Below are 57,413 nucleotides of genomic sequence, written 5' to 3' on the forward strand. Positions count from 1 at the left end.
CTCCTCGGTGTGCGCGACCGGATCATCGTCAACTTCGGCGCGTACAACATGACCGGTCTGGTCGTGCCGTACAACTCGCTGTGTCATCTGCTGGGCCCCTACCGGGTGCCGAACGCCGACATAGACGTCGTCGGCGTGCTGACCAACACCACGTTCGCGACTCCGTACCGCGGTGCGGGACGCCCCGAGGCGGTGTTCGCGATGGAGCGGGCGATGGACCGGCTCGCCGACCGGCTCGACATGGAAGCGGCGGAGCTACGGGCACGCAACCTGGTGCGGCCCGAGGAGATGCCGTACCGGACGGGTCTGGTGGACCGTTCGGGCAAACCGCAGTCGTACGACTCCGGCGACTTTCCCGAACTGCTCCGCCGAGCCGCCGCCAAGGTGAACGTGCCCGAAGTCCGCGCCCGCCAGCGCGAGGGCGCTCGGAACGGGAGGCGTGTGGGTGTCGGGTTCGCCATGTACATCGAGGCGACCGGCCTCGGCCCGTTCGAGACCGCCCGCATCGACATAGCGCCCGACGGCCGCGTCCGACTCGCCATCGGTACGCCGTCTCAGGGCCAAGGCCACCGGACCTCCATGGCGCAGATCGCCGCGGACGCGATCGGAGTGCCGCTCGACATCATCGACGTGGTCGGCGGGGACACCGACGCGACCCCGTTCGGTGTCGGCACCATCGCGAGCCGGGCCCTGGTCAACGCGGGGAACGCCACGCACCGCGCCGGCCGGCTCGTGCGCGACAAGGCCGTCGACGCCGCCGCCCGCCGGCTCGGCGTGCCGGCGGACAGCCTCGACCTGCGCGACGGAGTCATCGCTCCCAGGACGGCCGACGGCCCGTCACTCACGCTCGCCCAGCTGGCAGGGCAGGCCCCACTGCCGGGAACCCCCGAGCCGACCGACGGCCGGCACGGCACCGAGCTCAGCGAGACGGTCCACTTCCGGCCGCCGGGCTTCGCGGTCGCGAGCGGCGCCCATGCGGCCGTGCTCGAGGTCGACGAGCACACCGGAGAGATCGAGATCCTGCAGTACGCGGTCGTCCACGACGCGGGCGTCATCGTCAACCCGCTGATCGCCGAAGGGCAGGTCACCGGAGGCATCGCCCAGGGCATCGCCGGAGCGCTGTACGAGGAGATGGTCTACGGCCCCGACGGCCAGCCTCGCACCGCCACCTACATGGACTATCTGGTGCCGACGTCGTCGGAGATCCCGGATCTCGACCTGGACGAGCTGTTCACCCCGAGTCCCATGAACGACCTCGGCGTCAAGGGACTCGGCGAAGGCGGCGCGATCGCCCCGCAGGCCGTGCTCGCGGGCGCCCTGGAGGACGCGCTGCGCCCGCTCGGCGTGGTCGTCCGACGCGGCCCCCTCTCGCCGAGCCGGGTGCGCGACCTGATCCGTACGGCCGCCCGGGACCAAGAGCCCGGCTCGCACTCCTGACGATTGGACATCCCCATGCAACTCGACCACTCCTTCACCGTCCCGGCCACGCCCGACGATGCCTGGAAACTCTTCCTCGACCTCCGCCGCGTCGCCCCTTGCATGCCGGGCGCGGTCCTCGACACGCTGGACGGCGACCGGTTCACCGGCCGGATCAAGGTCAAGATCGGTGCGGTGCAGATGAGTTACCGCGGCGAGGGCACCGTGACCCGGGACGAGACCGGCCGCACCCTCGTCCTCGACCTCAGCGGGAGCGAGGCCAGGGGCGCCGGCACGGCAGCGGCCCGGGTCGTCGCCGCTGTCACGGCCGATCCTGCGGACCCGGCCGGAACCCGCGTCCGGGTGCTCACCGAGCTCGACATCACGGGCAGGCCGGCGCAGTTCGGACGCGGCATCATGGCGGAGGTCGGCGACCGGATCGTCCGGCAGTTCGCCTCCGGACTGGAGGAGTTGCTGCGCAGTCCGGCGGACGCGTACACCGGCTCAGGCGCGCCCCGAACCGGCGTCCCGGCGGCGGCCGAACCGGAGGCGGCGGACCTGGGAGCCGCTGTGCTGCCGGTCCTTCTGCGGAAGACGGCCGTCCCGGCAGCCGCCGTGATCGTCGCCGTACTGCTGGTCCGCGCGCTGCGCCGGCGCTCACGCTGACAGTACGCCGGACGGTCGCCTCCCGGACCGTGTGGAGGTCCGGGAGGCCGCCGCGGAGCGAAGCGGCGCCGGGTCAGCGGCCCAGGCGCTGGAGGAGACCTGGCAGATAGGCGAAGGAGTCCAGTACATGGTCCGGTTCGCCCGGTGCGGCCCGATGGGCCTCGGGCAAGTACTTACCGGTCCTGACGAGTACGCCGGTGATCCCGTGGCGCTGTGCGCCGAGCACATCGGACTCGATGTCGTCCCCGATCATCAGCGCCTGCGAGGCGTCGGCCCCGAGATGGGCGAGGGCCGTGGCGAAGAACGGTTCCGCGGGCTTGCCGATCACTTCCGCCTCGACGCGCGCCGCTCGCTCGAGGCCCGCCAGGAAGGCGCCCGTGTCGAGCTGCAGCCCCCTTGTCGTACGCCAGTACAGGTTGCGGTGCATGGCGACGAGGCGGGCTCCGCGCTGGATGTGGGCGAAGGCCGAGTTGAGGGCCGCGTAGTCGAACTCCGGTCCGGCGCCGCCGACGAGGATCACGTCCGGCACCGCGGCCGGGTCGCCGAGATCCACGAGCGTGACGCCGCCGAGGTCCTCCTGGATGTCCCCACTGTTCAGCAGCGCGCACCGGGCCCCCGGACAGTGCTCGGCGAGGTAGGTGGCCGCCACTGCGGGAGCGGTGAAGATGTCGTCCGCGGTGACGGGGAACCCGGCGTCGGCCAGGGCCGCCGCGATGGACGCTCTCGTGCGCGACGTGGTGTTGGTCAGCAGCGCGAGGGGGATGTCCGCCTCACGCAGGCGCTCCATGGCTTCGACGGCACCCGGCAGTGGTTTCCAGGACACCGTGAGCACACCGTCGATATCGATCAGGACAGCGGCGACCCGTTGCATGGGGTGACCGTACCCGGGGATCCAGATCGGACCAAGTAGCCCGATTTGCACTTTTTCTCCCCTGGCACCCATCCGGATCGGCGCCGGCTGCGAATCGCTTGTGTCGTATCAGCCACACAGGAATTGGAGGAGGTGGGGAACATGACCCCTCCCGTCCGGATCAAGCGCCTGGTCGCCGGCTTCGCCGCGACCGGACTGCTGGCCGGTGGTGCCGCTCTCGGCGCCGCCGCTCCCGCTGCCGCCGCCCCGACGCCCACGGCCGTGACCGTCTCGAGCGTCCTCGACAGCCGGTGCACCTGGGAGAAGGGCCACTGGGAGAAGAAGTGGGTCAAGGGCCGCTGGGAGAAGAGGTGGCACATGGGCTTCAAGGCACACCACAAGGTCTGGCACAAGGGTTACTTCGAGCGGCCCAACGACTGGCACCAGGGTTTCGTGATCCACGAGGGCCGGCACCACGCGGGCCACCCGTTCTGGGAGAAGACCCACGGGCACTTCGAGAAGAACTGGGTCAAGGGCCACTGGGACTGCAACAGCCGCTGATTCTCCTGACCGGCCGGCTTCCGCCGGCCGGACGGTGAGGGCCCTGCGACGCGGGCCCTCACCCTGTTTCCTCCGCCGTTCTTCACGACCGAGCCCCCCACGACCAAGCCCTCCGCGACCACGTCCTGCGTGACGCGCCCGTCGTCGCGGCACCGCACCCCGTCACCACCAGGAACCGGCCATGTCCCCCCTCGCCACGCTCTCGCCCGACACGCTCCGTGAGCACGTGCCCCTGCCGGACGGCGTCCACGCACCTGCCGCCGCCCGTCACGCGGCGGAGTCCTGCCTGGGCCGGCTGTCCCTGCGACCGGAGCGGCGCGACGAAGCGCTGCTGATCGTCTCGGAACTGGTCACCAACGCCGTACGGCACGCGAGGGGGCCTCGCTCCCTGGTTCTCACGGCCTGGGACTCGCTTCTGGACATCGCCGTCAGTGACCGCAGCGAGGTGCTCCCGGTGCCCTGTGCCGCGGACCGCGCGGGCGAGAACGGCGGGTTCGGTCTCGCCCTGGTGCGGAGTCTGGGGGCGACTCTGATCGCCGTACCCGAGCCCGGCGGCAAGACCGTCCATGCCGTACTGAGTCTGACCCGCCCGGATGCGAGCGGCCCGAATCAGTGATGGCATCGGTCTCTGACACAGCTGAAAGGTCATGAGACGGCAGATGTCATGGAGCGCGAGGACTCCGGGCGTGGCTCCCGGCACCCCACGGACGGACGCCTGGACGAGCTGATGCAGCAGGTCGCAGCCGGCGACCAGGACGCCTTCGTGCCGATCTACGACGCGCTCCATGCCCGGGTGATGGGACTGGTCTTCCGGATCCTCAAGGACGCGGCACAGGCGGAGGAAGTGACCCAGGACGTGCTGGTGGAGGTGTGGCGCAAGGCGGGGCGATTCCGTCCCGAGCGCGGAGGTGCCATGACATGGGTGATGACCCTGGCCCACCGCAGGGCGGTCGACCGGGTCCGTCATGCGCAGGCCCGCTCCGACCGCGAGCACAGGGCCGCGCTGCTGGAGCGTGGGACGCCGTTCGACGAAGTCGCCGAGGAGGTCGAGGCGCGGGAGGACCGCGAGGAGGTGCACCGCTGTCTGGAGACTCTCAGCGATCTGCAGAGGCAGGCGCTGACCCTCGCCTTCTACGAGGGCATGACGTACCTGGACGTGGCGCGGACCCTGTCCTCGCCACCGGGGACGGTCAAGTCACGGCTGCGTGACGGTCTGCACCGGCTGCGCGACTGTCTGGAGGCGACCCGGTGAGCGGCGCGGCCGATCCGCACCAGGCTCTCGGGGCCTATGTGCTGCACGCCCTGCCGGCAGACGAGCGGGCCGCGTTCGAGAACCATCTCGCCGGATGCGCGGCATGCGCGCAGGAGGCGGCGGAACTGGCGGCCGCGGCGGCCCGTCTGGGCGAGGCCGAGGCGATGCGCCCTTCGGCGGGTCTGAAGCAGCGGGTTCTCGACCAGATCGCCGTCACCGGCCAGGAAGGCCCCCGCCCCGCGCCGCACTCCCCCGCCGAGGAACGCCCCCGCCCCGAAGCGCCGCCCGCCGCCCCGCGCAGCCGCCGCCTGCTGCAGGTGGCGCTGGCGGCGTGCCTTGCCGCGGCCCTCGCGTTCGCAGCTCTCGCGCTGCAGCAGCACCGGAAGGCCGACGACGCCCGCGCGCAGATCAGCCGGGCCGACCAGCGGTACGAGGTGCTCGCGGACATGCTCTCCGCCCCCGATGCGACCATCGTCACGCAGCGGCTCTTCGGTACGGCCACCGGAAGCGTCATCGTCTCGCGCAGCGAGGGCCAGGCCGCCTTCGTCGCCTCAGGGCTGCCGCCGCTGCCTTCCGGCAAGGTCTACGAGTTGTGGTTCGACGAGGCCGGCACGCTGCGTCCGGCCGCCCTGCTGGCCGGCACCGGCGAACAGCAGATGCGTGTCCTTCGCGGCCCGTTGGGCGGTGCAACGGCCATCGGCATCACCGTCGAGCCCGAGGGCGGCTCACCGCAGCCCACGGGCAAGCACCTCGGCACGATCCCCATCCCGGCCTGACCCGGCCGCGCCGCCTCTCGCCCGTCACCAGACGGCGGGACGGCGGTGTGCCCAGGGCCTGGCGCCCTCCAACTGGGCGGAGAGGGAAATGAGGGTGGAGTCGTCGCCGTAGCGGCCCCCCAGCATCACTCCGATCGGCAGGCCCTCCTCCGTCCAGTGCAGGGGAACGCTGACAGCCGGCTGCCCGGTGACGTTGTACAGGGGGGTGAACGGTGTGAACGCCGCCAGCCCTTCGAACTCGGCCGACGGGTCGCTGTCGTCCCGCAGGCCGCCCACCAGGGCGGGCGGCTGCGCCAGCGTCGGCGTGAGAATGACGTCGTACGCCGACAGCAGGGCGTCCGCGACCAGCTGCCCGAAAGCACGGAAGGTGTACAGGGCCTGGGCGAAGTCGGTGCCGCTCACCTGCCGTCCGGCCGCCCGCAGATGCCGGGTGAGCGGCATGAGCAGCTCCTCCCGCTCCGGCGGAACGGGGTTGACCGTGGCCATCACCGTCCAGATGTGGCCGAAGGCCTCCCGCAACTGGTCCCCCACCGGCAGTTCGATCTCCTCCACCTGATGGCCCAGATCGCGCAGCAGCCCGGCGGCCCCGTCATAGGCCGCCCGGCAGTCGGGATGCAGTTCCACGCCGTCCAGCGGCGGGGCGGCCAGGGCGATCACCTTCAACGGCCCGGGCTCGCGTCCCGCGGCGGACAGGAAGGTTTCGCCGGGCGGCAGCGACGGTGCGCCGTACGGATCGCCGGGCATCGGGCCGGAGAGCACGTCGAGCAGCGCGGCCGCGTCGGCCACGGTGCGGGCGAGCGGGCCGGAGGTACTCAGGCCGCTCACATCGTGCAGCGTCGGCCCCGCGCTCACCCGGCCACGGCTCGGCTTGACGCCGAACAGTCCGCACACGGATGCGGGGATACGGATGGAACCGCCGCCGTCGGAAGCGTGCGCCAGCGGTGCGAGACCGGCGGCCACGGCCGCGGCCGCGCCGCCCGACGAGCCTCCGGCCGAACGCTGCGGATCCCACGGGGTACGGGCAGGCGCCGCCAGGCGGTTCTCGGTGTAGCAGGGCAGTCCGAACTCCGGGGTGTTGGTCTTGCCGAGCATCACCGTCCCGGCGTTGCGCAGCAGGGTCACCACGTGGTCGTCCACGTCCGGCGTGAAGTCGGCGAACGCCTGCGATCCGCGCGTACAGCGCACACCGGCGACGAAGTTCAGGTCCTTGACCGGTACGGCCACCCCGTGCAGCGGGCTCAGCCGAACGTCCTCCCGCCGCGCGGTCAGGGCCGCGGCCTCGGCCTCGGCCGCCTGCTTGCGGGCGAGTTCGGGGGTGACGGTGAGGAAGGCCCCCAGGGTTTCGTCGAGTTGGTCGATCCGATCGAGATAGTGCTCGGTGAGTTCGGTCGGCGACACGGTGCCCGATCGCACCGCGTCCGCCTGTTCCAGCGCTGTCAGATCGTGCAGCTCGGCCATGGCCCGCCGCCCCTTCCCCTCGCCCGGCAACCGGTGCCGATCCTTGCACTACTGCGCGGTAACCGCCAGGCGTCGGGCGGGACCGGAACCGGTCGCGCCTGTGACTGCCGGATGAACAGTCGGGCAGGGCAAGGCACTTCCCTTGACGGCCCGGTGTCTGAGATCTTGCCTCGACCACTTTTTGACATGACCCGGTCGGCGTCACGAGCGCCGCCGGGTTTTCGGAGGACGCATTGCTTCCCTTCATATCCAGCCGGCTGAGACGCTCCATGGCGGCCGCCGCGCTCGGAACGGCTGTCGCGCTCATGGCCCCCACGGGTCTCGCCGAGGCCGCTCCCTCCTCACCGTCGTCTTCGTCATCGTCGTCGTCCTGGGCCGCAGGCACCCGTGCCTATCTGGTCATCACCGCGCCGGGTGACACCTCGGCCGTGCGGACGGCGGTCACGAACAACGGGGGCACCGTATTCGCGCACCACGACGCAATCGGCGTGATCGTGGCCCACTCGGCGTCCACGTCCTTCGCCGGCACCATGCGGGGGGTCAGTGGTGTGCAGCAGGTCGGCGCGACCCGGACCTCGGACGTGCCCGCAGACGCCTACGACCCGGCTCTGCCGGCGAGCCCGGCACAGACTCCCACCACGCTGACGGAGTCCAACCGCTGGGACATGACGCGTATCAAGGCCGACCAGGCCTGGGCTGTGACGACCGGTTCGTCCGCCGTGAAGGTGGGCGTGCTCGACACCGGGGTGGACGACCAGCACCAGGACATCGCGCCGAACTTCAACGCGGCCGACTCCGTCTCGTGCGCCTACGGCAAGGCGGACACCCGTGCCGGTGCCTGGCGCGACGTCGGCGAGCACGGCACCCATGTCGCGGGGACAATCGCGGCCTCCAAGAACGGCAAGGGCGTCATCGGCGTCGCGCCCGGCGTGAAGATCTCCTCCGTCCGCATCGCCGAGCCGGACACCAGCATGTTCTTCGCGGAGAACACCATCTGCGGATTCATGTGGGCCGGTGACCACGGCTTCAAGGTCACCAACAACAGCTACTACACCGATCCGTGGATGTTCAACTGCCCGGACAACGTGGACCAGGCGGCCATCATCGAGGGCGTCAAGCGCGCCCAGGCGTACGCCGAGGGCAAGGGCTCCCTGCAGGTGGCCGCCGCCGGCAACTCGAACTACAACCTGGCGAACAAGACGACCGACTCCTCGAGCCCCAACGACTCGACCCCGGTCACCCGCACCATCACCAACGCCTGCATCGACATACCCACCGAGCTGCCCGGCGTCGTCACCGTCGCCGCGATGGGCAACGGCAACGTGAAGGCGTCGTACTCCAACTTCGGCAACAGCGTCATCGACGTCGCGGCCCCCGGCGGCGACGGGGCATCGGGTGTGTTCTCGACGCTTCCCGGCGGCAAGTACGGCAACATGAACGGCACTTCGATGGCGTCACCGCACGTCGCCGGAGTGGCCGCGTTGCTGGCGAGCGTCAATCCGGCGTACACGCCGGCGGACATCCGGGCCAAGCTGGGCGAGCAGGCCACGGACATCGCCTGCCCGTCCGACAGCCGGTGCACGGGCACCACGGCCAAGAACGCCTTCTTCGGCGAGGGCCAGGTCGACGCGCTGAAGGCGGTCGATGGCGGCACTCCGCCGCCCGGGAAGTACTTCGAGAACCTCGCCGACGTGACCATCGCGGACAACGCCACGGTGGACAGCCCGATTCCGGTCACCGGCGTCACCGGCAACGCCCCGACCGCCCTCAAGGTCGGCGTGAACATCAAGCACACGTACCGCGGTGACCTCGTGGTCTCTCTCGTGGCCCCCGACGGCACGGTGTACCCGCTGGAGGACTTCCCGAACAGCGACAGCGCCGACGACGTGAACAAGACCTACACGGTCAACGCCTCGTCCGAGGCGGCGAACGGCACCTGGAAGCTGCGCGTACGCGACATCGCCTCCCAGGACGTCGGCAGGATCGACGCCTGGAACCTCACCTTCTAGGAACAACGGATCGACGGCCGGACCATCGCCCGGCGCCGGACGGCGCCGGGCGATGGTCCCTGTCACCAGTCCCCGTCCGCCACCGGCTTTCCGGGCGCCGGCGCGTCACCGAGCGGATGGATCTGGTGCGTTCCCGGCGCCTGCCACGGCATGTCGTCGTCGCCGAGCCAGTCGCCCACGGGCTTGACCCCGCCCAGGGCGCCGGTCGGCGCGAGATCGGTGCCGTCCTCGTCGTAGTAGTCGAACCACGGCAGTCCGGCCTGTGTGTAGGCGGCACGGTCGACCGGTGACGGCGGTGCCGCCTCACCGGTGATACGGCGCCATTCCGGCGGGGTCACCAGGTGCACGAACACCCGGCCGGAGGGCTCTTCGGCCCAGTCGGACAGGCGCCGGTCGTCCTGGTAGACCTCCTGGCGCATCGTGCCGCCCGCTCCGAGCCCCATCGCGGCGGCGTGCCGGGGCGGCCCGGCCGCCGCAGCAGGCGCGGGGGGCACGGCGCCCGGCGCAGGCGGGGCCATGGCGGGCGGGGCCGCGGCCATGCCGGCTGCGAAGGCTCCTCCGTAGCCGCCGGGCGCGGCGGCCGACGGGTTCTGCGGAGCTGCCCCGGGCCACGGGGGCGGGGCCGCTGCCCGTGCCCGGGCCTCCTGCTCCGCGCGGGCCCGCTGCTCCTCGCGCCAGGCCGCCAGTGCGTGCCCGGCCGGCGAGAACGCCTGCAACTGGACGCCGCCCGTGGTCTCCTCGCCGGTGATCTGTCCCTCCACCGTGGCCCCGAGGCCCAGGGGCACCGCGACGAACTGACGTACCGTGCCCTTGCCGGAGTTGATGCCGTCCAGCCACGGCTGCCTGGGCAGCACCACATAGTTCTGCGGCCTGCGTTCCAGCCGGCCGCTCCACCGCTCACCGGAGACGGCGCACACCTTGCCGACGCCGACCTGGAGCGCGGCGGGCTCCTGGGTGCCCGCGAAGCTCAGCCACATCGCCTCCCGCAGATACACGGGCAGCATCACTCCGCCCCGCGCCAGCCACTCGGGCGGGACGGTGCCGGGGTGGTCCTCGACGCGCCGCACGGGGAACTCCCCCAGTCCCGGCGGCAGCGGATGCGTCCCGGACTCCGGCAGACGCAGCGTCCGGATGAACCGGATCCGTACGCTGCCCCCCAGCAGCAGGCTGTTCCCGTCGACCCGTACGGCGCTGGTGGCCATGGCGGTCTCCCCTCTCCTCGCCCTTGCTCACGGAGCTACCACGATGTGCCGCCCGGGACGGTTCCGTTCCGCGGCGCCCGCAGTGGGGCGCAGCCCGTCACGCGGTGACGCGTACCGTCTCCACCCAGGCAGGAGGAGTGGGTGCCGCGTCACCGACGAGGGCGGCGATGAGCCGGCAGGACGGCACTTCGTCCGGCCAGGGCGTGAAGCCGTCGGTGAGGACGATGACGATGGTCGGCCGGTCGGCCGTCGCCAGCGCGGCGCCGATACCGACGCGCATGTCGGTGCCACCGCCACCGGCCAGCGTGATCTGCTCAGCGGCGGTGACCCGGGACACGGCATGCACATCGGCGTCGCAGGCCAGCACGGTGACACGGTTGCCCCGTACGCCCACCTCGCGCAGGACCCCCGTCACCTCCGCCAGAGCCGCTGCGATTTCGGCATCGCCCATGGAACCCGAAGTGTCGATGACGACGGCCACGCGGGGCAGCGGGCGGCGCAGACTCGGCAACACGACTCCGCGCAGCGCGGGGGTCCGGCGCGAGGGGCGGCTGTAGGTGTAGTCGACGGCACCCCCGGCCCACGCTGCCGCTTCCCGGACCGCTCCGGACAGGGCCCGGCGCCAGTCCACCGTGGGCTCGAGGAGCTCGTCGGCCCAGCGCTGCCAGCCCGCGGGGAGGGTGCCGCGGCTGCGGCGATGGGCGCGCATCGCCTCGGCGGTGTGGCGCCGCAGTGCCTCTGCCTCGACCGGTCCGAGGCATGCGGGACCGGCGGACTCGTCGAGTTCCCAGGGTGACGGCCGGCCGTGGGCGCCCGAGCCGCAGTCGTGCGATCGCGGGAGCGGCGGCAGGCCGGCCAGGTACGTCTCGAACAACTGCCCCTCGGGCAGGCCGAATCGGGCGGGTTCCACCCGGTCGGCGGGCAGTCGCAGTCCGTCGGCGAGGAGATCGTCGTTGATCTCGCAGTCCTGGGCGACGTTGACCCGGTGCCAGTCGCGCTGGTCGGCGGCGGGCAGCCGGTCGGCGCGACCGTGGTGGTCTCGCAGCAGATGCGCGACCTCGTGCACCCAGACGCCGGCGAGTTCCGCGACGGGCGTGGCGTCGACGAACGCGGGAGACACATAGCAGCGCCAGCGCCGGTCCACCCCCATCGTCGGTACCTCGGCAGACGCCACAACGGTCAGGGCGTAGAGCGCGGAGGCGAGATAGGGCCGGTCGCCGGCCGCCCGGAAGCGGGCGGCCAGCAGCTTGGTCATGTCCAGTGCGGCACCGCTGCGCGCCATGCCCGCCCTCAGTCGCTGCCGGGCAGGGCGCCCGACAGCTGGAGCAGCTCCAGGAACCCGTCGATGCCCTGGGGCACGGGCCAGTCGGTGTCGCGCATCGCGGCGAGGTCGACGGCGGCCCGGGCCGCCACGTCGGGCACGCCCGCGTCCACGGCCTTCGCCAGCACGGCCCAACCCGCCTCCCAGCGCTTGCGGGTGAGGTCGCCCTGGATCGCGGCGACCACCGCGATGAGAAACGCCAGCTGCCGGTCGCCGCGGTCGGGCAGGGCGAAGGAGTCCGGATCGGCGAGTACCCGGTCGGGGTCCGGGAGGTCGAGATGCTCCAGATAGGACAGCAGCTCGATGCCCGCCCCGTCGCCGACGGCTCCGGTGAGCGCCGCGGCCACCGCCTCACGGCCGGCACCGGTCGCGTATCCGGCCGCGAGCAGCCGCAGCGCCATCTCCCACGTACGCGGCGAGGGCCACGCCCGGCCCCGGCTCTGGGCATCGGCGGGTATGTGGTGCACCAGCCCGGGTCTCGCGGTGAGGAACCCGGAGATCGCGCCACGACTCCGGGCGACGGCGCCCGGCACTCTGGCCGGATCGACGACCGGGACGGCCGTCTTCGGCCATGTACCGGCCATGCCGCGTGCGACCGTCCGGGGGTCGTGGGTCCAGTCGAGGTGGACGAAGCGATTGGCCAGCGGCGGCGTGAGGTGCCAGCCGTCGGCGGCGCTGGAGGGCGGGTTGGCGGCGGCGACGATCCGCACCGGCTCCGGCAGGACCAGGCTGCCCACCCGGCGTTCGAGCACCACGCGCAGCAGGGCCGCCTGGACGGCAGGGGGCGCTGAGGACAGCTCGTCGAAGAAGAGCAGGCCGCCTCCGGCCCGGGCCAGCCGCACCGCCCAGTCCGGCGGTGCCATCGGAACGCCGGTGGTCGCCGGGTCGTCGCCGACGATCGGCAGGCCGGCGAAGTCGGAGGGCTCGTGCACGCTGGCGATGACCGTCTCCAGCGGCAGACCCAGCCCGTCGGCGAGCTGCTCCATGCCCGCCGACTTGCCGATGCCGGGCTCGCCCCACAGCAGGACGGGCTGGTTGGCCGTCACGGCCAGTGCCAGCGCCTCCAGTTGGGCATGGCCGGAGGGCTCCGTACGGACTGCGCTCAGCCGGCGGTTGAGGTCGTCCGCGGCAGCCAGGGGGCTTCGCAGGCTACGGTCCACGCTCACCGGTCCTCCTCGTCCTCGCGCCATTCGTCCCACCAGTCGGCGCCGATGCCCGGGTGCTCCGCCCGCACCCGGTCATGGAGGAAGCTCAGGTCGGCCCGGTGGTACTTGCGGACCACCTGGGCCAGTGACAGCTCCGTCTGGTCGACCACGTCGATCCGGGCCCCGGCCTCGATCAGCGCCTCCACGAGAGCCTTCGAGCCGGCATCGTTGACCGCCACGAACAGCGGGGTGCGCTCACGGTGGTCCCTGGCCTCGAGATCGAGTCCCGCCGACAGCAGCCGCGGCAGGAGCGGCTCGTGGTCGAGCAGGTGCAGCACATGGAGCAGGGTGCGCCCGCCGCCGTCCCGCACCCGGGGGTCGACACCCGCGTCCAGGAGCTCCAGAACTCCCGGGGTGTCGCCGTGCTGGGCCCGCAGGAACAGCTCACGCCGCTGGGCCCGCAGCGCTTTCGGCAACCGGCCGGTTCCCGAGGTGGCGGCCTGCTGCACGGCGAAGCATCCGGCGACGGCCCCTCCGAAGGCGCGCAGCGCGCGTTCCCGCTGCTGCTCCTCCTCGCTGTGCGGCATGTCGAGACGACCGCCGCGGAAGGCCACCTCGTGCCACTCGCCACGGCACCTGACGGGGACCGGTGCCGGGCTCCCGGGCCCGGGCGGGCCGGCAGGACCCTCGGGGACGAGGTCGGGGAACAGCGCCGCAGCCACCAGCGGGTGCAGGCCCTCCGGTGCGATCCCGCCGGTCCGCAGCAGGTCGAGGTCGGGCAGCCGACGCCACAAGGCCTCGGGCAGTACGGCGACATCCTGGGCGTCCTTGCGCTCGACGACCCTCACCTTCAGCCTGCCGAGCGGGCCACGATCCGTCAGCTCGAACAGTGCGGAGCTTCGCCAGCCGTCGGTGATCTGGAAGCGGTCACCGACGCCCGCGTCCGCGAGACGGCGGACCTCGGGCTCCAGACGGGTGAGATCGAGCGCGAGGTTCCGCAGAGCGGCCTCCGGGTCGACCCGGTACCAGCGCGACGCGGCCGGCGCCGTCAGGTCGAGCTCGATGCCCGCGGCGGCGAACGCCTCGGCGAGCGTGCCGTTCTGCTGGATCAGTGCGACCCACTCGGCGCGTGCGGCCGGGTCGCCGGCGCCGGGTTCGGCGGTGGGCAGTTCGTGCGCCTCGAGCAGACCTCCGTCGGTGCGGAAGAACGGTGCCCTGTCTCCTCCGCCGTACCTTTGGCGCAGCTCGGCGGCGCGACGTGTGTCCCACAGATGCCGCGCCGTCGTCCAGTCGTCGGTGTCGCGGGCGAAGACACCGGGTGCTTGGGCACTCTCGACCGCCTGGAACCTCAGGCTGATCCGCTGCGGTCCGTCGATCATGGTGGGCGTGGTGACGTGGAGGTACGGCGTGCCCGGGCTGCCGCCCTCCCGGGCCGGCGGTCCGTAGCCGGCGAGGACGACGGTGCGATCCGTGGCGAGTGTCGTCCGTCCGCCCAGCCACCGGGGCAGGTGCCAGCGCAGCAGGTCCGGAGCGAGGTGGCGCAGATCGTCCTCGAGAGCCTCGGCGACCGGCTCGCCGTACTCGCGGGCGACTTCGGACGGATCGAACGCGATGTCGACGCCGGCTGCCGCGCACGCGCCCTGCCAGTCGCCGGCGAGGCGGCGCTCGGTCGCGCGCTCGATCATCCACCGGGGCACCGCGTAACGGCGGATCCGCTCCCAGCTCGACGCCTCGTCCCTGGGGAAGCAGTACGGCTCGGGACGGCGGCTCACCGGTAGACACTTCCTATCGCGCGCAGATCGGGGTGCGTCCGGCCGGCCGGACGCAGCCGAAGGGTCATGGACCGCTTCACCCTGCGCGGCAGTCCGGGCCCCAGACCCACGTACTCCAGGCGCGAATTGTCGGTGACGGCCGCCAGCAGGGTCTTCGCTCCTCGCCCGGTCAGACCGGTGTGGCACAGCTCCAGCCGGCGCAGCGGACTGCCCGGCAACGCGGCGGCCAGTGCGGTGGCTCCGGCGTCGCCGGTGAGGTTGGCGCTGGCTCCGAGGCTCCGCTCCGACGGCGGCCGGCCCAGATCGAGCGCCTCGATCCCGCCGAGCGCGTCGGCCAGCGCCTGGGCACCGGCGGGGCCGATGCCGTTGCCGCCCAGTCCGAGGCGGACCGGGTGGGCCGGGTCGGCGGCGGCGGCAAGTACCGCAGCGCCCTCGTCGCCCAGATGGTTGGCCGGCAGGTACAGCTCGCGGACACCCGCCTCGCGGATCAGGGCGGCCAGCAGCGGCGCGGCGTCGGCGGCCAGGCCGTTGCCGCCGAGGAAGAGGCGCTCCACCGGCTGGGGGCGTGCGCTGAGAGCGGCGAGCAGCGCGCCGAGGCCGTCGGTGGTGATCCCGCTGTTGACCAGGTCGAGTGTCCGCAGGGCGGTGTTGGAGCGGAGCATGCGCGCGAGGGCACGGACACCGTCGTCGCCGACCGGATTGCGCTTGAGCCACAGGGCGCGGACGGTGTCGTCCGACGACAGTCCGTTCGCGAGGGCCGCGGCGCCGTCGGGGCCGATGCGATTGCATCCGAGATACAGGGTCCGCAGACCGTGCCCTGCCCCGAGCTCGCCGGCGACGGTCCGGGCGCCTTCGTCACCGATGGCGTTGGTGCCGAGCAGCACATGCACGGCGTGCGGCGAGGCGGCGGCAACGGGCATGAGCCTCGCCGCGCCGCGGGGTCCGAGCCCCTGCTTGCACAGGTCGACCCGCCCGTCCGCGCGCAGCGTGCCGAGCTCGAACGCCTCGTCGGCCTCGACGGGACGCGTGGACACCAGCCGGCCGAGCAGCGGGGCGAGGCCCGCCGGGTCGGCGAGCGCAATGTCCGGGTGCTCGATCGCGGGGCAGCGTACGGGTGTCGGCTGCGTCATCACCACTCCACCGGTCCATCGCCGGTGCCCGGTTCGACGAGGACGGCAGTGCCCTCAGTCCGCCCGGGACGAACCGACGCCATCGACTCTCCATCCACAACAAGAAGTGGCAAGGCCGGTCGGATTCGAACCGACGTCCTCCAGCTTGAAGCTAGGGCGCGACGACCTCTGCGCTACAGCCTTGCCACGCGTGATCATAGCGAGCGCCCGGGAGCGCTCGATCACCGGTGGCCCCTCTCGGGAGGCAGCCGCTGCGACACACGGCCATCGCGCTCCAACGCCTGGGCACGGGGCTCGAGTTCGGCGCGGGCTCCGACGTCGGCCGGGAGGCGCATGGACAGCGGTCCGCATCTGCCGCCCGGGGCCGCGCCGATGTCGAGCCCATCCTCGACGAGGAGTTGCGCCTGTTCGGGACCGGCTCGGCGCTCCCTGCCGGCCGGTGAGGCCTTCCGCTGCGGCTCGTTGATGAACACGAACCGGTTCCCTGGAGTCGCTCTGTCCGCTCGTTCGCCGCCTCACGTGACCCGCCGGCCGGCGAAGAGCCTGCATGTGCGCCTGCCGCACCCGTCGAGCGGCGGGCCGTGGACCGTCGGTGCACCGGGACCTGCCGGAACCAGCCGACGTGATCGGACGCCGTACGGGCGCCTCCGCTCCGGTCGGCGGCCCGTCGCAGACCCGGCTGCGCAAGTGACGCTCACGGCATCACGTGGCACGGCACTGTCAGCGGGTTCAGAAGGGCCGTCCCGGCCCGTCCCTGGTGACCGGACACCTAGGCTGGAACGTATGACCGAGCGCAAGCCGAAAGGCGTCAGTTTCGAGTCCTGGGTCGATCGCCAGATCCGCACGGCCACGGAGCGTGGCGCGTTCAGGGATCTGCCGGGGATGGGCAAGCCTCTGCCGGACAGCGGGGAGCCGTACGACGAGCTGTGGTGGATCAAGAGCAAGATGCACCGCGAGGGCTTCGCGGCGCTGCCGCCCGCTCTCGCTCTGCGCAAGGAGGCGGAGGACGCGTTGGAGAAGGCGGCCGCCGCACCCTCGGAGCAGGCCGTGCGGCGCGTCATCGCGGAGATCAACGAGAAGATCTCGGCGATGATGCTGCGCCCACCACCCGGCCCTCCGCTGGGGCTGAGGCCGTACGACGTCGAGGCGGTCGTCGAACAGTGGCGCCGCGGACGCGCCTGACGGCATCGGCCCAGGTGATCACCCCTGGGGCCGAGTGATCACCGTATCCGGAATGTGATGCTCAATTTCACCTCAGATCTGGTGACGGTGAGGGGGCTTCGTCCGTAGTGTCCTTCCATTCGAGGGGGCGGAGCCCGGAGCCGATGACGGGCATGTCGGCGGCCGCCCGAGCGCCGTCCCTGCTGCGGGCGACCCGGCTCGACGGCGCCTCCCGTACCGCCGGGTGATCACTTGAGATGAAGGATGCTCCACCATGAAGCCGCGTAAATCTGCCGCGTCCGCGGCCATCGCCCTTGTGGTCGCCCTCACCGCAACCGCCTGTGGCGGCAGCTCCGACGGGGCCACGGACGAGCAGAGCAGCAGCCCGAGCAGCCTGGACCGGCCCGAGCTGCCCACGTACGCGGTCGCCAAGAACGTCACGTTCGACTCCCCGACCCTGGAGCGTGCCCAGCGCAAGGGCAAGCTCGTCATCGGTGTCAAGAACGATCAGCCGTACCTCGGCTTCGAGGAGAAGGACGGTACGCGGTCCGGCTTCGACATCGAGATCGCCAAGATGGTCGCCGCGGATCTCGGCTTCTCACCTGAGAAGATCGAATTCCGGACCCTCGTCACCAGCGAGCGCGAGGCCGCCATATCGGGTGGTGCCATCGACCTGTATGTCGGCACCTACACGATGAACGAGGAGCGCAAGAAGGTCGTCGGATTCGCCGGCCCCTACTTCATGGCGGGCGCCGACCTGCTCGTCCGCAAGGACGACCGGACCATCAGCGGGCCCTTCTCGCTCCAGGGCAAGACGGTCTGCTCGGTCAAGGGCGCGACCGCGCTCCGGGAGATCCAGAAGCCCGACTACAACACCACGACCGTCGCGACGCTCAAGTACTCCGAGTGCGTCCAGCAGCTGCTCGAGCGCAAGGTCGACGCGGTCACGACGGACGACGCCATCCTCATGGGCTACGCCGCCCAGCGTCCGGACGACCTGAGGGTCGTCGGCAACCGGTTCACCGAGGAGCCCTACGGCATCGGCATGGCCAAGGACGACAAGGCGCTGCGTGAGGCGGTCGCGGACGCCATCGAGGCGCACGACCAGAGCGGCGACCACGAGAAGGCGTACGAGGCGACGCTGGGTCTTTCGGGCTCCAGGTTCGCCGGCACACCGCTGGTGCAGCGCTACTGACATCTACGGAAGGCGGCACGACGGCCCTGGAGCGACAGGGGCCGTCGTGCCGCCTTCCGTCATGCCGTCGTCCGCTCACGCCGTCACGCGTGACGGGTGGGCAGCGAGGGCGGCCGGGCCTGAGTCCGGAGAACCGGAGCCTGACGAAGACGCGTCCGCCCCGGCCTGCGGATGCAGGCCGGGGCGGAACAGGTGCCGCCGGGGAGCGCCCCCGGATGCGGGTCAGGCGAGGGTCGCGAGCGCCTGGTTGAGGGTCGCCGAGGGACGCATGACGGCCGAGGCCTTGGTGACGTCGGGCTGGTAGTAACCGCCGATCTCGGCCGGCGAGCCCTGTACCGCGATCAGCTCGTCGACGATGGTCCGCTCCTGCGCGGCGAGCGTCTCCGCCAGCGCGGCGAACGCCTTGGCGAGCTCGGCGTCATCGGTCTGCTTCGCCAGCTCCTGTGCCCAGTACAGGGCCAGGTAGAAGTGGCTGCCGCGGTTGTCGATGCCACCCAGCTTGCGGCTCGGCGACTTGTCCTCGTTGAGGAAGGTGCCGGTCGCGCGGTCGAGCGTGTCGGCCAGGACCTGGGCACGTGCGTTGCCCGTGGTCTGCGCGAGGTGCTCGAAGCTGACCGCGAGCGCGAGGAACTCACCGAGGCTGTCCCAGCGGAGGTAGTTCTCCTTGACGAGCTGCTGGACGTGCTTGGGCGCGGAACCGCCGGCGCCGGTCTCGAACAGGCCGCCACCGTTCATCAGCGGGACGACGGAGAGCATCTTCGCGCTGGTGCCGAGCTCGAGGATGGGGAAGAGGTCGGTCAGGTAGTCACGCAGCACGTTTCCGGTGACCGAGATCGTGTCCTCGCCGCGGCGGATCCGCTCCAGGGAGAACGTGATCGCGTCGACCGGCGACATGATCTCGATCTGCAGCCCGTCGGTGTCGTGCTCGGTCAGGTACGCCTTGACCTTCTCGATCAGCTGCGCGTCGTGCGCACGGCCCTCGTCGAGCCAGAAGACGGCCGGGTCGCCGGTCGCGCGGGCGCGGGTGACGGCGAGCTTGACCCAGTCCTTGATCGGCAGGTCCTTGGTCTGGCACATGCGGAAGATGTCGCCGGCGCTGACGGTCTGCTCGATCACGGCGTTGCCGTCGGCGTCGAGGACCCGCACGGTGCCGGTCGTGGCGATCTCGAAGGTCTTGTCGTGGCTGCCGTACTCCTCGGCCTTCTGTGCCATCAGACCGACGTTCGGCACCGAGCCCATCGTCGACGGGTCGTACGCGCCGTTCGCGCGGCAGTCCTCGATGACCGCCTGGTAGATGCCGGCGTAGCTGCTGTCGGGGATGACGGCGAGGGTGTCGGCCTCCTGCCCGTCCGGGCCCCACATGTGGCCGGACGTGCGGATCATGGCCGGCATCGAGGCGTCGACGATGACGTCGCTCGGCACGTGCAGGTTGGTGATGCCGCGGTCGGAGTCGACCATCGCAAGGGCGGGGCCCTCGGCGAGCTCGGCCTCGAAGGACGCCTTGATGGCCGCGCCCTCGGGCAGGGACTCCACGCCCTTGAGGATGCCGCCGAGGCCGTCGTTCGGGGTCAGACCGGCCGCGGCGAGCGTCTCGCCGTGCTCGGCGAACGTCTTCGGGAAGAAGGCGCGCACCACGTGACCGAAGATGATCGGGTCGGAGACCTTCATCATCGTGGCCTTGAGGTGCACGGAGAACAGCACGCCCTCCGCCTTGGCGCGGGCCACCTGCGCGGCGAGGAACTCACGGAGCACCGCGACCCGCATGACGGAGGCGTCGACGACCTCGCCCGCGAGTACCGGTACCGACTCACGCAGGACGGTGGTGGTGCCGTCGTCGCCCGCCAGCTCAATGCGCAGCGAGCCGGCCTCGGGGACGACCACGGACTTCTCGGTGGAGCGGAAGTCGTCGGCCGTCATGTGCGCGACGTTCGTCTTCGAGTCGGCCGACCAGGAGCCCATGCGGTGCGGGTGCGCCTTGGCGTAGTTCTTGACCGACGCGGGGGCGCGGCGGTCGGAGTTGCCCTCGCGCAGGACCGGGTTGACGGCGCTGCCCTTGACCTTGTCGTAGCGGGCGCGGATGTCGCGCTCCTCGTCGGTCTTCGGGTCGTCCGGGTAGTCGGGCAGCGCGTAGCCCTGCTGCTGCAGCTCGGCGACGGCGGCCTTCAGCTGCGGGATCGAGGCCGAGATGTTCGGCAGCTTGATGATGTTCGCCCCGGGAGTCTTGGCCAGCTCACCGAGCTCGGCGAGTGCGTCGTCGATGCGCTGCCCGACCTCGAGACGCTCGGGGAAGCTGGCGATGATCCGCCCCGCCAGGGAGATGTCACGGGTCTCCACGCTGACGCCGGCCGTCGAGGCGTACGCCTGGACGACGGGCAAGAACGAATACGTCGCCAGGGCCGGGGCCTCGTCAGTGTGCGTATAGATGATGGTCGAGTCAGTCACCGGTGCTCCGCTCCACGTCTGCAACATTGCTCGACATCAAGATATCTCGTGGACGCCCCCCTCTCGACAGGGCCCTGCCCCACCGGCGGCCGGATGCCCGGGTCCCACGTCCGGCTCCGCGTCGGACGGACGCGTTCCCGCGTCGCCTCGGGCTGTGCGCGCCTCGCGTACCACCGAAGAGGGAACACGTCATGGATTCCGTGACTGAGCTCCCGTTCGAGGAATGATCCAATAATGCATCACAAATCCCTGCAGATCTATCTGAACGATCACTTGGCAGGCGCCACCGCCGGAGTCGAGCTGTCCCGGCGCATTGCCCGCGCCCATCATTCGTCGGCGCGTGCGAGGGAGCTGCAGCGCCTCGCCGACGACATCACCGAGGACCGGGAGAGTCTTCTCGACCTGATGGAGCTCCTCGAGGTGCGCCCTCACCGCTACAAGGTCTACGGGGGCTGGGCCGGCGAGAAGGTGGCCCGGCTCAAGCCGAACGGCCGGCTCTACCACCGCTCGGGCCTGAGCACGCTGATCGAGCTGGAGACCCTGCGGCTGGGCATCCAGGGGAAGCAGCAGTTGTGGCAGGCGCTGACTCCGCTGGCCTCCGGGTCCGGCCGCTTCGAGGCATCACGGCTCGACACGCTCAAGGACCGGGCGAAGGACCAGATGACCACGGTGGACGCACTGCACCGGACTGCTGCATCCAGAGTTCTTGTCCTTCACGACGACCGGGGCCCGGAAGGCGGCGCGTAGCGGCACCGGTCCGTCCCGGCAGCGGAAAGGAAGGCGGGCATCCTTCAGATCTGCGCGGGATGCGGGGGTGCAGGGGAGCTGCTTGCCGCCAGACCAAGTTGTTAGTACTCACAACCGATTTGAGTACTAACACGGATGAGGGCCGGCCCGGGCTGACGAAAGGGTGAAGATCACGGACGGGGCAATCCCGCCCCGTACGGATCTTCACTCAACCTTCTCCGAGGTATGTCATGCGTAAGTTAGGAACCACGGCCGCAGCGGTCTTGCTGGCGGGTGCCGGGCTGGTCGGCACGGCCGGGACGGCCGGCGCCACGACCGGTCACATGGACAAGGGTGCCTCGGCCGAGGCCTGTTCGACCGCCTGGGGCAGCGGTGTCAAGTCGGCCACGGACACGGCCTCCAAGCCGCTGAGGAACATCACGACCAGCTCAAACACCTGCTACGACCGCATGGTCTTCGACGTGAAAGGCGTGAGCGGCAAGATCGGCTACCACGTCGGTTACGTGCCCGCGTTCCACCAGGACGGTTCCGGCGAACAGATCCCGGTCAAGGGCGGCGCGATCCTGGAGATCTTCGTGTCGGCGCCGAGTTACGACCCGGCGACGAGCAAGCCGACGTACTCCGGGAAGGCTGCGCAGCCGCTGCCGGGCGTGAAGATCACCGGCTACAAGACGTTCAAGGACACCAAGTTCGGGGCGAGCTTCGAAGGGCAGACCCAGGTCGGCCTGGGCGTACGAGCCAAGCTCCCCTTCCGCGTGCTGCAGTCCGGCGACAAGCTGATAGTGGACGTCGCGCACACCTGGTGACCCAGGCGCATCACTGAGGGCCGCCCGGCCGCGCAGGTGCGATCGGGCGGCCCTCTCCACGCTCAACACGTCTTGCCTTGTTCCACGTTCTGAGCCGGGAGGTTCAAGGCCGGTCAGGTCGCCCCTGGCGACGAACACCTCGCATCCCGGTCGAGCCGTCCGTTGCGGTTGGTCATGATGTTCGCCGCCAGAGGAGCCGACTGCGACGCCGAACCACCACCACCGGTGTTGGCGCGGGTCCTGGCGGGGTACGGCACCTGACCGCGCCGAACCCGGCGGAGACAGGTCCCGCCCGTCGAGCCACAGCTGCGCGCTCAGCTGACGGCAGCACCGAACCACTTGGGCAGCCGGCTGAGCAGATCCTGCTGATCTTCACCGACCCACGCCACATGGGCGTCCGGCCGCAGCAGCACTGCGGGCACGGCCAGTTCCTCGCTGACGTCGACCACGTGGTCGACCCGGTCTGCCCAGCCCGCCACCGAGAGCCGGCCGGTCTGGTCGAGCAGCAGTCCGCGGCCGGAGCGCATCAGCTCGTAGAGACGCCCCTTCTTCAGCCCCACGTCCCGCAGCCGCCTGCCGAGCAGTTCATGCCCCTCGCCGAAGTCGTAGCGGACCCCGATCGCGGTGATCTTCTCGATCAGGTACCGGTTCACCTCCTCGAAGTCCATCAGCTCCGACATCAGCCGGCGCACTGCCTGGGGACCAGGCTCGACGGACATCAGCTGCATCTGCGCGCGGGTGTTGTCCAGCACGTCGGCGGCCACCGGGTGCCGTTCGGCGTGGTAGCTGTCCAGCAGACCCTCCGGCGCCCAGCCGTTGACCTCAGCGGCCAGTTTCCAGCCGAGGTTGAACGCGTCCTGGATGCCGAGATTGAGCCCCTGCCCGCCGGTCGGCGGGTGGATGTGCGCCGCGTCGCCGGCCAGCAGCACCCGGCCGGTCCGGTAACGCTCGGCCAGCCGGGTGGCGTCGCCGAAGCGGGAGAGCCAGCGCGGTGAGTGCACGCCGAAGTCGGTGCCGGCGAACACCCGCAGCTGCTGCTTGAACTCCTCGAGGGTCGGTGGGACCGAGCGGTCATCGGCCACCCCTTCGGCGGGCACGACAACGCGGTACACCCCGCCCCCGAAGGGTCCGACGCCGAACCGAAGCTGAGTCTTGCGGACTTCGGCCACCACGGCGGCCACCGTCTCCGGCGGCACGGCCAGCTCCATCTCGCCCAGCAGCGTCTCGACCCTGCTGGGCTCGCCGGGGAAGCCGACGCCCAGCAGCTTGCGCACCGTGCTGCGGCCTCCGTCGCAGCCGACGAGGTAGCGCGAGCGCAACTGCGTCCCGTCGGCCAGCTCGACGGTCACCCCGTCTTCGTCCTGGCTCAGCCCGACCAGTTCGCAGCCGCGCCGGATCTCGGCGCCGAGCTCGGTGGCGTGCTCGGCCAGCAGACGATCAGTGACGGTTTGCGGGATGGCGAGGACGTACGAATGTGCGCTGTCCAGCCGGTCAGGCCACGACTTGCTGATGCCGGCGAAGAAACCGCCGACCCTGAACTGCTCGCCGTGCGCGAGGAACCGCTCCAGCAGACCGCGCTGGTCCATCACTTCGACGCTGCGCATGTGCAGGCCGAGCGCGCGGACGTACGCGGTCGGCTCCGCCTCCTTCTCCAGCACGAACGCGTGCACCCCGTGCAGCCGCAACTCGCCGGCGAGCATCAAGCCGGTCGGTCCGCCGCCGACCACGATCACGTCAATCATGACAACCCCCATGTGACAATGTTGAATTTCGGCCGGCCGCTCCGCGCAGTCCGGCGGCGCGCACGCCCGCGCCTCCGTGCCGAGGGCCCGCGACGCACCGCAAGTCCCGCCGGCGGTTCGACGTCCCCGCGTGACCCGTACACCGACAACGGCACACGCACTCCGCGAATCTCTGATTTCCGCAGGTCCTGGCCTCGGCCGACGATTCTGCGGCACGACCCCGCTGTTGCCGCAAGCTCCCTGGTGCGCTATATGTTGAGAGTGGCAAGGAGTGGGTGGACCTCCTTGCCTTTGCCATGTGTCGTCCGCTGTGGACGGACAAGCTCCTCCCGAAGCGGTGACGCGCCGCGTACGGCGATGCCGGCGGTGAGTGCGAGCAGTGCGTGTTCTTCAAGCGGGCCTGGCGGACATGGGCCGGGGCCGTGGCCGGGAAGATTTCCAGTTGTCCGGTGCGCCGCGAGATCTGCGGCGAGGGACCGTGGCGGGGCGGCGCCGGGTCCCGCCGGAACCCGGAGCCGCGGGCGGCTCAGGGCGGGTACCGGCCCTCATCCTGGTGCCCGGTCGCCGTGACGGGCGCGCCGTGTTCGTCCTGGCTCAACTCTCCGGGTGAGCCGCTGCGGGGCCGTGGAGGCGTGCTTCCGGGGACGTGCCTCGCGCGCGCTCAGGCGACGGTCACGTCCACTGGTCAGGTGCACGGGTAAGGCGGTCCGCGACGGTCTTCGCCGTTGTTCCCATGAGGATCGTGTAGTGGTTGCAGTCCGGGACCGGCTCGGCGGTCAGCAGTGGCACCTGTGCCGTCCAGTGTGCGACCAGCGCGGCCGGGAGCATGCCCGGTTCCGTGCCCATCAGGCCCCGCGGCGCATACAGCAGCCGCGCGGGCACGGTCAGGCCCGTCAGGTCCTCCCCGAACGACGCCGCCGCGGTGAGGAGCTCGCGGCCGTCGTGGCGGACGGGGCCCTCCTGGGCGCGGGAGTGGCGGGCGCCCGCGGGGCCCGTGAGGTCGTAGCGGACGTACGCCTCGATGTCCTCGTTCCACTCCGGGCCGAGGGCGGGATGGGCGCGGAAGAGGTCGAGGTACGCCTCGTCGCTCTCGTATGTCCGGGACAGCCGGGCGATGACGGGGCCCAGGGTCGCGTCGAGGACCGCGTCGGGGTCGGTGTCCGGCAGGACCGGGAGTGGCAGGCCGCCGTCGACGAGCAGCAGGCGGTCGAAGAGCTCCGGGCGCCGGGCGGCTGCGCGCAGGGCGACGCAGGCGCCCATGGACTGGCCGGTGAGGGCGACGGGCGCGCCGCCGCCCCACCGCTCCGCGACCGCGCACAGATCGGCGGCATGGGTGTCGATGCCGTACGGGCCCTGGGCCGACGCGTTGTGGCCCCGGCCCCTCAGGTCGAGGGCGAACAGGGACCAGTCCGGCGGCAGATGGCGGGCGACGGCTCCGAAGGACATCCCGGACGCGGTGATTCCGTGGGCCGCGACGGCGGTGCGAGGTCCCTCGCCGAAGCGCAGGACGCGCAGCGTCCCGCCGCCCACCTGGAGGTCGAGCGCGGCCGGAGTGGTCATCTGACGTTCCTTCACATGAGGTGTGCAGGGCGACGACCAGTTTGCATGCGGCACCCTGCGCGCAGGACCTTGGGGTGCGGCAACCTGATCATCCCGTTGGTCAAGGCCCACCCGAAGGTGTGGGTCAGCGGCAGCGTCGTGGAGAACCCGTACTACCTGAGTCCCGATGCGGAACCGGCCCTTCGGCAGCCGACGGGACCTGACGCCGTGGGGAGCGGCACTTCATGGCCGCCTTGCCGAAACAGCAAAGAACATTGCCGCGCAGCTGTACGGGTCGCAGGGTGGCGGTATGACCGACTCGGACAAGCAACACGTGGATGACGTGGATGACGTGGACGACATGGATGTCGTGGTGGTCGGAGGCGGCGTGGCCGGCCTGTCCGCTGCGCTGACTCTGGCCCGGGCCCGGCGTTCCGTGCTGGTGGTCGACTCCGGGGAGCCGCGGAACGCTCCCGCTTCCGGGGTGCACGGGTTCCTGTCCCGCGACGGACTCCCGCCCGGCGAGCTGTTGCGGGCGGGCAGGGAGGAAGTCACCGGCTACGGCGGGCAGATCGTGCCGGACCTGGTCACCGGCGCCTGCCGGGCCGGCGGTCGTTTCGTCGTGGTCACCGGAAGCGGCCGGAGCTACGGCGCGCGGCGCCTGCTGGTGACCACGGGGCTGGTCGACGAGCTTCCCGACGTTCCCGGCCTGCGTGAGCGCTGGGGCCGCGACGTACTGCACTGCCCGTACTGCCACGGCTGGGAGGTGCGAGACACGCCGATCGGCGTGCTGGCGACCGGTCCGGGCGCGGCGCACCAGGCGCTGCTGTTCCGGCAGTGGTCCCCGGATGTGACCCTGTTCCTGCACACGGCAGGCGACCCGACCGAGGAACAGTGGGAGCAACTGGCCGCACGTGGTGTCGCCGTGGTCGATGGCGAGGTGGTCGGTCTCGATGTGAACGACGACCGCCTGTGCGGTGTGCGGCTGGCTTCGGGTACGTGTGTGCCGGTGCGGGCACTGGCAGTGGGACCGCGCTTCGAAGCGCGCAGCGCGGTGCTCTCGGACCTCGGTGTGGCGAGCGTGGAGCACCCCCTGGGCGTGGGGCATCACGTGGAGTCCGACGCGAACGGGTTCACCGGGGTTGCGGGGGTGTGGGTGGCGGGCAATGTCACCGACCTCATGGCCGGCGTCGCGGTGGCCGCGGCTTCCGGGGTGCAGGCCGCTACGGCGGTCAACGCCGACCTCGTGGCGGCCGATACCGCGGCGGCACTGGCCCGCCGCAGAGCGCCGCGCCCGCAGGAGGCGTTCAGCCCGGCCTCGGAGGCCGCCGCCTGCGAGCGGGTCCTCGGCGAACGCCGGCACGGCATCGAGACCGTACTGAGCCCCGGGCGCCGCTCGGGCGGCTGACGCGGGGAGCCGCCCTGGCCGGTCAGGCGAGCGGACGACGCGCCGAGAAGAGTGGATCACGGCCGATGTCGCCCGCCCCCGACCCTGCCGCCACCCGGACCACTACGGATTGTCGACCGGTGGACACATGGCGTCACGTCCGTTTGCATGGAGTTCTCACTGCCCGCATCCCTGCGGAAGGCGCCGATGAAGCACCCAGGACCACTGCTCACGCTGTTCGCCGGACTGGTGCTCGGTCTGTTCATCCTGACGCTCAACGCCATGACCGGTGAGCCTGCGCCCTCGTCGCGCCAGCGCCCGGCCACAAGCGCGACGCCGAGCCCCAGGCCGAGCACGCCCTCACCCTCGTCCCCGGCGCGGACCTCGCCCCCGGCCACTACCGCGAGTGCGGGGCCGCAGACCGAGTACGCGGGCCGTACGACCGACAACACCGCGTCCGTCGCCATCTCGCTCCGCGGCAACAAGGCCATCGCGTACGTCTGTGACGGCCGCACCCGGGAGGCCTGGATGCGCGGCCCCGTGGAGGAGGACGGCGACATGCACCTGACCAGCGCCGAAACCAACGCGAAGCTGGACGGAATCCTGAGCGGGGGCAAGGTCACCGGAACGGTCGACATCGGCGACCGCAACTGGGCCTTCACCGCCGACAAGGCGGTCAAGCCGTCCGGGCTCTACCGCGCCGCCGCCCAGGTGCGCGGAGCCGAGCTCAAGGGCGGCTGGATCGTCCTGCAGGACGGCAGCCAGGTCGGCATCGTCAGCCGCGACGGCAAGCCGGCCGCCGCTCCCCCGATCGACCCGGCCACCGGTGCCGTCACCGTCGACGGCACTCAGCTGACCGCCCGCCCCGTCGTCCCCTGAGCGTCCCCGAGGTGCGTCATGAACGTGGACCCGAACACGCGGAGCGGCGACTCCCCTCCGCCTCCGCCTCCGCCCCCTCCCCCGTCCGTGCCCCCGCAGGGGGTTGCCGGCTCCGGGGCGGCGCGCTTTGTCGTCCCGGCTCTGGTCGCCGTGGCCGTCGCGGTCGGCCTCGGGGTGTACGGGAAGCTCCACAGTCCGTCCGCCACCGCCTTCAATCTGGCCGGTTTCAGCAGCCCGAGTGCGGTGAAGGCCTGGCTGGCCACCGCTGCGCTCGCCCTTGCATTCGTGCAGCTCGTCTCCGCGCTGACGATGTACGGGCAGATGCCGGGCCTGCGGGCCGCGTCCTGGACGCCCGCACTGCACCGCTGGTCGGGCCGGGCGGCGTTCCTGCTGACCGTGCCCGTGGCCGTGCACTGCCTGTACGCGCTCGGCTATCAGACGTCCACCTCGCGGGCGCTGTGGCACTCGTTCTTCGCCTGCTTCTTTTTCGGGGCATTCAGCGCAAAGATGTTGCTGTTGCGCATGGAGCGGCTGCCGGGGTGGCTGCTGCCGATCGTCGGCGGGCTGGTTTTCGCCACGCTCACGATGGCGTGGCTGACCTCCGCGCTCTGGTTCTTCCGCACGTTCGGAGTGACGACATGAGTGACCGCGTAAGCAGAGAAGGCACCACCCGCCGCACGCTTCTGGTGACCGGCGCCGCCGTTGTGGCGGCAGCGGGCTGCACCAAATACGGGGACGAGAACGACGGCGGTGAGTCGTTCGTCCCCGCACCCACCTCGCCGGCCGAGAAGAGCGGCAGCGCCCAGCCGCCCGCGGGCGAACCGCTGGGCACCACCTCCGAGATCCCGGAGGGCGGCGGAAAGGTGTTCGAGGCCAAGAAGGTCGTGGTGACCCAGCCCGTCCGGGGTGACTTCAAGGCCTTTTCGGCGATCTGCACCCACCAGGGCTGCACGGTCGACAAGGTCGCGGACGGCACCATCGACTGCCCGTGCCACGGGAGCAAGTTCCGTATCGAGGACGGCTCGGTGGCGAAGGGCCCTGCACAGCGGCCGCTGGAAGCGAAGCAGATCAGCGTCTCCGGGAATCAGATCCGGCTCACATAGCCTGTCGCGCAGGGCTCCCGAGGCACTCATATATGACCGGACAGCTCGACGGCACCGGTCGCGAGTTGCTCGGCGAGCTCGATGTCGTGCCGGCGTGCGAGCAGCGTGTCGATTCCTGTGTCCGCGACGCCCGCCCGATGTCCTGGCCCGGGCACTCGTGCGGCCCGCCGCTGAAGGCACGGTGTGAGCGGTGCCGTGCACGGGCCTGGACAGGTCCGGCCGGATCCCGGGATCGACGTTGCCGGCCGCCAGGCCCTGCATCACCAGGTCGCCCGCCGTGATCTCCTGGGTGCCAAGCCGTGTGTCGTCGTCAGGCCGAGCGGGCGCGCAGATGGGCCCGCTCGCCCTGCTGGCCGAACAGGACCAGCAGCTCGACGGGTGCGGCGTCGGCGGCTCCCAGCCAGTGGGGGATGTGCGTGTCGAACTCCGCGGCCTCCCCCGACTTCAGGACCAGATCCTGGTCACCGAGCAGCAGCCGGAGCCGGCCACTGAGCACGTAGAGCCATTCGTACCCTTCGTGCGTCCTCGGATCGGGATCGGCTGCAGGGCCCTCCGCCGGGATGACCAGTTTGAACGCCTGCAGTCCCCCGGCCCGGCGGCTCAGTGGCACGAACGTCATTCCGTGACGGCGCACCGGGCGCAGATGCACGCGCGGGTCCCCCGTGTGCGGCGCCCCGACCAGTTCGTCCAGCGGGACGCCGTACACGCGGGCCAGCGGCAGCAGCAGTTCCAGATTCGGCCGCCGCCCGCCGCCCTCCAGTCGCGACAGCGTGCTCTCCGAGATGCCGGTCGTCTCCGCCAGACGGGCAAGGGTGAATCCGCGCTGACGGCGGAGTTCGCGCAGCCGTGGGCCCACGGCGGCCAGCACATCGTTCAGCTCGTCCATGTCCGCCACCTTGCCGAAACAGCATGAAACGCTGCAAGCCGGCGGGTGGGGGCGCTGTCGCCCGTGAGTCTCCGCGAAGCCGGAGCCGGGGCCGGCCCGGCCGTCGGTGCCGTGTCCACCGCCGAGGCGCGCAACGCCCCTCCCCACCGACCGGAGGGATCGCCATGACCGACAGCCCGCACGACGCGAACCACACCGGCGAAGCCGAACGCTTCCGGTAAGGCCACCATGTCCTGTCCGGCACGTCATGAGAGGCGCCACAGACGTACGGCAGCAACGGTCACGGTGCCGTGGAGGACATGCGCCCACGTGTCGAAGCGGGTGGCCACGGCCCGGAAGCCCTTGAGGGCATCGATCGTTCGCTCAACCGAGTTCGATCCGTTCGAGGACGTCCGTGTACAGCCGCCGCCTGTCGGGGCGTGAGCGGGCGGCCGCGCGGGTGAGTGTGGGGACGGCGGCCTCCCCGAGAGAGACGAGTCCCTCGGCCGCAGCCCTGCGGACCACGGGATGCGCGTGGTCGAGCAGCGCGGTCACCGCGGACACCGCGGGAGCCCACTTGGCCCGGCACAGGACACGGATCGCCATGCGCTTCACGTCCGCCTGCGGGTCGTCCAGCAGCAGCGACGTGTGGTGCAGATGGGTCTCCCGGTCCAGCAGGGTCCGCGAGATCCGGTGCGCGTGCAGCCGGACCCGGCGCTCGCGGTGGCCCAGCAACTGCCCGATGACATCTGTCAGTTCCTGACCACCGTCACCGGTCGTGGCGTCGTCGTCCTCCGCCAGCCGCGTCAGCGCACGGCGTATCTGCTCCGGGGTGCCGCTGCGGGCGAGGTCGAACAGTTCCCGCCGCGACGCGTCCCGGCGGGCGACCCGCACCGGAACCCGTTCCCGCAGCGCCGCGAGCGCCGCCGCGTCCTCTCGTGCAGCGTCCGGGCCGCGCAACGGGCCGTCGACCAGGTGCAGTCCGTCCGCCGCCTCGTCACGTCCCTCGGCGCGCAGCCGCTCGATCACCCGCGTCAGTGCGGGGGTGCGCAGCAGCGGATCCGGCAGCAGATCCAGTACGCCCCAGGCGCCCGCGCCCAGACGCTCACCCAGCGCGTCGGCGAGCACGTCGGCGGGCACCCGGCGCAGAGCGAGCGCGGCGTCCCGCCGTACGGCGGACGGACCCTGCTCCCACCACTCCAGCAACACCGGGATCAGCGGCACGAGTTCCCAGGCACCGAGCTCCCGGGCGATGAGCAGGACCCTGTCCGGCAGGATGTCCCCGCTCCGCAGCTCCGGTCCGGCCGGCAGGCCCAGGTCGCGCAGACCCAGGACGGGAACGGTGACACGGCCGCGGAGAAAGGCCCGCAGCACCGGCATCCGCGCATGGGGATCCGGCCATGCGAGCAGCCGCCGGCCCGCCTCGTCACGGCGGTCCGGATCGCTGTCGGTCAGCATCGCCGTCAGCCGCTCGAACAGCGCGGACGACCGGGGCTGGTCGAGGTCGTCGGCGCGTACGGACCGTGCGGGCGGTGGTGCCGCGGCAGCCGTCTCGGTCAGGGTCCACTCGGGTGCGTCCAGGGGCTGAAGCCGCGTCATCCGGTCGAGGAGAGCGTCCCGGACACCGGGCGCGGCCGTCGGCCAGGCGTCGATCAGTGCGCCCAGCACCTCTCGCGACCCGAGGGCATCCGCGCGCCCGCCCCAGAAGGACTCCAGCGCATCCGGTGTGCGCAGTGCGACGCCCAGGGCCGCATGCCACGCACCGGCGGGGACCGTCCCGGAAGGCTGCTCCAAGGCGAACGCCTCCCGCAGGACGGCCACCGCGGCGCGGTCCGGATCGGCCGCGACGCCGGCAGCGGCGAGGTTGCGGTCGAGGTCGGCCCGGCCCACCACCGCCCCGGAGGCGCGCAGCAGAGGCAGTGTGCACCTGGCCCCGGGCAGGTCCCCGGCCGGCATCCGCACCGCGGCGGCGGCGAACTGCCGCCGGGACGGGGGCAGATCGGGGACGACGGTCTCGAGGATCGCCACGAGAGCGTCGCGTTCCTCGCCCGACGAGCCTGGCAGCGCATCGATGAAGACACCGGCGTGACGGACGAGAACCGCCCGCTCGTCGTCCGGCCACGGCGCCGGGCACAGCCGCAGAACGAGTCCCAGCAGCTGCCTGCGCGTCTCCGGCACGGTCTCGGCAAGATGGAGCCAGTCCGCGAGCAGCGGGCGCAACTCCCGCAGCCGTGCCGGCCCCGGCCGCTCGGTCCGTCCGGCGAGGCGCAGCGCGACCGCGGTGCTCCACCCGTCCGACACGAGCAGCACGGCGTCTGCGTCCGCCGACTCGTGCACACCGGACCCGGGGGAGGCCGGCCCGTCGACGCCGTGCGCGGCGAAAAGAGCGGCCAGGTCGGCGGGTGTTCCCGAGGACAGCGCGACACGGCCGGAAGCCACCAGCGCCAGCAGGGAGGGCACGATCACGGACCCTTGATGGCCGAGCGCGACGAGTGACCGGGCGGAAAGCCGGCCGTCGAGAGCCGACAGCAACAGCGTCCGGGCGGAGGTGTCCTCCGTGCCCTCCGCGGCTGCGAGGAGTGTCGCCGCGTACGCGTCGCCCAGCACGGCGTGCAGCGCTTCGACGAGCGTGTCCCGCAGTCCCGGATTGTTCGAACGCCCCAGCCGGTACAACAGGGCGGGCACCGCCTCCGGGGCACCCGCCCGGACGAGTGCCGCGGCGGCGGTCTTCCTGATGTTCATGGCCGGATGGCCGAGGCACGCGGCGATCGCACCACAGGCCCAGCGGGCGCGGGCCTGGCCCAGAGCCGTCAGCGCCTGCCGTACGGTCTGCACGTCGGGTGCGGCAGTGAGCGAGATCAGCGACGCCGACAGCGCCAGGGCGCCGTCACCCGCCGCGTCCTGCGCGAGCAGGGCGATCACATGCTTGCGCACGTGCCGGTCACGGTGGCGCAGCAGGCGGTGCACACGCGGGCGGGTGCCCTTGTACGGGCAGCGCCTCAACAGTTCCAGAAGCACGGCCTGTTCGCCGTCGGCCAGTCCGGGCCGGTCCAGCAGGTCCAGCACCGTGCCGGCCACGAACGCGTGACCCGCCTCTTCGGCGCCGTGCGCGTCCAGCAGACAAGCCGGCCGGATCTTCGCCCGCCCGTACAGCCTGCGGCCCATCGCACGCAGTGCGTCGGCCACCGCCTCGGGCACGAAAGGCTCGGCGGCATGCTCCTCGGAACCTCCCGGCTCGTGGGCGGCGACCAGTTCGCCCACGACGCGCAGCAGCAGGTCCGCAAGGGCAGGCACCGTGCCCGCGCTGCCGTGGGCGGCCAGCCGGCACAGCGCGGCGACGGGGTCGGACGGATCCATGTGCGCGCACAGAACGGCGAGTTCGTCCTCGTCGGGCGCGCCGAGATCGGCCGAGACACGAGCCGGCAGCTCCACCGGATCAAGTCGGCGGAGCAGGCTGCGGCGCCGTCGCGGATCCCGGTTCAGGTGCCACAGGAGCTCCAGCGCCCGATGGCGTACCGCACGAAGATGCGGCGCGACCACGTGCACGGAAGGGTCATCCGGATCCGCGGGCAGTCCGAGCCCCTCGGCCAGTACCTGTACCGTGCGTTCCCCTCCGATGGCCTCCAGGGTTTCCAGCGCCACCGCGGGGGCGTCCCGCAGTACTTCGATCACCGTCTCCTCGGCGTCCGTGTACCGCAGCGCGCGGATCGCCTCCAGGAACGGCGCCGGTCGGTGCGTCACCGAGAGCATCGCGGTGGCCAACTCGCCGATCGGCCGCGTGTCCACCCCCTGGCGGACCAGCGCGGTGAGCAACTCCAGCCGCCGCGGCCAGGACGGGTCGTCCATGGGTGCGTCCGCCAGGAGTCGCACCGTTTCGGTCCGGCACGTGTACAGCACGGTGGCGATATCGTCCGCCGGGACGGAGACGTCGGCCAGCGCAAGGCCCACGACCGACGGCAGGTCCGCGCCGCCAGGGAAGTGGCCGCGACGGTGGAGCGCGCGCAGGCATGCCGTCGCCGCGTTGCCGAACAGCAGCGGATCCCGCAGGGCGACGGCCGTCAGCTCGCCGATGTCACCGCGCTCGGCCCGTTCACCGAGCAGCTCCATCGCGTGCTGCCGCAGCCGCGGTGCGCGGTCCGGGTCGGTGACGACCGCCCGGAGCAGTTCGTCGTGCCCGTGGTGTGCCGCGGCGGCGAGCGCCGCCCCGGCCGCACGGTCCGCCGCGCCGTCCTGCCCGGCGGCGAGGAACGAGGCGAACGTCCCTGCGGGCAGCGGATCCAGTGCGGCCCACGGCTCGGTGAGTTCGCGCAGGATGTCGGCAGCGGTACTGCCGGTCCCCGCGGCCTCCAGCAGTGCGGCCAGCTGCTCACGCGCCCCGGACGGCGCCAGCACGCCCGCATGCAGCCCTTGCCGCACCAGGCGCAGCGTCTCGGCACGCAGCACCGGATCGGCGCTGCCCGCCAGCTCCCGTACGAGCTCCTCGGGCCGATGGGCGTCGCGGGCGTCGGTCGAGTGCACCGCCTGGTGGAGCAGTTCGCCGGGCGCCTCGCGCCCGGCGAGGGCAGGCTCGTTCAGCAACTCGGCGCGCAGCCAGGCGACACGTACCCCTTCCGGGAGGCCCGCGTCGCGCCACGCCGGCCAGGGGCGCCCACCGAGGTACGGTCCCAGCCGTTCGTACAGCCTCGCGACGGCGAGCGCGCGCTCCGGGTGCCCGGGATCCGGACCGGGCACCAGGTCCAGGAGATCCGCTTGCTCCGCCGCTTCACCGCCGCTGTCGGCGCAGGCGCGCTCGGCCAGCAGGGTCAGTCCCAGATCCCGCAGAGCCTCGCTCTCGTGGGCGAGCAGACACCGCACCTGCTCCAACGGGCAGGTGTGCGCGTCGACATGGCAGGACAGCCATCCCGCGTCGGCACGCGCGACGGCACGCTGGAAGGGCTGATCCGGTGTCCTGGTGTTCACCGTCGGATCCTAGGCAGCGAGGGCGCCCGTCCACCAACACGATTCGGGGGCACCCCGCGCGCCGACAGAGCCGGACCTGTCCGGTCGATCATGTTCGTAGCCAGATGACGAGCGCTGCGGCGGTCGCGGTCCCGAGGAAGGCGTAGCCGCGCCTGCCGTAGCGAGTGGCGACCGCGCGGTACGGCTTCAAACGGCTGATCGCCCGTTCGACGGGGCACCGCGCTCACCTCGCGCTGGGCGCGTTCGCCCCGATCACGCCCGGCGCGCCCCGGGTGGAACCCGAGACCCTCCCACACCGTCTGCAACAGCAGGGGGACCCGTCGAGAGGAAGCAGAGTCGTGGAGCCGAACGAGGCGGCACGGATGTCCCGCCGCGCCATCCTGGTCTGCGGGGTCGGGGCAGCGGTGGCCGGCATGCCCAGGCCGGCTGCGGCGTACGCGGCTTCGCCGCGGAACGACGCGGTCTCCAGGCAGCTTTGCGACCTCGAGCGGGAGCACGGTGCCCGGCTCGGGGTGTTCGCCCGCAACACGAGGACCGGCAGGTCCGTTCTCCACCGCGGGCACGAACGCTTTCCGATGTGTTCGGTGTTCAAGACGGTCGCCGCTGCCGCCGTCATGAGAGACCTCGACAAGAACGGTGACCATCTCTCACAGCGGATCCGGTACACGGAGAGCGACGTCGTGAAGTCCGGCTACGCCCCGATCACCGGACTGGAGCAGAACCTCGCCCATGGCATGAAGGTTGAGGAGCTGTGTGCCGCGGCCATCTCCTACAGCGACAACGCTGCGGCGAACCTCCTGCTCGGTGAGCTCGGCGGACCGACGTCGATCACCCGCTTCTGCCGCTCCGTCGGGGACGGCGTGACCAGGCTCGACCGGTGGGAGCCCGAGCTGAACTCGGCGGAACCGGGGCGCGTGACCGACACCACCAGCCCTCACGCCATCGGCAGGACCTACGCGCGGCTCACTCTCGGGGACTCTCTCGAGCCGCGGCACCGCGACCGTCTGACCGGATGGCTGCTGGACAACACGACCGGCGCCAAGCGCCTGCGAGCAGGCCTTCCCGAAGGCTGGACGGCCGCCGAGAAGACCGGAACCGGAAGCTACGGCACAACGAACGACGTGGGTATCACCTGGCCGTCCGGCCGGGATCCGATCGTGATGGCCGTCCTCTCGACCAAGCCGCAGGCCGATGCACCGGCGGACGAGGCGTTGATCAGCAAGACTGCCGCGCTTCTGGCCGCAGCCCTCACCTGACCATCGAGCAGGCGCACCGGCCCCACGTCCCGGTGGGCCCGATTCTCCTCGCATCCCACCGGATCGGGACGGCGGATCACGCCGTCGATCCCATCGCGCGCCCGGTGGGTCCGATTGCCGCACCGAGCCATCAGGTCATCCGTCCCGGACTATTGACTCCTTGTGTGATAGTCGCGATTCTCGTCCCACTAATTGCTCGGGTCATGACAATCCCTTGGGAACGCGTGACCCCGGACGGCCTCGGCTCATCGACCGGACCATCCGCTCACCGAAGGCATGAGTGATGACGATGACTCGACACTCGCACCGCCCCCGCAGGCCCATCGCGGTTCTGTCGTTGCTCCTCACCGTGGTGGCCATGGTCCTCGGCACAGCGCCCAGTTACTCGGCCGAGTCCGACTGGTGGACCCCGGCGGCACGGCCGGCGCCCGACTCCCAGATCAATGTCACGGGCGAACCGTTCAAGGGGACGGACTCCCAGGGACAGGTACGGGGCTTCGTCGACGCGCACAACCACCTGATGTCCAACGAGGCCTTCGGCGGCCGGCTCATCTGCGGCCAGACCTTCTCCGAGCAGGGGATCGCCGATGCGCTCAAGGACTGTCCCGAGCACTACCCCGACGGCTCGCTCGCGGTCTTCGACTTCATCACCAAGGGCGGCGACGGCAGGCACGACCCCGACGGATGGCCGACGTTCAAGGACTGGCCCGCCCATGACTCGCTGACCCACCAGCAGAACTACTACGCCTGGGTCGAACGGGCATGGCGCGGCGGCCAGCGGGTGATGGTCAACGACCTCGTCACCAACGGCGTCATCTGCTCGGTCTACTTCTTCAAGGACCGCAGCTGCGACGAGATGACCTCCATCCGCCTGCAGGCGCAGAAGACGTACGACATGCAGGCCTACATCGACAGGATGTACGGCGGCCCGGGCAAGGGCTGGTTCCGGATCGTCACGGACAGCGCGCAGGCCCGCGAGGTCGTCCAGCAGGGCAAACTGGCCGTCGTCCTGGGGGTCGAGACCTCCGAGCCGTTCGGCTGCAAGCAGATCCTGGACGTCGCGCAGTGCGGCAAGGACGACATCGACCGCGGCCTGGACGAGCTGCACAAGCTCGGCGTCCGCAGCATGTTCCTCTGCCACAAGTTCGACAACGCCCTGTGCGGGGTCCGGTTCGACTCGGGCACCCTCGGCACGGCGATCAACGTCGGCCAGTTCCTGTCGACCGGCACCTTCTGGAAGACGGAGAAGTGCACCGGGCCGCAGCACGACAACCCCATCGGCATCGCCCCGGCGGCCGCGGCCGAGAAGAAACTGCCGCAGGGCGTGGAGGTCCCCTCGTACGCGGCGGACGCGCAGTGCAACACCCGCGGGCTCACGGCGCTCGGCGAGTACGCCGTGCGCGGCATGATGAAACGCAAGATGATGCTGGAGATCGACCATATGAGCGTCAAGGCCGCGGGCCGGGCCTTCGACATCTTCGAGTCCGAGTCGTATCCCGGTGTGATCTCCTCGCACAGCTGGATGGACCTCAACTGGACCGAGCGGGTCTACCGTCTCGGCGGCTTCATCGCCCAGTACATGCACGGCGCCGAGGGATTCAGCGCGGAGTCGAAGCGCACGGACGCGCTGCGCGACAAGTACAACGTCGGCTACGGCTACGGCACCGACATGAACGGCGTCGGCGGCTGGCCGGGCCCCCGTGGCGCGGACACCCCGAACCCGGTGCGGTACCCCTTCCGCAGCGCCGACGGCGGCTCCGTCATCGACAGGCAGACCACCGGTGAGCGCACCTGGGACCTCAACACCGACGGCGCCGCGCACTACGGTCTGGTCCCGGACTGGCTGGAGGACATACGGATCGTCGGCGGCCAGGGTGTCGTGGACGACCTCTTCCGGGGCGCCGAGTCCTACCTCGACACCTGGGCGTCCTCCGAGAACCACAAGGCCGGGGTGAACCTCGCCGCAGGCGCGTCCGCATCGGCCAGTTCGTCGGAGTGGAGCCTGTTCACGAGTTACGCACCCGACAGGTCCGTGGACGGCAACGCGGGCACCCGCTGGGCGAGCGACTGGAGCAACGACCAGTGGCTGCAGATCGACCTCAAAGCCCCCAGCCTGATCAAGCGCGTCACCCTCAACTGGGAGCGCGCCTACGGGAAGGCGTACCGCATCGAAGTCTCCGCCGACGGGACGAACTGGCAGTCAGTGTGGTCCACGACCGCCGGGGACGGCGGCCTGGACACGGCGCGGTTCACCGGAACACCGGCCCGCTACGTGCGCGTCCACGGGGTGGAGCGCGGCACCCAATGGGGCTACTCCCTCCACGAGGTCGGCGTCTACAGCAGCTGACGCCACGATCCAGTGCCCATGGGCCGGGGCCGGCCGGATCAGCTCTCCTGATCCGGCCGGCCCCGGCCGCGTGACGCGGCACAGTACGGCACAGCACAGCACAGCACCGGAGCGAAGGGAACCACATGGCACGCATGCGATCGGCCGAGCGTCGCCGTCAGCTGATCGAGGCAGCGATCCGTGCGATGACCCGCGACGGTGTCTCCAGGACGACGACCCGGTCCATCGCCGCCGAGGCAGGCGTCTCACTGAGTGTCTTCCACTACTGCTTCGACTCCAAGCAGGCCCTGCTGGAGTCGGTCATCACGGCGATCACCGATCACTACCTCACGGTGGTGAAGGAGGCCATCCGGCCGAAGGCCACCCTCCGGGAGACCATCCGGGCGGGATTCCAGGCCTATTGGGACCATGTGTCCGCCAATCCGGGGGAACACATGCTCACTTACGAACTCACGCAGTACGCCCTGCGCGAGCCGGGGTTCGAACATCTGGCGCGACGGCAGTACGAGTTGTACTCCGACACCTACACCGAACTCATCGAAGAGCTCCGTCACAGCATGAAGTTCGAATTCCGCGTGCCCGTCCCCGTGCTGGCCCGCTATCTGGCGGTCATGACCGACGGACTGACCCTGAACTTCCTCGTTCTCGGCGAAGACAGTGCGGCGGCGCACATCCTCGACACGATCGCCGACCAGGTCGTCAGCCTCGTGCGCGACGACGTCTGACCGGCGCGCAGGCGACGGGCGGTGGCCAGGTCCGGGTCGGCTGGTTCGGGTTGCCCGGCCTCGGACGGGCCTATGCCTCGACGAGCTCTACGGCCGGGTCGGCGCCTGCGGGCAGTGCCTCGCCGAGCGCGTGCCGCAGTACCCGGTCCTGTTCCTGCGGGTCGGCCGCGGCGAGCAGGGCGGTGAGCACGGCGATCCGGGCCTGGCCGGCGCGCAGCGTGCCCGTCGGCACGGCTCCCGCGGCCACGAGGTCGACCGCACCGCCGTGGGTGTAGATCTCGGCGACCGGTCCGGACGGGACCCGGGTCGTCAGGGCGACGAGCACACCGCGGGCGGTCGCGGAGGCGACGGCCTCGGCGATCTCGGGGGTCGCGTTGCCGGAGCCGGTGGCCACGAGGACGATTCCCTGGGCCCCGGCGTCCACGGCCGCGTTCAGCAGCAGCGGGTCGGCGTCGGCGTGGTGCATGACCATGTCGACACGGGGCAGGGTGCCGGGCATACCCGGCAGCGCCAGCCCGGCGGGGCGCTGGGGATGCCGCAGTACGGAGACCCGGCCGAATCCGACGTTCCCGATACGGGCGCCGGACGGGTCGCCGAAGGCGTCGGAGGCGAGCGTCTGCGTCTTGATGGTGCCGCGGGCCGGGTGCACCTTGCCGTCGAAGGCGACGAGTACGCCGAGACCGCGCGTCGTGGCGGCGGTCAGCAGCGCGTCGTGAAGGTTGCCCGGCCCGTCGCCGTCGGCCGCGTCGAGCGGAAGCTGGGCGCCGGTGAAGACCACCGGGCGGGGGTCGTCGTGGTGCAGGTCGACCAGGAACGCCGACTCCTCCAGGGTGTCGGTGCCGTGGGTGACGACGATGCCGTCCACGCCCGGGTCGGTGAGCACCTCGTGCACCGTGTGCAGCAAGGTGAGCTGATGGGCGGTGGTGAGGCGGGGGCTGTTCACGCTGAACAGGTCGACGACCTCGATGGTGACGCCCTCGGGCACCGCGGCGGTCGCCATGACCTCCTGGCCGCGCGCGTCAGCGGCAAAACCCGACCCCTGCCAGCGGCTGGCTATCGTCCCGCCGGTACTGATGACGACGATCCGTCCCACAGTGCCCACTCCTCGTCGTTGTCGCCGGTGATGCGGCACGTTCGACGGGCACGCGGCCCGGCCCCGCTCGTGGCACCGGCCCGGCTGCGCCCCCATGCCTGATCCGGGGATGACCGGAGCAGCTCTGGCAATGATAGGAGCCTTGGCCCGCAATTTGATCGCCAATTTCACCCCGGTCAGCCACATCCGTAGTGGATGATTGCGTCATGGATGAGATCGACCGAGAAATCTTGCGCGAGCTCCAGAACGACGGGCGGCTCAGCAATCAGGAACTCGCCCAGCGAGTCGGCCTGACCCCCTCACCGTGCATGCGCCGCGTCCGGCAACTGGAGCAGGACGGGGTGATCCAGGGCTATCGGGCGGTCATCGACCCGGAGGCGGTCGAGAGGAGTTTCGAAGTGCTCGTCTCCATCGAGGTCAAGCGCGACCGTGAGGTGGTCGAGGCTTTCGAGGCGGCCCTTCAGGAGATCCCCGACATCATCGAGGCGTACCGGCTCTTCGGGAGCCCGGGATGCCTGCTGCGCATCGCGGTGGCAGATCTGCGCGCCTACGAGCGGCTGTGGATCGAGAAGCTGACCGCACTGTCCGGTGTCACCGAGGTCAACTCCCAGATCATCATGAAGCGGGTCAAGGAGCCGCGCGGTCTGCCGGTGTTCAGCTCGACAACAAGCGGTTGAAGAACGAACGGTACTTGCGCAGGGCCATGCGCAGGTCCTCGGTGTCCGCCTCCTCGCCCCGGTTCCACTGGCCCTCGAGGTCCTTCTTGTGCTGGGAGAACGTCGCGGCCAGCGTCTGCATCACGTCCGCGACGAGACCGTCGGCAGCATGGACCGCCTCCCGCGGGTCGTCCACGAACCGGCTCTGGATCTCCTGCCAGCGTGCGTGGAAGCCTTCCTCGTCCTCCGGCACCAGCAGCTGCGGGGGTTCATCGTCCGCAGGAAGAGCCTCCGCTTCCGCCGGCTCGGGTTCCGTCGCCGCCTCGGTGGACTCGCCGGGATACTCAGGGGCCTGCGACGACTCTGCGGGCTCTTGACGGGTGTCCTGTTCACGGGGTGCGGCAAGGTCGTCGGTGGACAGGCCGCCCCCGGTGGGGCCGGCTGTGCGTTCGCGTTCCATATCTCCTCCATTCGACCTGATCTCCTGCGCTCGGAAAACGCCGGAAATCCCGGTACATGGAAATGGTCAGGCCCGAGCGTGACGACGCCGGCCCCCGTCGGAGAGCAGTTCGTCGAACAAGGCGCGATAATGCACCATCGCACCTCGCAATTGCTCGGTCGTGGCTTCATGCTGCAAGCTGCGCTCATTGACGTCGTGAGCAACGCGGTAGTGCTCGACCGTGCGCCCGTGCTCGACCGAAAGATCCGCGAGCTTCTGGGCAAGGTTGTCGGTCGGATAGCCGCGTTCACGCATCAGCGAGGTCACCAAGAGGTCCGCGTCGTGCACGGCACCCTCAGGGCGATCCACGAATTCACCCTGCACGTTCTCCCAGTCCCGCGCATAGCGGTCCCGGACATCGGGCTGCAGCGGCCGGATGTCCAGCGAGTCATGACGCTTCTCGCGCTCGCTCAACTCACGGTCGGCCTCGCGCCGGCTGCCGGCGTCCTCGACCGTGCGCTCGTACTCCGGACCGAAACGCTCGCGCAGACGTCGGCGACGCACGACGTACGAGGCCGCCACGGCGAGCAGGCCGACCACCACGACGATGGCAATGATGATCGCCAAAAGGGTTCCAACAGACATCGAACCAACCCTCACAACGCTTTCGAGAGATTACGGAGATCCCCGCGACCGCCGTCAGTCATCGGCGACCTACCAGCGATACCAGCGACCCCCGCCGCCCGACGGCCTGACGAAGAACCCGATCAGCCACACGACCAACAGAATGATGGCGATCCACCACAATGCGTCGAGGGCGAAACCCGCACCGAAAAGAATCAGCACGAGAAGCAGAACGAGCAGCAGAGGAACCATGGGAATCAACCTCCGTGCTGCGACTTCCCCGATTGAGTTCCGCCACACACGTGTCGGACGAATTTGTTCCCGGTCCTGGCCGACCCCCTGTGTGCCCATCGAGGCGCGGGGTGGACGCGCCGCATGACCCTGGTGGAGCCGGTGGGCTCCGGGTACAGCCCACAACAGAATTCCGCAGTGGAGCCTCCGACCGACACCGCCGGCGGGTTTCAGGTGCTGACGATGGGGGTCGAGGAGGAGTTCTTCCTCGTCGACCGCCACTCGCGCGCTCCTGTGCCCAGGGCGCCGCCGGTGATCGCACGGGCTGCCGCCGTGCTGGGCGAGCAGGTGCAGGCCGAGTTCTACCGCTCCATGGTGGAGGTCTGTACGAACCCGACGGCCTCGTCCGCGAATCTGCGCGCCCAAATGACTGCTCTGCGGGGCGCGGTGGTGGGAGCCGCCCGGGACGCCGGCTGTCTGCTTCTCGCTTCCGGCACACCTGTCGTGCCCCCTTCCGGTCCCATTCCGGTCACGGACAAGCCCCGCTGCCGGCGCATGGAAGCCCTCTTTCGCGCGGCCGTGGACGGCAGAGACGGACCGACGTGCGGCTGCCACATACATGTCGGCTCCATCGACCGCTCGCAGGCCCTGGACCTGACCAATGGGGCACGCCCGTGGCTGCCCACCCTGCAGGCGCTCGCCGTCAACTCACCGTTCAGCGGGGGCCGGGACACCGGATTCGCCAGCCGGCGGGCCATACGGTCCGAACTCTGGCCCACGACCGAGCCCCCACCCGTGCTCAGCAGAACGGCATACGAAGCCACCGCCGACGCGCTCGTCACCTCCGGGATCCTGCTCGACCGGCGGTCGATCTCCTGGTACGCCCGGCCGTCCGAGCACGTACCGACGCTGGAGATCCGGATCGCGGACGTCAACGCCGATCTGGACACCGCCCTGCTCATCGCCGTGCTGACGCGCGGCCTGTGCACGGCGTTGCTCCCCGGCGTCCAGGACGGACGCCCGCCGCCGCACGTCCCGCCCGGCCTCCTGCGCGCCGCACACCGGCGAGCGGCCCGCCTCGGCTCCACGGGGCTGGGCATCGACCCTCTGACCGGCGCGGAGGTCCCGATGCGACAGCTCATCGAAGGACTGGCCGCCCGAGCGGCACCCGGCCTCTGCGCAGCCTCGGATCTGGCCCTGGCCCGGCAACTCCTCGATCGCCACCATGCCTTCGGCAGCGGCGCCGACCGCCAGCGCGCCCGCCACCTGCGCACCGGCAGCCTGAATGACGTCGTCGACCACCTGGCGGTCCTCACGGCCGGCGCCGGCGATCCGCTCGAGTGCGCCGCCACCTACGGGGTACTCGCCTCGTCGTGCACGCCGGGTCGTGTCGCACGCCCGTGATATCGGGCTCCCGCTGGTCAAGCGCCGTACGAAAGGCGAGGAGGACGTCATGGCGAACTCCGGGAAGCCGGCCGGATCACTGTGGACGGAGTACGACCCGGGCCCGGAACATCCCCCTCTCAGGGGCAACATCCGGGTCGACGTCGCCGTGGTCGGCGCGGGCATGGCCGGGATCTGCACGGCGTGGGAGCTGGTCCGGGCGGGTCGGCAGGTGGCACTCGTCGAGGCCGACCGGATCGCGCACGGCGTGACCGGCCACACCACGGCGAAGCTGTCGGCGTTGCACGGCATGGCGTACCACCGCATCCGCAAGGCCCGCGGTGCCGAGGGCGCTCGCCAGTACGCCGCCTCGCAGAAGGACGCCGTGACGCATGCACTCCAGGTGAGCGAAGCACTCGGCATCGACTGCGACCTGGAACGGACCGCCGCGTACACCTATGTCACTGATCCCGCGCGCACCGGGGACCTGCGCGAGGAGGCCGACGCTGCCGTGACCGCAGGTCTCATGGTCTCGTATGTCCAGGACGTGCCGCTCCCGTTCCCGGTCGCCGGAGCCGTACGGCTGGGCGATCAGGTGCAGTTCCACCCCCGCAAATTCCTGCTCGCCCTCGCCACCGATCTCACGCGCCGGGGCGGAAGGATCTACGAGTGCAGCCGTGTGACCGGCCTCCGGGAGTCGGACCGGTGCCGGCTGACCACAGACGGCGGCCATACCGTCGAGGCGGACGACGTCGTCGTGGCCACGCACTACCCGGTCTTCGACCGTGCTCTGCTCTTCACCAGGCTGGAACCGAAACGGGAGGTCGTCATCGCGGGGCCGCTGCCGCCGGACGGTCCTGTTCCGGACGGCATGTTCCTCACCGAGGACGACAACACCCGCTCGCTGCGCACCGCACCGGCAGGCGACCGCGGTCGCCTGCTGATCGTGACCGGCGAGAAGTTCACCCCCGGCGACCCGGGGGACCATGGCGCGGCCGCGCACTTCGGCTCTCTCACGCGGTGGACCACGAAGCACTTCCCGGACTTCAGCGTCACGCACCGCTGGGCCACGCAGGACAACTTCTCCACCGACCACGTTCCGTACGTCGGACGACTGCACGCCCGGGCAGAACACGCCTACGTGGCTACCGGCTTCGGAGGTTGGGGCCTGAGCGGAGGCGTGATGTCGGGCAAGCTGCTGGCCGGACTGATCACGGGCACGGCTCCGGCATGGTCGAGCCTGTACGACCCCGTCCGGCTGCACCCGCTGAGTGAGGGGCCGGAGATGCTGAGGCTGGGGGCGAAGACGGCCAAGCACTTCGTGGCCGACCGCCTGCCCGGCCGGTACACGGATTCGGTGGACGACATCGGACCGGGCGAGGGCGCTGTGGTACGCGGACGAGGCACCGGGCCACAGGCCGTGCACCGGGACACGTCCGGCGCTCTGCACCGTGTCTCTGCCCGCTGCACGCATCTCGGCTGCGTCGTGCACTTCGACGAAGCCGAGTCCGCCTGGGAGTGCCCTTGCCACGGGTCCCGTTTCGACGTGGACGGCCGAGTGCTCCACGGCCCGGCTGTCCGCTCCCTGGAGGCATGCGACACGGACGATGACGCCTAGGACAGGCGTCACGACGTGCTGCCGTGACGCACACAGTGTGAAGCCCTGTCTCTGCCCGTGCGGCCGCGGCCGGCGCGGGCCGCTGTGCGAGCACCGGGACACGTTCCCGGGCGTGCGGGTGCACACGGTGGTGGAGCAGCACCGGGTGCCGCCTACCGCGCGCGGGGCGTGACAGCCGGTCTCACATCGCTTGCACCGACGGAGAGTTCGCGCTGACCCGGCCCGGATCCCGGTGCACGAAGGCTTCGGTGACGAGGTGTCACACGGTGGGGGCGGAGAGTATGCCCCCGGCCGTGGGACAGGGGGCACATCCGCGCCACAGCGGAGCGCGGCGCCTCCCGGCCGCAGGGCAATGCCAGAAAAGCGGTCATGTCAAACCCGGCATCGGGGAAGCGGCTGGAAGCGGCTGATCACCTTCCGTCGCCAGGCATGGACGCCATGTGGCCGCGCAGCCAGTTGGCCCTCGCGGGCCTGCCGGCGCGGCTCCTGGCACGCGCGGCCGATCACGACTGCGCCACTTTCCGTACGCGCACGCCACCCGCAGTGATGCCGTGTTCCACACCCCGATGCACATGGCCGCGCACGCCCGGTTCCGCCCCACCCTTGCCCACCGCCCCGACCAGCGGACGGCTGCCGGGGAACGGACAGATCCCCGGGCGGCTCGTCGGCGGAGGTCACCGGCGGTGTCGGCCACTTCCGCGCGGCCTCCATCGCGGCGGATCGTGGACCGCCTTGCCGTCCACTGCTTTTACTGCACAGCTGCTTTTACTGCACAGCGGATTCGGTCAGATCCCTGTCGAGGAAGTAATCGCCTTCGAGTGGCAACCCGACGGTGGACGGCGGAGACTGGAGTCAGAGATTTGTGGCCGGACAAGAGCCCACGACCTAGTGGCTTCCGGATTACTCGCTCCGGCCACCGACGAGCGCGAGGACAGGACGCCGGCCGCGGCGGCCGGTGGTGGTCGATATTTCCTCAGGGAGCTCGCATGGAGGAAAATTCCGTCGAAGTCTTGACGCCCGGGCCGGATGAATCTGCAATCATCAAGCGCAGATACACCGGCCCGAAGACCGGCATCGAAAAAGAATTCGCCGATGTGCTGGCTGATGTCGCGTGCATCGAGCAGGTGCCGGTCGACGGCCACTTCTTCGATGACCTCGGCGCCAACTCGCTGGTGATGGCCCATTTCTGTGCACGAGTCAGGAAGCGGGCGGACCTGCCGTCGGTGTCGATGAAGGACATCTACCGGAACCCGACGATCCGAAGCCTGGCAACGGCCTTCGAGGATGCCGCACCCACCCCCGTCGAGACGCCGGTCCCGCTGTCGACCGAGGCAGTGGCACCAGCAGGCACACTGCGGTACGCCCTCTGCGGAACACTGCAGTTGCTGATTTTCGTCGGATACTGCTGCCTCTCCGGAATTGTCGTCGCCCGAGGCTACGAGTGGGTCTCCGCCGGCTCGGGTGTCACCGACGTCTACCTGCGCTCGGTCGTCTTCGGCGGCATCGGCTTCGTCGGCCTGTGCACCTTGCCGATCGTGGCCAAATGGATCCTCATCGGCCGGTGGAAGCCCCGCGACTTCCCGGTCTGGGGTCTGACCTATCTGCGCTTCTGGACCGTCAAGGCGCTGGTCCACGCCAACCCGATGATCTTCTTCGTCGGCAATCCGCTGTACGTGCTGTACCTGCGGGCCCTCGGCGCACGGATCGGCAAGGGGGTCACGGTCCTCTCCCGAACCATTCCGGTCTGCACCGACCTGCTCACGATCGGCGCCGGTACCGTGATCCGCAAGGAAGCGTTCCTCCTCTGCTACCGGGCGCACGCCGGGCGTATCCAGACCGGCCCGGTCACCCTCGGCAGCAACGTGTTCATCGGCGAGAAGACCGTGCTCGACATCGACACGTCGATGGGCGACGGTGCGCAACTCGGCCACTCATCGTCGCTGCACAGCGGCCAGGTGGTCCCCGACGGCCAGCGATGGCACGGATCCCCGGCACAGCGCACGGAGGTCGAGTACGTGAGGGTCGCACCGGCGCGCTGCGGCACGCTGCGCCGGGCCGGCTACGGCCTCGTCACCGTGCTCCAGGTGCTCCTGCTGTACGTGCCCCTGACCGTCGGGGGCCTGTACATGCTGCTGGCCGTGTTCCCTGCTCTGGTCAACGTGCCGGGCCTGGAGGCGGTGGGGATCACCACGCCGCAGCTCTTCACCGACGCGCTGGTCCTTTCCCTCGCGCTTTTCCTCGGCTTCGGCGTGGTGGGCCTCGCCGTACTGCTCACCGTTCCCCGCCTGCTGAACCTGCTGATCAAGCCGGACAAGGCCTATCCGCTGTACGGCTTTCATTACTCCGTGCACCGGGCGATCGCACGCATGACGAACATAAAGTTCTTCAAATGGCTCTTCGGCGACAGCTCCTACATCGTCCACTATCTGCGCGGCCTCGGTTACGACCTGTCCCAGGTCGAACAGACCGGCTCCAACTTCGGCACGGAAGTGCAGCACGAGACGCCGTACCTGAGCCGTGTCGGCAGCGGAACGATGATCGCCGACGGGCTCTCGATCATCAACGCCGACTTCTCGAGCACATCCTTTTGCGTGTCCGAGGCATCGATCGGGCCGCGCAACTTCCTCGGGAACAACATCGCCTATCCTTCGCGGGCCAGGACGGGCGACAACTGCCTCCTCGCGACCAAGGTGATGGTTCCGCTGGACGGCGAGGTCCGCGAGGGGGTGGGCCTGCTCGGCTCGCCCTGCTTCGAGATTCCCCGGTCGGTGGAGCGCGACAGCCGGTTCGACCATCTGCGGGGCGGGGACACCCTGCGCGACCACCTCGCCGCGAAGAACCGCTACAACATCCGCACGATGGGTGCGTTCCTGTTCGTGCGGTGGCTGCACCTGCTTGCGCTCACGCTCCTCGGCCTCGCGGCCGTCGAGCTGTACGGCGCTTTCGGACAGGTGATGATCGCCGCGTCCCTGGCCGTCGCCCTCGTGTTCACCGCGCTCTACTACGTACTGGTGGAACGCGTCATCACGGGATTCCGCGCACTGCGACCGCAGTTGTGCTCCATCTACGACCCGAACTTCTGGTTGCACGAGCGCCTTTGGAAGGTGCCGGTCGAATACTTCATGGTCTTCAACGGCACCCCCTTCAAGAACATGATCTGGCGGATGCTGGGTGTCCGGCTCGGGAGCAAGGTCTTCGACGACGGCTGCATCCTGACCGAGCGTACGCTCATCGCCATCGCGGACGGCTGCACGCTCAACGCCGGGAGCAAGATCCAGTGCCACTCGCAGGAGGACGGCACCTTCAAGTCCGACCACACCACGCTCGGCAGCGGCTGCACTCTCGGTGTCGGAGCCCACGTCCACTACGGCGTGACGATGGGCGACGGCGCGGTGCTCGCATCCGACTCCTTCCTCATGAAGGGCGAGGAGATGCCCCCGCACGCGTCGTGGGGAGGCAACCCTGCCTCGGAGATGCGACAAGCCCTCGGTCACCCCGTAGCGCCGGTGCGCGAACAGCACTGTGGGGCCGGTGAGCAGAGGGGAGGATGCAATGGGAACGCACATGGACCCCGGCCGTGACTTCTGGCGCGGTGTGCTCCTTGCCGGCGGTTTCACCCCGATCCCGCGGTGGACACTCCATCCGGTGCCGGGCGTGGGTGAGCACGAAGCGACTGTCCCGGACGAGGTCGTGGAAGGGCTGCGCCGGCTGACGGACGAGGCGGCGGTGCCGCACAGTTCGGTTCTGCTGGCCGCGCACGCGAAGGTGCTCGGCGCGCTGTCCGGCGAGACGGAGGTCGTGACCGGCTACGTTCCGCCGGAGGGCGGCCGGCCGTTGCCGTGCCGGCTGACGACGGATCCGGGCTCGTGGCGGACGCTGCTGCTGAGCGCGCACCAGGTCGAGTCGGAGCTGCTGTCGCACAAGGACTTCCCGATCGATGACCTGCGGCGCGAGCTGGGACTGACCGGGCCGCTCTTCGAGACCGTGCTCGATCCGGCCGGCGCCGGCGGTGAGCCGGCCGAGGACACGGCTTTGCGGGTGGGGATCGCGCACTGCGGCGGCCGGCTCGGACTGCGGCTGCGCTACCGCACCGAGGTGCTCGACGCCGACTGCGCGGCCCGCATCGCCGGCTATCACCTTGCCGCACTGAGGCTGATCGCCGCCGACCCCGATGCCGGGCACGGGCGGCAGAGCCTGCTGTCCGCCGAGGAGTTGCGCTTCCAGCTCGACGGGCTGGCGGGACCGTGCCGGGAGTTGCCGGACCTTCGGGTGCACGAGTTGTTCGAGCAGCAGGTGCGGGCGCATCCGGACGCCGTCGCGGCGATGCACGGCGGACGGGAGTGGACGTACCAGGAGCTCAACGCCCGCGCCAATCGGGTGGCACGCGCTCTGCTGGCCCGGGGCCTGCGCCGCGAAGGGGTCGTCGCAGTGGTGACCGAGCGCAACCTGGACTGGCTGGCCGCGGTCCTGGCGGTCTTCAAGGCCGGTGGAGTGTATCTGCCCATCGAGCCGCATTTCCCGGCCGAGCGCATCGCGACCACGCTCTCCCGCGCCGAGTGCGCCCTCGTACTGACCGAACGAGGCAGCACCGCCACCCTCGATCAGGCCCTCGACGCGCTGTCCTCGGTCCGGACACTCTTCGTCGACACGGCCTACGAGGAGGAACACGCCGACGATGATCCCGGCGTCGGCGTCGCGCCGGACCAGCTGGCCTACATCTACTTCACCTCCGGCTCCACCGGTGAGCCCAAGGGTGCGATGTGCGAGCACGCGGGCATGCTCAACCATCTCTACGCCAAGATCGACGACCTGGGGATCGGCGAGGGGCAGGTGGTGGCCCAGACCGCACCCCAGTGCTTCGACATCTCGCTGTGGCAGCTGCTGTCGGCGCTGCTGGTCGGTGGGCGGACCCTGCTGATCGAGCAGGAAGTGATCCTGGACGTCGAACGCTTCATCGACAAGATCATCGACGGCCGGGTGGCCGTGTTGCAGGTCGTGCCGTCGTACCTCGATGTCGTGCTGTCCTGTCTGGAGCAGCACCCCCGCGAGCTGCCGGACCTGCGGTGTGTGTCGGTCACCGGCGAGGCGTTGAAGAAGGAGCTCATCCAGCGCTGGTTCACGGCCGAGCCCAGGATCCAGCTGGTCAATGCCTACGGGCTGACCGAGACCTCGGACGACACGAACCACGAGGTCATGGACCGGGTGCCGGACGGGGACCGGGTCCCGCTCGGGCGCCCCGTCAACAACGTTCATGTCTACGTGGTCGACGAGCACCTGTCCCCCGTTCCGCTGGGCGCCCCGGGTGCGATCGTCTTCTCCGGGGTCTGCGTCGGGCGCGGATATGTCAACGACCCCGAACGCACCAGGCTGGCCTATCTGGACGATCCGCACCGCGCGGGCCGGCGGCTCTACCGGGGCGGCGACTACGGCCGCTGGCAGCCGGAGGGGAAGCTGGAGTTCCTCGGCCGCCGGGACAACCAGGTCAAGATCCGTGGCTTCCGCGTCGAGATCGGCGAGATCGAGAACACCCTGCTGCGGGTGCCCGGCGTCCGGGACGGCGCAGTGGTGATCGCCGAGCGGGCCGGCCGCAGCAAACACCTGGTGGCCTTCTACTGCGCACCGCAGCCCCTGGAGGTCGACGTCCTCCGGGACGGTCTGGGTGCCTCGCTGCCCGAGTACATGGTCCCGTCCGCCTTCCACTGGCGGGAAGACCTGCCGCTGACCGCCAACAGCAAGATCGACAGGAAGACACTGAGCGCGCTCGCCGGAGAACTCGACGTCGTCGAGGACGACCACCACGCGCCGAGCACGCCGACCGAACAGCGGATCGCGGACGCCTGGGAGCAGGTGCTCGGCATTCCGCGGCACCTGATCGGACGGCGGGACCACTTCTTCGACCGCGGCGGTACGTCGCTGACGGCAGTGAAGCTGGCCATCGCCCTGGACCGTGCGGTGACCCTCAAGGACGTCACCCGTCACCCGGCCCTCGCCGATCTTGCCGCAGTGGTCGACGGCAGGTCCGAGCGGTCCGGGCTGCTGCAGTCACTGTCGGGACCGGACCGGGCGCAGTCCGGTGCCCTGCTGTGCTTTCCCTGTGCCGGCGGCAACGCCGTGAACTTCCGGCCGATGGCCAGGGCTCTGCCGACCGGCGGCATGTCGGTCTACGCCGTGGAGCTGCCCGGTCACGATGTGGCCCGCGAGAGGGAGCCGTTCGCGCCGATGGCACAGGTGGCCGAGCAGATCGTCACCGAGATCACCCGGCGTGGCCTGACCAGGCTCCTCCTGTGGGGTCACTCCTCGGGCACCGCACTGGCCGTGGAGACGGCCAGGCAGCTGCAGGAGCGCGGCCTGGAGGTCCAGCGGGTGTTCCTGGGAGCGCAGCTGCTCGGTGACGCCGGCGACCGGCGCGCCGCCATCACCGAGCTGGCCGAGCGGAGCAACACGGAGATCGCCGCACGGCTGGCCGTGGACAGCGGGTACGCCGAGCTCGGTGAGCTGGATGCGCACCACGCCGAGCAGGTCGGTGCCGCCTTCCGGCACGACTGCGTGTCCGCACACCGCTATTTCGCCGACGCGCTGGATGCCCCACCGACAGTGAGGCTGCCCGCGCCGGTCACCGTGGTCGTTGCCGCAGACGACCCGAGCACGGCGGAGTTCCCGCGCCGGTACCGCGACTGGCAGCTCCTGGCCGAGCACGTCGACCTGCACGAGCTCGCCGACGGCGGCCACTACTTCCTGCGCACCCGTCCGACCGAGGCGGCCAAGGCCGTGCTGCGCGCCGCCGACTGGCCGGGCTCTTCCTGAGCCGCGACTGAAAGGAACACATGATGCCGTCCTCACTGCCGACATCACTGCTTGATGTGGAGTCACAACCCGGCAAACCTCCCATGCTGCGGGTCGAGGCCACGGCCGACGCGGCAACCTGGGTGGGCGAGCAGCGTGAAGCCCTGCGCGCCGTCGTCGCCGGGCGCGGGTCGGTCCTGGTCCGTGGCCTGGAGCTGCGCGACGCGGCCGAGTTCGGTGCTGTTCTTCAGCAGCTGGCCACCGCTCCGATGGCCGAGAAGGAGGCCTTCGCCCCCCGTCAGGCGTACTCCGAAGGCGTGTACTCGTCGTCGACATGGCCGCCGAACCAGCCGATGTGCATGCATCACGAACTGAGCTACCGGCTCGAGTTCCCCGGCCTGATGGTGTTCGCGTGCCTCGGTGCGCCCACCGCGGGCGGAGCCACCGCGGTGGCCGACTCACCGACCGTACTCGAGGCGCTGCCCACCGAGTTGACCGAGCGGTTCGAGCGGGAGGGCTGGCTGCTCACCCGCAGCTACAACGACGAGATCGGGGCGTCCTTGGCCGAGGCGTTCGGCACCGAGGACCGGGGGGCCATCGAGGACTACTGCCGCGCCAACGCGATCGAGTTCGAGTGGCAGGGCGACGGTGGACTGCGCACCAGGCAGCGCCGCAGCGCCGTGGTGCGACACCCCGTCACCGGCCGGCGCTGCTGGTTCAACCAGATCGCGTTCCTCAACGAGTGGACGATGGCCCCCGAGGTGCGCGAGTACCTGGTGGACGTCTACGGCGCCGACGGACTGCCGTTCAACACCCGCTTCGGCGAAGGCGACCCGATCGGCGAGGACGTCGTGCAACAGATCAACAAGGTCTACGACGACTGCACCGCACGCGAGCCGTGGCAGACCGGCGACCTGTTGTTCGTCGACAACATCCGCACCGCGCACAGCAGGGAGCCCTTCGAGGGACCGCGCGAGGTGCTGGTCGCGATGGCCGGGGCGGTACACCTGAACGACTGCTCACCGACCGTCGAAGTGACCGCAGGATGACCGTCATCCGTCCCCTCACTACGGAGTCCTCAATGTCCGAGCCGCTCACTGTGCCACCGTTCGCGGTGATCTCCGGTGCCCAGGTTCAGCACGTACTCCAGGGGCGCGAGAAGGAAATCGTCGAGGTGGTCGAGGCCACCTACAGGCTGCACAGCGCCGGCCAGTCGGTGAACCCGCCGTCCTACTTCCTGCGGCTGCCCGACCGCCCGTCCTCCCGGATCATCGCGCTGCCCGCCTCGATCGGCGGAGAGACGCGGGTGGACGGCCTGAAGTGGATCTCCAGCTTCCCGGCGAACGTGACGGCGGGCATCCCGCGGGCCTCGGCCGTGCTGATCCTCAACGACCACGACACCGGCTACCCGTTCGCCTGTCTGGAAAGCTCGATCATCAGCGCCACCAGGACGGCCGCGTCGGCGGCGTCGGCGGCCGCATGCCTCAGCCACAGCCGGCCGCGGCCGACGCGCGTCGGGTTCGTCGGGGCGGGCCTGATCGCCCGCTACATCCACACCTTCCTGGCCGGCACAGGCTGGTCGTTCGACGAGATCGGCGTGCACGACCTGTCCGCCGACAGCGCGGCCGGCTTCCGCTGTTACCTGGAACAGTCGGGCACAGCCGGCAGGATCACCGTGCACGACAGCACCGAGGAGCTGATCCGCCTCAGCGACCTGGTGGTCTTCGCCACCGTCGCCGGTCAGCCGCACGTCAGCGACCTGTCGCTGTTCGCACACCATCCACTGGTGCTGCACGTGTCACTGCGCGACCTCGCGCCGGTGATCGTGCTCGCCTCGACCAACATCGTCGACGACATCGAGCACTGTCTGAAGGCCGACACCTCGACGCATCTGGCCGAGCAGCTCACAGGCAACCGGGACTTCCTGCACGGCACGCTGGACGACGTGATGGCCGGGCGGGTGACGGTACCGGCGGACCGGACGGTGGTGTTCTCGCCCTTCGGCCTCGGCGTCCTCGACCTCGCCGTGGGCAAGTGGGTCTACGACGAGGTGGCCCGCTCCGGAGACTTGCACGTCGTCGACGACTTCTTCCACGAACTGAGCCGGTACGGATGAACCGGCCGCGAGCCCTGGAGGGTTGTACAGGAATCCCAGTGAGAGATCACCGGTCGAGCCGCCGTACGTCAGGGCGCCCGACACCACCGACACTGACGCAGAGTTCCGTCGTCCGGCCTTGCGGGACGCAGGCTCCGGCCCAGGCGAGCGATAAGCCCGTATGCGGCCGGACGGACGTTGCGAACGTGCTCTGCTGCAGATGAGGAGGCCACCGTGCCCGTCATATCTGTCCCCTATGCCTTCAACGAGGAGGAGCTCTATGTCGACCTTCGGTCGATCTACGGTCGCTCGCTCTTCCTGAAGTGTGAGGGCTTCAACTTCGCCGGCTCGATCAAACTGAAGGCCGGGATCGAGATGGTGGAGACCGCTGAACGGGAGGGAGTCCTGAAGCCGGATTCGATCCTGGTCGAATCGTCGTCAGGAAACCTCGGCGTGGCGCTGAGCACGATCGCGGCGAGCAAGGGCTACCGGTTCCTGTGCGTGACGGACTCCCGCTGCAACCTGTCGACCAGGTTGATGATGGAGGCACTGGGCAGCGAGGTGCACATCGTCGCCGGCCAGGAGGCCAACGGCGGCTTCCTCGGAGCGCGGATCGACTACATCCGCGAACTGTGTGCTTCCGACGACCGGTACGTGTGGCTCAGCCAGTACACCAATCCGAGCAACTGGAAGGCGCACTACCGCAGGACGGCGCCGGAGATCGCCCGCGAGTTCCCGGGACTGAACGTGCTGTTCGTCGGCGCCGGAACCACCGGGACCCTGATGGGCTGCGCGCGCTACTTCCGGCAGTGGCACCAGCAGGTGCGGATCATCGCCGTGGACAGCGTCGGCTCGGTGGCGTTCGGCGGTGCGCCGGGCCGCCGGATGATTCCCGGCCTGGGCATGAGCATCCGGCCGCCGCTGCTCGACGAGTCCTACGTGGACGAGGTGCTGCGCGTCGAGGAGGCGGACACCATCCGTGCCTGCCACTATCTCGCCCGGCACGGCTTCCTGTTCGGCGGCTCCACCGGGACGGTGGTCAGTGGCGCGATGGGCTGGTTGGCCGAGCACGACGAGCGTGAAGTCACCGCGGTGGCCATCGCCCCGGACCTCGGCGATCGGTATCTCGACACCGTCTACCAGACGAACTGGCTGAAAGGCCTGTACGGCGACGATGTGCTCAGCTCCGACGAGCCGGACGCCCTTTCCCTCGCAGGTTCCCCCCGCGCCGCCGACGCGGTCACCGGGCCGCTGGACCGGCCACGTCGTGGAAGCGGGTTGTGAAGGGGCAGGCGGAGCCGGTGCCCGGCGGGCGTCGTGATCCGCCCGAGACCAGGTGACATTGTCCGTTTTGCACAGCTATAGGCCGTACGGGTGGTGCATCCCTGGGCACGGCCGTAGCGTCGATTCAGGGACAACCCTGGAAGGAAGGCGGCACCACCAGCGACGACAGCTCCTGACGCGCAGCGCGCGGGTCGGGTCAGGTGTACACGCAGAGCCACATGGGCTCGAAAAGAGGCAGCTGAGGAGCCGACATGCAGAGGAACAAGCTCAGAACAGCGGTCATGCTGTGTGCTGCCACAGCGCTCGCAACAGCAGGAGTACCGGCATTCGCTGCCCCAGCGTCACCCTCGCCCGCTCACGTGGTGGCCGTCGACTGTTTCTCGAAATCACAAGTACGCCCGGCCGACTTCCTGCTCGCCTGCGGGGACGGCAACAACCGCCTCACCGGGCTTCAGTGGTCCAGTTGGGGCACGAAATCCGCGGTCGCCAGCGGACTCGACTGGGTGAACGACTGTCAGCCCTACTGCGCCGCAGGCAAATTCCACTCCTACCCCGTCACCGTGAGGCTCGACCGCCCGGAGACGTGGAAGAAGCATCCTGAGCTCCAGCACTTCACCCGGATGCAACTCACCTACACCGACGGCAGGCCTGCGCAGACGGAACGGGAAGTGACGTACAAACTCTGGGACTGACGACTCCCAGGCGCTGGGCCGGGGATCTCGGTGCCGGTGGTCGGTGTAGGCGCCACGGTCACATGGTGCCGCCTTGTCGGCATGACGCCAGAGCCGCCACGAGCCTCGAGCCCATGTGGTGCCACCTGGTCACGGTGCGCTCATGTCCGGAAGCTCCAGGCGGAGTTCGTAGCCGCCGTCGGCCGTGGGGCCGGAGGTGACGGTTCCGCCGAAGAGCGCGGCGCGCTGACGCAGGCCGACCAGACCGTAGTGCGCGCTGGGCAGAGGGAGAGCGCGCCGGGTCGGCGCGGTATTGGTGACCGTGACACGGACAGTGCCGCCCTCGTGGGACATGCGAATCGTCGTGGTGGCGCCGGGGGCGTGTTTGCGTACGTTGGTCAGTGCTTCCTGGACGGTGCGGTAGATGGCGCGCTGGACGGTCGGGGGGAGGCCGTCGGGGAGGTCCGTCTGCAGTTCGGCCTCGATGCCGCTGTTGTCGACCAGTTGCCGCAGGTCGGCCAGGGACGGTTGCGGGGTCAGCTCGGTGGGGCGGCCGCCGGAGTCACGCAGGACGCTGACCATGTGCCGCAGTTCGTCCAGGGTCTGGACGCTCAGCCGCCGGATCGTGGCTGCGGCTTCCTTGACCTCGGCGTCCCGGCTGCCGACCTGGAGCGCTCCGGCCCGCACCGCAATCAGGCTGACCTGGTGGGAGACCACGTCATGCATCTCCCGGGCGAGCTGCGCGCGTTCCCTGGCCAGCACGGTCTGGTCGGTCAGCAGCCGCTCGTGGTCACGCGCCTCGGAGATCTCCGCGATCCGCAGCGACAGATCACGCCGGGCCTGGACGAGCTGACCGAGAAAGACGGCCGCGCCCGCCGTCGCCCCGGTGTAACCCAGGGTGATCAAGGTCGAGGTGTGCAGGTCGAAGTGCGGTGCCGGCCACGAGGTGATGTCACTGATCGTGAACGTCACCGCACACAGGGTGAGGAGGGTGCGTCGGCGGGTGAGCGAGGCGAGGGTGTACAGCGCGGCCAGCGCGGCGAAGACCGCGTCGGAGAGCAGGACAGCGGGCAGGGTCAGCAGGAAAGTCAGCAGCGGAAGGCGACGGCGCAGGAACAGACAGAGGGCAGCGGCCAGGGCGCAGGCCAGGCGCAGCGGCTCGCTGGTGCCGACGTTGGCCCAGACATCGAGCAGCGAGACTCCGACGAGGGCGGCGTCCAGCAGGGGGGCGGGCAGGCGGCGGGGGGTCATGGCCCCTCCTGGTCCCGCGTCGGTTTGAGAAATCCCGCCCGTTCGGCGAGCAGGGCGGCCTGGACGCGGCTGCCCACCTCCAGCTTGGTGAGGATGGCGCTCACATGGTCCTTGACCGTGCCGGTGCTCAGGTGCATCCGCGCGGCGATGTCGGTGTTGGACAGACCCTCGGCGATGAGGACGAGTACGTCCCGCTCGCGTACGGTCAGCCGGCCGAGGCTGCGGGCAGCGGGTTCCTGCAGGCCGGCTTCCAGGTAGCCGTCCACGACCGCCCGAGTCACCTTGGACGACAGTACGGTGCCGCCTTCGGCAAGGGCCCGTACCAGGAAGGGAAGCTCCTCGGGGTCGGTGTCCTTGAGCAGGAAGCCGGCGGCGCCGGAGCGAAGCGCCTTCGCCACGTACTCGTCCATGTCGAACGTCGTGAGCATGGCCACGACCGGAGGGTGCGGTAGCCGGCGGAGGCCGGCCAGGACGGTGAGTCCGTCCACGTCCGGCATCCGGATGTCCAGCAGCACGACGTCGGGGCGTACCTCCTGGGCCGTCCGGACCGCCTGGCCACCAGGGACCGCAGCCA

46 protein-coding genes and 4 pseudogenes (2 of these 50 running past the window's edge) are annotated in these 57,413 nt (G+C 70.5%); 27 read left to right on the forward strand and 23 right to left on the reverse strand.

What is annotated here, in order from left to right; genetic code table 11:
* Window positions 1–1,437, forward strand: the 3' portion of a protein-coding gene (locus tag ABZ208_RS23090; RefSeq protein WP_356911343.1) for a xanthine dehydrogenase family protein molybdopterin-binding subunit. 954 nt of this gene lie to the left of the window's left edge; only the last 1,437 of its 2,391 coding nucleotides appear in the window; its start codon lies off the left edge, out of view; the stop codon is at window positions 1,435–1,437.
* Between the two features lie 15 nt (window positions 1,438–1,452).
* On the forward strand, window positions 1,453–2,082 hold the full coding sequence (locus ABZ208_RS23095; protein ID WP_356911344.1) for an SRPBCC family protein: 630 nt from the start codon (window positions 1,453–1,455) through the stop codon (window positions 2,080–2,082).
* A 73-nt stretch (window positions 2,083–2,155) separates the two neighbouring features.
* Here the strand turns inward: ABZ208_RS23095 and ABZ208_RS23100 are convergent, their stop codons facing one another.
* Window positions 2,156–2,953, reverse strand: coding sequence for an HAD-IIA family hydrolase (locus tag ABZ208_RS23100; protein ID WP_356911345.1), 798 nt, complete (start codon window positions 2,951–2,953; stop codon window positions 2,156–2,158).
* Between the two features lie 141 nt (window positions 2,954–3,094).
* On the opposite strand from ABZ208_RS23100, the gene ABZ208_RS23105 reads away from it, so the two are divergent.
* The 4 genes from ABZ208_RS23105 (at window position 3,095) to ABZ208_RS23120 (ending at window position 5,521) form a co-directional block, all read left to right on the forward strand.
* Entirely contained in the window at window positions 3,095–3,493 is a 399-nt protein-coding gene (locus tag ABZ208_RS23105) for a hypothetical protein (RefSeq protein ID WP_356911346.1), read from the forward strand.
* Window positions 3,494–3,674: 181 nt separating this feature from the next.
* On the forward strand, window positions 3,675–4,109 hold the full coding sequence (locus ABZ208_RS23110) for an ATP-binding protein (protein ID WP_356911347.1): 435 nt from the start codon (window positions 3,675–3,677) through the stop codon (window positions 4,107–4,109).
* 48 nt (window positions 4,110–4,157) lie between these two features.
* On the forward strand, window positions 4,158–4,745 hold the full coding sequence (gene sigK, locus ABZ208_RS23115) for an ECF RNA polymerase sigma factor SigK (protein WP_356911348.1): 588 nt from the start codon (window positions 4,158–4,160) through the stop codon (window positions 4,743–4,745).
* A complete protein-coding gene (locus ABZ208_RS23120; protein ID WP_356911349.1) occupies window positions 4,742–5,521 on the forward strand; it encodes an anti-sigma factor in 780 nt (259 codons plus the stop codon). Before sigK ends, ABZ208_RS23120 begins: the two co-directional genes overlap by 4 nt.
* 24 nt (window positions 5,522–5,545) lie before the next feature.
* Here ABZ208_RS23120 and ABZ208_RS23125 read toward each other — a convergent pair whose 3' ends face one another.
* Window positions 5,546–6,979 (reverse strand): amidase, encoded by a 1,434-nt coding sequence (locus ABZ208_RS23125; protein WP_356911350.1) that lies wholly within the window; start codon window positions 6,977–6,979, stop codon window positions 5,546–5,548.
* A gap of 269 nt (window positions 6,980–7,248) precedes the next feature.
* Between ABZ208_RS23125 and ABZ208_RS23130 the strand changes: the two genes are divergently transcribed.
* Complete coding sequence (locus ABZ208_RS23130) at window positions 7,249–8,988, forward strand: S8 family serine peptidase (RefSeq protein ID WP_356911387.1); 1,740 nt, start codon at window positions 7,249–7,251, stop codon at window positions 8,986–8,988.
* Window positions 8,989–9,050: 62 nt separating this feature from the next.
* Here ABZ208_RS23130 and ABZ208_RS23135 read toward each other — a convergent pair whose 3' ends face one another.
* The 6 genes from ABZ208_RS23135 to ABZ208_RS23160 form a co-directional block, all read right to left on the reverse strand.
* Window positions 9,051–10,190, reverse strand: a complete 1,140-nt coding sequence (locus ABZ208_RS23135; protein WP_356911351.1) for a hypothetical protein — start codon at window positions 10,188–10,190, stop codon at window positions 9,051–9,053.
* Window positions 10,191–10,287: 97 nt separating this feature from the next.
* Window positions 10,288–11,472: a VWA-like domain-containing protein gene (locus tag ABZ208_RS23140; protein WP_356911352.1), complete on the reverse strand. Its 1,185-nt coding sequence runs from the start codon at window positions 11,470–11,472 to the stop codon at window positions 10,288–10,290.
* A gap of 8 nt (window positions 11,473–11,480) precedes the next feature.
* Window positions 11,481–12,677: an AAA family ATPase gene (locus tag ABZ208_RS23145; RefSeq protein WP_356911353.1), complete on the reverse strand. Its 1,197-nt coding sequence runs from the start codon at window positions 12,675–12,677 to the stop codon at window positions 11,481–11,483.
* Window positions 12,674–14,428, reverse strand: coding sequence for an ankyrin repeat domain-containing protein (locus tag ABZ208_RS23150; protein WP_356911354.1), 1,755 nt, complete (start codon window positions 14,426–14,428; stop codon window positions 12,674–12,676). The genes ABZ208_RS23145 and ABZ208_RS23150 overlap by 4 nt, the downstream gene beginning before the upstream one ends.
* Complete coding sequence (locus tag ABZ208_RS23155; protein ID WP_356911355.1) at window positions 14,425–15,558, reverse strand: gala protein; 1,134 nt, start codon at window positions 15,556–15,558, stop codon at window positions 14,425–14,427. The genes ABZ208_RS23150 and ABZ208_RS23155 overlap by 4 nt, the downstream gene beginning before the upstream one ends.
* Window positions 15,559–15,779: 221 nt before the next feature.
* The gene (locus tag ABZ208_RS23160; protein WP_356911356.1) at window positions 15,780–16,031 is read right to left on the reverse strand and encodes a hypothetical protein; all 252 of its coding nucleotides are present in this window, start codon (window positions 16,029–16,031) and stop codon (window positions 15,780–15,782) included.
* A gap of 310 nt (window positions 16,032–16,341) precedes the next feature.
* On the opposite strand from ABZ208_RS23160, the gene ABZ208_RS23165 reads away from it, so the two are divergent.
* Both ABZ208_RS23165 and ABZ208_RS23170 read left to right on the forward strand, forming a co-directional pair.
* Window positions 16,342–16,740 (forward strand): DUF1992 domain-containing protein, encoded by a 399-nt coding sequence (locus tag ABZ208_RS23165; protein ID WP_356911357.1) that lies wholly within the window; start codon window positions 16,342–16,344, stop codon window positions 16,738–16,740.
* 253 nt (window positions 16,741–16,993) lie between these two features.
* On the forward strand, window positions 16,994–17,914 hold the full coding sequence (locus ABZ208_RS23170; RefSeq protein WP_356911358.1) for a glutamate ABC transporter substrate-binding protein: 921 nt from the start codon (window positions 16,994–16,996) through the stop codon (window positions 17,912–17,914).
* Between the two features lie 222 nt (window positions 17,915–18,136).
* Here ABZ208_RS23170 and ABZ208_RS23175 read toward each other — a convergent pair whose 3' ends face one another.
* Window positions 18,137–20,356 carry an NADP-dependent isocitrate dehydrogenase gene (locus tag ABZ208_RS23175; RefSeq protein ID WP_356911359.1) on the reverse strand — a complete coding sequence of 740 codons (2,220 nt, stop codon included), beginning with the start codon at window positions 20,354–20,356 and terminating at the stop codon, window positions 18,137–18,139.
* 234 nt (window positions 20,357–20,590) lie between these two features.
* On the opposite strand from ABZ208_RS23175, the gene ABZ208_RS23180 reads away from it, so the two are divergent.
* Window positions 20,591–21,103, forward strand: coding sequence for a hypothetical protein (locus ABZ208_RS23180; RefSeq protein WP_356911360.1), 513 nt, complete (start codon window positions 20,591–20,593; stop codon window positions 21,101–21,103).
* A 230-nt stretch (window positions 21,104–21,333) separates the two neighbouring features.
* Window positions 21,334–21,909 (forward strand): hypothetical protein, encoded by a 576-nt coding sequence (locus ABZ208_RS23185; protein ID WP_356911361.1) that lies wholly within the window; start codon window positions 21,334–21,336, stop codon window positions 21,907–21,909.
* 314 nt (window positions 21,910–22,223) lie between these two features.
* Here ABZ208_RS23185 and rox read toward each other — a convergent pair whose 3' ends face one another.
* Both rox and ABZ208_RS23195 read right to left on the reverse strand, forming a co-directional pair.
* A complete protein-coding gene (rox, locus tag ABZ208_RS23190; RefSeq protein ID WP_356911362.1) occupies window positions 22,224–23,651 on the reverse strand; it encodes a rifampin monooxygenase in 1,428 nt (475 codons plus the stop codon).
* Between the two features lie 672 nt (window positions 23,652–24,323).
* Entirely contained in the window at window positions 24,324–25,211 is an 888-nt protein-coding gene (locus ABZ208_RS23195) for an alpha/beta hydrolase (RefSeq protein ID WP_356911363.1), read from the reverse strand.
* Window positions 25,212–25,551: 340 nt separating this feature from the next.
* Between ABZ208_RS23195 and ABZ208_RS23200 the strand changes: the two genes are divergently transcribed.
* The 4 genes from ABZ208_RS23200 to ABZ208_RS23215 all read left to right on the forward strand — a co-directional run bounded on the left by ABZ208_RS23200 (window position 25,552) and on the right by ABZ208_RS23215 (window position 28,559).
* On the forward strand, window positions 25,552–26,598 hold the full coding sequence (locus tag ABZ208_RS23200) for an NAD(P)/FAD-dependent oxidoreductase (protein WP_356911388.1): 1,047 nt from the start codon (window positions 25,552–25,554) through the stop codon (window positions 26,596–26,598).
* Window positions 26,599–26,784: 186 nt separating this feature from the next.
* Window positions 26,785–27,456, forward strand: coding sequence for a hypothetical protein (locus ABZ208_RS23205; RefSeq protein ID WP_356911389.1), 672 nt, complete (start codon window positions 26,785–26,787; stop codon window positions 27,454–27,456).
* Between the two features lie 18 nt (window positions 27,457–27,474).
* The gene (locus ABZ208_RS23210; RefSeq protein ID WP_356911364.1) at window positions 27,475–28,098 is read left to right on the forward strand and encodes a DUF6529 family protein; all 624 of its coding nucleotides are present in this window, start codon (window positions 27,475–27,477) and stop codon (window positions 28,096–28,098) included.
* Complete coding sequence (locus tag ABZ208_RS23215; protein WP_356911365.1) at window positions 28,095–28,559, forward strand: Rieske (2Fe-2S) protein; 465 nt, start codon at window positions 28,095–28,097, stop codon at window positions 28,557–28,559. The genes ABZ208_RS23210 and ABZ208_RS23215 overlap by 4 nt, the downstream gene beginning before the upstream one ends.
* Window positions 28,560–28,630: 71 nt before the next feature.
* On the opposite strand, the pseudogene ABZ208_RS23220 reads toward ABZ208_RS23215, so the two are convergent.
* The 5 genes and pseudogenes from ABZ208_RS23220 to ABZ208_RS23240 form a co-directional block, all read right to left on the reverse strand.
* Window positions 28,631–28,865: pseudogene (locus ABZ208_RS23220) on the reverse strand (cytochrome P450); the annotation flags it as partial.
* A gap of 4 nt (window positions 28,866–28,869) precedes the next feature.
* A complete protein-coding gene (locus ABZ208_RS23225; RefSeq protein WP_356911366.1) occupies window positions 28,870–29,445 on the reverse strand; it encodes a helix-turn-helix domain-containing protein in 576 nt (191 codons plus the stop codon).
* A 245-nt stretch (window positions 29,446–29,690) separates the two neighbouring features.
* Window positions 29,691–29,819, reverse strand: a pseudogene (locus tag ABZ208_RS23230) (IS5/IS1182 family transposase); the annotation flags it as partial.
* Window positions 29,809–34,383: a HEAT repeat domain-containing protein gene (locus tag ABZ208_RS23235; protein WP_356911367.1), complete on the reverse strand. Its 4,575-nt coding sequence runs from the start codon at window positions 34,381–34,383 to the stop codon at window positions 29,809–29,811. The gene ABZ208_RS23235 and the pseudogene ABZ208_RS23230, both read right to left, overlap by 11 nt.
* Before the next feature lie 88 nt (window positions 34,384–34,471).
* A pseudogene (locus tag ABZ208_RS23240) lies at window positions 34,472–34,594 on the reverse strand (IS5/IS1182 family transposase); the annotation flags it as partial.
* Window positions 34,595–34,796: 202 nt separating this feature from the next.
* Here ABZ208_RS23240 and bla point away from each other — a divergent pair.
* The 3 genes from bla to ABZ208_RS23255 all read left to right on the forward strand — a co-directional run bounded on the left by bla (window position 34,797) and on the right by ABZ208_RS23255 (window position 38,711).
* Window positions 34,797–35,639, forward strand: coding sequence for a class A beta-lactamase (gene bla / locus ABZ208_RS23245; protein WP_356911390.1), 843 nt, complete (start codon window positions 34,797–34,799; stop codon window positions 35,637–35,639).
* A 289-nt stretch (window positions 35,640–35,928) separates the two neighbouring features.
* The gene (locus ABZ208_RS23250; protein WP_356911391.1) at window positions 35,929–37,986 is read left to right on the forward strand and encodes a discoidin domain-containing protein; all 2,058 of its coding nucleotides are present in this window, start codon (window positions 35,929–35,931) and stop codon (window positions 37,984–37,986) included.
* 125 nt (window positions 37,987–38,111) lie between these two features.
* Entirely contained in the window at window positions 38,112–38,711 is a 600-nt protein-coding gene (locus ABZ208_RS23255) for a TetR family transcriptional regulator (protein WP_356911368.1), read from the forward strand.
* Between the two features lie 70 nt (window positions 38,712–38,781).
* On the opposite strand, the gene ABZ208_RS23260 is transcribed toward ABZ208_RS23255, so the two are convergent.
* Entirely contained in the window at window positions 38,782–39,804 is a 1,023-nt protein-coding gene (locus ABZ208_RS23260; RefSeq protein ID WP_356911369.1) for an asparaginase, read from the reverse strand.
* A 206-nt stretch (window positions 39,805–40,010) separates the two neighbouring features.
* Between ABZ208_RS23260 and ABZ208_RS23265 the strand changes: the two genes are divergently transcribed.
* A complete protein-coding gene (locus tag ABZ208_RS23265; protein WP_356911370.1) occupies window positions 40,011–40,481 on the forward strand; it encodes an Lrp/AsnC family transcriptional regulator in 471 nt (156 codons plus the stop codon).
* Here the strand turns inward: ABZ208_RS23265 and ABZ208_RS23270 are convergent.
* The 3 genes from ABZ208_RS23270 to ABZ208_RS23280 form a co-directional block, all read right to left on the reverse strand.
* The gene (locus tag ABZ208_RS23270; RefSeq protein WP_356911371.1) at window positions 40,459–40,920 is read right to left on the reverse strand and encodes a hypothetical protein; all 462 of its coding nucleotides are present in this window, start codon (window positions 40,918–40,920) and stop codon (window positions 40,459–40,461) included. The two genes, ABZ208_RS23265 and ABZ208_RS23270, sit on opposite strands and share 23 nt — an antisense overlap.
* Window positions 40,921–40,986: 66 nt before the next feature.
* On the reverse strand, window positions 40,987–41,544 hold the full coding sequence (locus ABZ208_RS23275) for a hypothetical protein (RefSeq protein WP_356911372.1): 558 nt from the start codon (window positions 41,542–41,544) through the stop codon (window positions 40,987–40,989).
* A gap of 69 nt (window positions 41,545–41,613) precedes the next feature.
* Window positions 41,614–41,775, reverse strand: coding sequence for a DUF5670 family protein (locus ABZ208_RS23280; RefSeq protein ID WP_356911373.1), 162 nt, complete (start codon window positions 41,773–41,775; stop codon window positions 41,614–41,616).
* A gap of 177 nt (window positions 41,776–41,952) precedes the next feature.
* On the opposite strand from ABZ208_RS23280, the gene ABZ208_RS23285 reads away from it, so the two are divergent.
* Both ABZ208_RS23285 and ABZ208_RS23290 read left to right on the forward strand, forming a co-directional pair.
* A complete protein-coding gene (locus ABZ208_RS23285; RefSeq protein WP_356911374.1) occupies window positions 41,953–43,158 on the forward strand; it encodes a YbdK family carboxylate-amine ligase in 1,206 nt (401 codons plus the stop codon).
* 49 nt (window positions 43,159–43,207) lie between these two features.
* Window positions 43,208–44,755, forward strand: a complete 1,548-nt coding sequence (locus tag ABZ208_RS23290) for an FAD-dependent oxidoreductase (RefSeq protein ID WP_356911375.1) — start codon at window positions 43,208–43,210, stop codon at window positions 44,753–44,755.
* Window positions 44,756–45,127: 372 nt separating this feature from the next.
* Here the strand turns inward: ABZ208_RS23290 and ABZ208_RS23295 are convergent.
* Window positions 45,128–45,354 (reverse strand): annotated as a pseudogene (locus ABZ208_RS23295) (hypothetical protein); the annotation flags it as partial.
* Between the two features lie 387 nt (window positions 45,355–45,741).
* Here ABZ208_RS23295 and ABZ208_RS23300 point away from each other — a divergent pair.
* The 6 genes from ABZ208_RS23300 (at window position 45,742) to ABZ208_RS23325 (ending at window position 55,609) form a co-directional block, all read left to right on the forward strand.
* Window positions 45,742–48,336 (forward strand): Pls/PosA family non-ribosomal peptide synthetase, encoded by a 2,595-nt coding sequence (locus ABZ208_RS23300; protein WP_356911392.1) that lies wholly within the window; start codon window positions 45,742–45,744, stop codon window positions 48,334–48,336.
* A complete protein-coding gene (locus ABZ208_RS23305; protein WP_356911376.1) occupies window positions 48,308–51,559 on the forward strand; it encodes an amino acid adenylation domain-containing protein in 3,252 nt (1,083 codons plus the stop codon). The genes ABZ208_RS23300 and ABZ208_RS23305 overlap by 29 nt, the downstream gene beginning before the upstream one ends.
* 23 nt (window positions 51,560–51,582) lie before the next feature.
* Entirely contained in the window at window positions 51,583–52,587 is a 1,005-nt protein-coding gene (locus tag ABZ208_RS23310; RefSeq protein WP_356911377.1) for a TauD/TfdA family dioxygenase, read from the forward strand.
* Window positions 52,588–52,619: 32 nt separating this feature from the next.
* A complete protein-coding gene (gene sbnB, locus ABZ208_RS23315) occupies window positions 52,620–53,654 on the forward strand; it encodes a 2,3-diaminopropionate biosynthesis protein SbnB (protein ID WP_356911378.1) in 1,035 nt (344 codons plus the stop codon).
* Between the two features lie 213 nt (window positions 53,655–53,867).
* Window positions 53,868–54,917 (forward strand): 2,3-diaminopropionate biosynthesis protein SbnA, encoded by a 1,050-nt coding sequence (gene sbnA / locus ABZ208_RS23320; protein WP_356911379.1) that lies wholly within the window; start codon window positions 53,868–53,870, stop codon window positions 54,915–54,917.
* Between the two features lie 362 nt (window positions 54,918–55,279).
* Window positions 55,280–55,609: a hypothetical protein gene (locus tag ABZ208_RS23325; RefSeq protein ID WP_356911380.1), complete on the forward strand. Its 330-nt coding sequence runs from the start codon at window positions 55,280–55,282 to the stop codon at window positions 55,607–55,609.
* 129 nt (window positions 55,610–55,738) lie between these two features.
* Here ABZ208_RS23325 and ABZ208_RS23330 read toward each other — a convergent pair whose 3' ends face one another.
* Both ABZ208_RS23330 and ABZ208_RS23335 read right to left on the reverse strand, forming a co-directional pair.
* Window positions 55,739–56,839 (reverse strand): histidine kinase, encoded by a 1,101-nt coding sequence (locus tag ABZ208_RS23330; RefSeq protein WP_356911381.1) that lies wholly within the window; start codon window positions 56,837–56,839, stop codon window positions 55,739–55,741.
* Window positions 56,836–57,413, reverse strand: partial view of a response regulator transcription factor gene (locus ABZ208_RS23335; RefSeq protein WP_356911393.1) — the 3' portion only. Its footprint extends 88 nt past the window's final position; only the last 578 of its 666 coding nucleotides appear in the window; the start codon falls outside the window, past its right edge; the stop codon is at window positions 56,836–56,838. The genes ABZ208_RS23330 and ABZ208_RS23335 overlap by 4 nt, the downstream gene beginning before the upstream one ends.

The organism is Streptomyces sp. NPDC006208 (assembly GCF_040613775.1).
Lineage (GTDB): Bacteria > Actinomycetota > Actinomycetes > Streptomycetales > Streptomycetaceae > Streptomyces.

What these genes read in the sequence shown, in the direction of transcription:
- ABZ208_RS23155 (WP_356911355.1), bottom strand. Translation starts at nt 15,558, where the DNA reads ATGACGCAGCCGACACCCGTACGCTGCCCCGCGATCGAGCACCCGGAC.
- ABZ208_RS23210 (WP_356911364.1), top strand. Translation starts at nt 27,475, where the DNA reads ATGAACGTGGACCCGAACACGCGGAGCGGCGACTCCCCTCCGCCTCCG.
- ABZ208_RS23290 (WP_356911375.1), top strand. Translation starts at nt 43,208, where the DNA reads ATGGCGAACTCCGGGAAGCCGGCCGGATCACTGTGGACGGAGTACGAC.
- ABZ208_RS23250 (WP_356911391.1), top strand. Translation starts at nt 35,929, where the DNA reads ATGACTCGACACTCGCACCGCCCCCGCAGGCCCATCGCGGTTCTGTCG.
- bla (WP_356911390.1), top strand. Translation starts at nt 34,797, where the DNA reads ATGCCCAGGCCGGCTGCGGCGTACGCGGCTTCGCCGCGGAACGACGCG.
- ABZ208_RS23170 (WP_356911358.1), top strand. Translation starts at nt 16,994, where the DNA reads ATGAAGCCGCGTAAATCTGCCGCGTCCGCGGCCATCGCCCTTGTGGTC.
- ABZ208_RS23270 (WP_356911371.1), bottom strand. Translation starts at nt 40,920, where the DNA reads ATGGAACGCGAACGCACAGCCGGCCCCACCGGGGGCGGCCTGTCCACC.
- ABZ208_RS23180 (WP_356911360.1), top strand. Translation starts at nt 20,591, where the DNA reads ATGCATCACAAATCCCTGCAGATCTATCTGAACGATCACTTGGCAGGC.
- ABZ208_RS23100 (WP_356911345.1), bottom strand. Translation starts at nt 2,953, where the DNA reads ATGCAACGGGTCGCCGCTGTCCTGATCGATATCGACGGTGTGCTCACG.
- ABZ208_RS23255 (WP_356911368.1), top strand. Translation starts at nt 38,112, where the DNA reads ATGGCACGCATGCGATCGGCCGAGCGTCGCCGTCAGCTGATCGAGGCA.
- ABZ208_RS23130 (WP_356911387.1), top strand. Translation starts at nt 7,249, where the DNA reads ATGGCGGCCGCCGCGCTCGGAACGGCTGTCGCGCTCATGGCCCCCACG.
- ABZ208_RS23140 (WP_356911352.1), bottom strand. Translation starts at nt 11,472, where the DNA reads ATGGCGCGCAGCGGTGCCGCACTGGACATGACCAAGCTGCTGGCCGCC.
- ABZ208_RS23265 (WP_356911370.1), top strand. Translation starts at nt 40,011, where the DNA reads ATGGATGAGATCGACCGAGAAATCTTGCGCGAGCTCCAGAACGACGGG.
- sigK (WP_356911348.1), top strand. Translation starts at nt 4,158, where the DNA reads ATGGAGCGCGAGGACTCCGGGCGTGGCTCCCGGCACCCCACGGACGGA.
- ABZ208_RS23330 (WP_356911381.1), bottom strand. Translation starts at nt 56,839, where the DNA reads ATGACCCCCCGCCGCCTGCCCGCCCCCCTGCTGGACGCCGCCCTCGTC.
- ABZ208_RS23310 (WP_356911377.1), top strand. Translation starts at nt 51,583, where the DNA reads ATGCCGTCCTCACTGCCGACATCACTGCTTGATGTGGAGTCACAACCC.
- sbnB (WP_356911378.1), top strand. Translation starts at nt 52,620, where the DNA reads ATGTCCGAGCCGCTCACTGTGCCACCGTTCGCGGTGATCTCCGGTGCC.
- ABZ208_RS23165 (WP_356911357.1), top strand. Translation starts at nt 16,342, where the DNA reads ATGACCGAGCGCAAGCCGAAAGGCGTCAGTTTCGAGTCCTGGGTCGAT.
- ABZ208_RS23200 (WP_356911388.1), top strand. Translation starts at nt 25,552, where the DNA reads ATGGATGTCGTGGTGGTCGGAGGCGGCGTGGCCGGCCTGTCCGCTGCG.
- ABZ208_RS23305 (WP_356911376.1), top strand. Translation starts at nt 48,308, where the DNA reads ATGGGAACGCACATGGACCCCGGCCGTGACTTCTGGCGCGGTGTGCTC.
- ABZ208_RS23135 (WP_356911351.1), bottom strand. Translation starts at nt 10,190, where the DNA reads ATGGCCACCAGCGCCGTACGGGTCGACGGGAACAGCCTGCTGCTGGGG.
- ABZ208_RS23225 (WP_356911366.1), bottom strand. Translation starts at nt 29,445, where the DNA reads ATGGACGAGCTGAACGATGTGCTGGCCGCCGTGGGCCCACGGCTGCGC.
- ABZ208_RS23195 (WP_356911363.1), bottom strand. Translation starts at nt 25,211, where the DNA reads ATGACCACTCCGGCCGCGCTCGACCTCCAGGTGGGCGGCGGGACGCTG.
- ABZ208_RS23185 (WP_356911361.1), top strand. Translation starts at nt 21,334, where the DNA reads ATGCGTAAGTTAGGAACCACGGCCGCAGCGGTCTTGCTGGCGGGTGCC.
- ABZ208_RS23215 (WP_356911365.1), top strand. Translation starts at nt 28,095, where the DNA reads ATGAGTGACCGCGTAAGCAGAGAAGGCACCACCCGCCGCACGCTTCTG.
- ABZ208_RS23205 (WP_356911389.1), top strand. Translation starts at nt 26,785, where the DNA reads ATGAAGCACCCAGGACCACTGCTCACGCTGTTCGCCGGACTGGTGCTC.
- ABZ208_RS23095 (WP_356911344.1), top strand. Translation starts at nt 1,453, where the DNA reads ATGCAACTCGACCACTCCTTCACCGTCCCGGCCACGCCCGACGATGCC.
- ABZ208_RS23300 (WP_356911392.1), top strand. Translation starts at nt 45,742, where the DNA reads ATGGAGGAAAATTCCGTCGAAGTCTTGACGCCCGGGCCGGATGAATCT.
- ABZ208_RS23280 (WP_356911373.1), bottom strand. Translation starts at nt 41,775, where the DNA reads ATGGTTCCTCTGCTGCTCGTTCTGCTTCTCGTGCTGATTCTTTTCGGT.
- ABZ208_RS23125 (WP_356911350.1), bottom strand. Translation starts at nt 6,979, where the DNA reads ATGGCCGAGCTGCACGATCTGACAGCGCTGGAACAGGCGGACGCGGTG.
- ABZ208_RS23275 (WP_356911372.1), bottom strand. Translation starts at nt 41,544, where the DNA reads ATGTCTGTTGGAACCCTTTTGGCGATCATCATTGCCATCGTCGTGGTG.
- ABZ208_RS23110 (WP_356911347.1), top strand. Translation starts at nt 3,675, where the DNA reads ATGTCCCCCCTCGCCACGCTCTCGCCCGACACGCTCCGTGAGCACGTG.
- rox (WP_356911362.1), bottom strand. Translation starts at nt 23,651, where the DNA reads ATGATTGACGTGATCGTGGTCGGCGGCGGACCGACCGGCTTGATGCTC.
- ABZ208_RS23105 (WP_356911346.1), top strand. Translation starts at nt 3,095, where the DNA reads ATGACCCCTCCCGTCCGGATCAAGCGCCTGGTCGCCGGCTTCGCCGCG.